Here is a 57,671-nt window from a genome sequence, read left to right on the forward strand (position 1 = left end):
TACTTTGTCAGTATCAGCTAATTTATCAAAATCTGCTGATTCCACATTTTTAGTAGTGTTACATGAAATAGCAGCAACGCTTAAAGCACTTATGGCTGGTAAAATAGCTCCTGCTAATCATAATTTTTTGTGAAATTTCATTATTAATTTACTCACTTTCGGGTATGAAATAGTCCATACAATTTAAAGTATATTACTATTAAAAAAAATTGATATTTTTTAAATTTATAAAAAAAATAAGTGGAATATTTTTCCACTTATCTGCTATTTATCTAGTTCATCAATTCTTGATTGGTGTCTTCCACCTTCATATTGTGTTGCTATGTAATCATCAATCATTTCAAAAGCTTTTTCTTTTTCAATTTGTCTTCCACCAAAACATAAAACGTTAGCATCGTTATGTAATTTTGCTAAGTGTGCATCCTCAACACTTGTTACTCTTGCTGCACGAATGTGTTTATGTCTATTTAGTGCATATGAAATACCTAAACCTGTACCACAAACTCCCACACCAAAATCAACTTTATGCTCATCTACATAATTAGCAAGTTCTTTTCCTTGTGTTGCATATGAAACTGATACTTTATCAGTATCTGGTCCTAAATCAACTGTTTCATAGCCTTTTTTGGCTAAGTAATTTTTGATATTTTCTTTTAATTCAAATCCAGCATGATCGCTAGCTAAAGCTACTACTTTTTTCATAAAACTCCTTAATTTATTTAATTTTACAACATTGTAGAATAAATATTCAAAATAATACAAAAACTAAGTTTTTCCTTTTATTGTTCTTTATTAGTAAACTTATCATTTATTAAAAAAAATATAATGTGAAACAAATAGACTCAAAAGAATGCTCGTTACTGGTTATAAAATATTTTTATGATCGCTTTTATCAAAAAAGCATACCTATTGAAATTCTAAAAAGCAATGCTGATTATGATGAAATAGGTATAAAAATTGACCAAATAAGCTTATTAGCAGCAAAATACGGTTTAAATTTATCAGCTTATAAATGTGATTTTAAAAGCCTTTTAGATCTTGAAAAAAGTGAATATCCTATTTCTATAATAATCAATAGAAATGATTTTTTGCATTTGATTGTAATTAAAAAGAAAATAGCTAATCATTTTTTAATTTATGATCCAATTGATGGTCATATTTGACTTAACCATAGAGATTTAAGTAAAATTTATGTAAAATTAATAGTTACATTTAAAAAACAAAAATATTATGTTCCAAAAAAATATTCATTGGTTTCTAATTTAGGTTTTTCATTACCTTATTTTTTAGTCACATTAATCTTTTTAATTTCAAAATTATTGAGTCCATTATTAGCGAGAGTTTTACTTTCAAACATTTATTATTCATTTGAATTTGAACCATTAATAACGCTTATTTTATTATTTATTTGATTTGCCATTAGTACTCAAATTTTTTACACAGTTTCATATAAATTAATTAATAACTTAATTATTAAAAAGATAGAATTTAACGCTTCTAAATATATAGAAAAAATTCAACAAAATCCTTTAAAAACTATATTTAAATATAATGATAATGAACTCTTAAATCGTTTTAATGCCATAAAATCTGTTGAAGAATTTCGAGTCACTTTTTTAAGTAATGTAATAATTGATTTAATCTCTTTACTGGCTTCTTTTTTCTATTTGTATTATGCTAATTTGGTTGTCTTAATTATTGTTTTTTCATATGCATTTATTTCTTTATTAATTGGTGTATATATCAATATAAACATAAATTTTTATTCCAAACAAATAGAAGAAAAAAATACACTAGTTAATTTAGATTTAATCAATATTTTTAATGAATATCGATATAACTCTAGAGATTTTTTGATTAGCAATATAAAAAATAAATACTCAAAAAATTATCAAGAATTAAATAACAAAAATTCTATTTTAAGTTCAAAACTAGATTTTTGAAATTCTATTCACTCAGTAATTAATACTTTAATACCTTTTATTATTTATTCAAGTGCTATATATTATTATTGAACACAAAAACTGCCTTTATATGAATTTATTATCTATCTAAGTGGAATAAATTTATTAAGTGAGCCTTTAAAAGGTATTAATAGCAAAATAACAATATTTAATAAAAATAGAATTAATCTAAGCATTATTGAAACATTCAATATAAAAGAAAAGATAAATAAAGAAAACATAAAACTAAAAAATAATTTATCAGAACTAAATGTAAAAAATTTAAAATTATTTTTAAAAGGTAAATTAATCTTAAATATAAATAATTTAGTTATAAAAAATAACGTTCACCTGATTGGAAAAAATGGAATAGGAAAGTCTACTTTTTTGAAACTATTATCTGGTTTTTATGAAGAATATGAAGGAAAAATTATTTTAAAAAATAATCAAAATAGTTATGATTTAGAAAAAACATATTTAAATAATTTTTATTTAAGCAATGAACAATATTTTTCAGACATTAAAATTATTGATTACATAAGTGACTTTAAAAAAATAAATGAAGATGTAATTGATCAAATTTTTAATAAATATCAAATTTATGATTTACTTGAAATTAGCAAAATAGACCTACAGAAGACAATGCTAAATAATGCAAATAATTTATCAACTGGCCAAAAAAGAATTGTTTCTTTTTTAAAAATTATTTTAACAAAACCTGATTATATTTTTTTGGATGAAGCTTTTGAAAATATACAAAATGACATATCTAATAAAATTAAAAACGTTTTAATTTTTGAATTAAACAACAGTACTTTTGTAGAGATATCACATAATAATAATTTTGTTCACTCTAATGTAGAAAGGATAAATTTTGAAAAAATCAACAATGTTTAAATTTGTTTTTTTACTTGTTTTGTTACTTATAATAATTACCGTTTTTATTTATTTAATTTTTAAAATTTCAATTCCAATTTATAAAAAAACTTTTGTTTATCAAGATAATGGCAAATTTTATTTAAACAATATTTTTAAAAGTGAAGAAAAAAATATTCCAATTATATTAAGTTCGAAAAACACTTTTTACCAATATACCTTTGATATAGTTAAAATAGTAAATAATAAAACACAAATAATTTTAAATCAAGAACCAAAAATATTTTTTGATTTTCAAAAAGGTGTTGAATCTTCTGTCTTTGTTTACTACACTAATCTATTCGATATCTTTACTAAGTAAAACCTTGGATATGTTAAAATGTTATTATGAATAATAACACAAAAAAAATCGAAATTTCTTACATGAACCATAGAAAATATAAATTCCAATTTAAAAATGAATTTGAAAAAATATTAACTAATTTAAAAACCTTTTTCTCTATAGACAAGCCGGTTATGGTCGATGTTTGTTTTGTAAATAACGATCAAATGAGAAAATTAAATTGAAAACACCGTGGAAAAGATTATCCAACCGATATTCTTTCTTTTGGTTTTGAAGATTCATTAATCAATGAGCAATTACCTTTTCTACATTTAGGTGAATTAGTCATCTCAGTAGATAAGGTTAAAGAACAAGCTTTAGAATTTAATCATTCTGAAAAAAGAGAATATTGCTACTTGTTCACTCACGGGCTTGTTCACTTAATGGGCTATGATCATGAACTAGAAAACGAACGAATTCATATGAACAACATGGTAGAAGAAATTTTTTCACCATTAAACATTACAAGAGAGGATAAATAAATGAATAATAAAAAATTAAAAGAATTGTTATCAAAATCATATTCTCCTTATTCTAAATTTAAAGTTGCTGCTATAGCAATCGATAAAGATAATAAAGAATATTACGGAGTAAACGTTGAAAACGCTGCATATCCATCTGGTTTATGCGCTGAAAGAAGTGCATTATTTGGTTCTGTAGCATATGGAGGTAAAGTAGGTGAGTTTAAAGAAATTCATATTATTTCACAATTAGATGATTACATTAGTCCATGTGCCGGTTGTAGACAAGTCATGACTGAATTTATGCCTGACGATGCTTTAGTTTACATGTATAAAAATAACGCAGTTGACTTTAGAAAAGTTACTATAAAAGAATTGATTCCTTATCCAATTAGAAACGAAGATATATTTTAATGAAAGTATGTTTTTGTACTATCATTGGTAGACCCAATGTTGGAAAAAGTAGTTTACTAAATGCTATTTTATCCTACAATTTATCTATTGTTACTGCAACTCCTCAAACAACTCGTGATCAAATAATGGGCGTCTATAATGAAGAAGGTTATCAAGTTATTTTTACCGATACACCTGGAATCCACAAACCAATCAATAAACTTGGTGATGCATTAAATAAAAATGCTTATGACACTTTAAAAGAAAACGATTTAGTTATTTTTCTAAGCCCAGGCGATGAAATGCTAGGTAAGGGTGATTTAATGATTTTAGAAAATATTAAAAACATAGAAAACAAAATTGCTATAGTTTCAAAAATTGATAAAATCAAAAGCCAACCAGAACTTTTAGTTGAAAAAATAGAACGTTTAAACAATTATAATTTCAAACAAATAATTTCAACTTCAACATTTAACGACAAATCAATTTCATCGTTAATTGAAATAATAAAAACTTTTGCTTATGAAGATAATGCCTATTATGATGAAGATTTTTTAACTGATAAAACAATGCGTTTTTTAGCAAAAGAAATTATTAGAGAATCAGCAATTAATGCTTTATATGAAGAATTGCCTCACTCTATTGCAATTGATATTGAAGACTTTATTGAAAGTGAAGATTCAATAGAAATAAATGCATATATTTATGTTAAAAAAGATTCCCAAAAAGGCATGGTTATAGGTGAAGGCGGAAAAAAAATAAAACAAATAGGAATGTTAGCTCGTAAAAAAATATCTGCTCAATTTGACACAAAAGTTAACTTAAACTTAAGTGTTAAAGTTGCTAAAAAATGAGTAGATGATGAAAAAGCAATCAAAAAATTTGGTTATTAAAGAAATATTACTTTTAACTAATTAATTAAAATATTTTATCTATAATTTAATACGAAAGGAAATAAAATGATTTCAAAATTAACAAATACTCGTAATAGTGATCAATTATTAAAAGCCGTTTTTAAAGGAGAAGAATTTCCAAAAACAGTGCTAGAAACAAAATTAGCAGTAACTGATTACTTTTCATCTCTTGAATCTCTAGTTTTCATGGGAGAAAAAAAAGATTTTAAACTAGAAGATGTAACAACATTAGCAAAAACTTTAGCTAAAAGCGCTCAAAGAAACTACCAAGTTGACCTAGACACATTTGTAACCGAATCAGTTACATTAGCTCAAGTTGTTAAAGCTTTTGTTGAAGCAAATAATTACACAAAATTCAAATTATGAAACTTAAAAACTAAAAAGAAAGAAGTAGAATACACACTTTCTTTATTAACCAAAAAATCAGAAAAAGAATATTCTGAAGCTTTAAATGAAGCTCTAGTTTTATCAAATGCACGTAACTTTGCTAGAGAATTACAAATCATGCCTCCAAACGTATGCAACTCAGAATATTTAGCACAAGTTGTAGAAAAAGAAGCTTCAAAATACTCAAACTTAAAAGTAACTGTACACAACAAAAAATCAATTGAAGAATTAAAAATGGGTCTTTTACTATCGGTTAATAGAGGAAGTATGTTTGAACCTAGAGTTGTAGTTATTGAATATACAGCAAATCCTGAAAGCAAAGAAAAAACAGTTCTAGTTGGAAAAGGAATTACATTTGACTCTGGTGGATACAATATTAAAACCGGTAGAAACATGTTAGGAATGAAATTTGACATGTCAGGTTCAGTTATTGTTGCATCAACATTGATGGCTATTGCTCAATTACAACCTAAAGCAAACTTTTCAGCAGTTTTATGTATTACAGATAACAGAGTAAACGGAGATGCTTCATTACCAGATTCAGTATGAGTTTCAATGAATGGAAAATCAGTAGAAATTAATAACACAGATGCTGAAGGTAGATTAGTAATGGCCGATGGTCTTACTTATGCAATTAGAAAATTACATGCAACAAGATTGGTTGATGTTGCAACATTAACTGGTGCAATTTTAGTAGCATTAGGGTCTACATATACCGGTGCTTGATCAACTACAGAAAAAGGTTGAGACGACTTATCAAAAGCTGCTAAACAACAAAATGAACTTGTTTGAAGAATGCCATTAGATGAAGCATTTGGAAAAGAAATTAAAAACAGTCACGTTGCTGATCTAAAAAATACTGACTTAAGCGGAAATGGTGGAGGATCTTCATCAGCTGCTATGTTCTTAAAAGAATTTACAGAAGGTGTTGAATACATTCACTTAGATGTAGCTGGAACAGCTGATTTAGGTGGACAACCTACAGGTGTAATGGTAAAAACATTAGTTCAAATGGCTTTAAATAATAAATAAATCACAATTTATAAAATAATGATGATCAGGTTCTGATCGTCTTTTATTTTTTTCCGTTTTTCACTATATATAAGGCAAAAAAATAATTTAGTCTTATTCAATAATGCTCTATAATATATTTATAAAACATAGAGAGTATGGTAGTTTAACAACAATGACCATTGCCAACCTGCGTACTACGTAAGGTGGATAGTTAGGAAGATTTATCTTTAACATGTAATCAACTTAATCTCTCTAAATAAAAGAAATATAAGAGGGAAAATATGAAAAAATTATTTACAAGTGAATCAGTAGGAAAAGGTCACCCAGATAAAGTTTGTGACCAAATCTCTGATGCAATTTTGGACGCTTATTTACTAGCTGATCCATATTCAAAAGTAGCAATAGAAACATTAGCAAGTGGACATAAAATTATGATTGCTGGAGAAGTATCTTCGCAATTAAAAGACTTAGACCATGTTGCTATTGCAAAATATATATTAAATGACTTAGGTTATTTACAACCTCACACAGAATTTTATTTAGACATAAAAGCTCAAAGTCCAGATATTGCAATGGGTGTTGACTTAGAACAAGGAAATATTGGTGCTGGAGATCAAGGTTTAATGTTTGGTTATGCAACTAACGAAACAAAAGAATTAATGCCTTTAGCAATTATGATTGCTCATAAACTTGTTAAAAAAGCTGAAGAACTAAGAAAAACAAAAGCTTTTAAATGAGCTGGAGCTGACATGAAAAGTCAAGTTACATTAGATTATAGCGATCCAAAAAAAACAAAAATTGACACTATATTAATGTCAATTCAACATACTGATGATTATGCCAAAGACAAATTTAACGAGTTTGTTAAAAATAAAATTATTCTTCCTGTAATTTCAGAATATGGATTTAAAAAAGTCGAAAACAGAATTTTAATTAATCCTACCGGAAATTTTGTTATAGGTGGACCTATTGGTGATACTGGACTAACTGGTAGAAAAATAATTGTTGATACTTATGGTGGTTATGCAAGACATGGTGGCGGTGCATTTAGTGGTAAAGACGCAACTAAAGTTGACAGAAGTGCAGCTTATGCAGCTAGATGAATTGCAAAAAATATTGTTGCTGCAAATTTAGCAGACCAAGTAGAAATCCAATTAGCCTATGCCATAGGTGAATCCAAACCTGTATCTATCTTAGTAAACACATTCAATACTAATAAAATTTCAGAAGAAAAAATAGCTCAAGCAGTAAATCATATCTTTGATTTAACTCCAAAAGGAATTATTGAGAGTTTAAAACTAAGAAAACCTATTTTCTTACCAACAGCAGCCTTTGGGCACTTTGGTAGAGAAGAAAAAACATTTACATGAGAAAAAACAAATAAAGTCGAACAACTATTAGAATTTGTCAAAAACAACTAATTCTTAAAGCAAGATTTAATCTTGTTTTTTATTATTTTTTTAAAAAATATTTTTTAATAAATATTAACTTTTATTTTTTTCTATTTACTTTTTTGCCTATATTATAGAAATTAAAAAAATTAATTTAATAGTATAATAATAAATAATTATGCAAAAGAAAAAGATAGTATTAGCATGCGATGAATGCAAAAGAAAAAATTATTCAACTAACAAAAGTGCTGGAAATGTTGAAAGAGTAGCAATTAAAAAATATTGTACACTTTGCAAAAAACACACCTTGCACAAGGAAGAAAAATAATGGTTAAAAAAGAAAAGACAACAAAAACAAAAAAAGATAAACCTAAAAAGTATTATTTAAGAAAATTCTTTTTAGACATTAAAAGAGTCAGATGACCTTCATCTAAAAACAACTGAAGTTCAATGACTAAAATTATCATATTTACCTTAATACTAGTACTTTTTGTATTTAGTGTTACAACTTTATTTGCATATATTTGAGCAAAACTACACATTGGAATATAGGAGAGTTATGGAAAGATTTTATTGATATATGGTTTCAACAGTTTCTGGAAAAGAAGATAAAGTTGTTGAAGCTTTAAGAAATCGTATTATTGCTGAACAGGTTAACCATTCTTTTGATTCAACAGCTACTGACGCTGGAGCATTTAAAGTTTTTAGAAAACCTGTTTTATCACCAAAAGAAGCAGAAAAAAAACAAAAAGGTGAAGACTATAAAGTAAAATGAGTTAACATGTACCCAGGTTATATTTTTATAAAAATGGATATGACCGATGAAGCTTGATTTGTTATCCGTAACACTCAATATGTTACTGGATTAATAGGTTCAAGCGGTAAAGGAGCTAAGCCTACACCGGTTCAAAACAAAGAAATTAAAAAATCTCTTATTCAAGAACAAAAAGCTCTTGATGATTTTGAATCAGGAAAATATTTAGTAACTTTCAAAGACGGTGAAATCGTAGAAGTTATTGATGGTCCATACCAAGGTGAAAAAGGTCCAATCTCTCAAATTGACCATGATAAACAAACAGCTGTTGTTATGATTGAATCATTTGGAAAACAAGTTTCCGTTGAAATTGAATATAAATATTTAAAATCAGACAATTAATAGACTTGCGTAAATGCAAGTTTTTTTAATATGCTTGTTCAAACAATAGCATATTCTTATGAAAAATTAGAAGATATGATACATAATTTTTATTTCAAAAATAATTATGTTTAGCATTTAATACTTATATATTATTATATATTTATAAATATTTAGAAAAGAGTAGTTATGAAATTAAAAACATTAATCCAAAACTTCGAAGTTGACTTTAAACAAAAATTAACTTTAATAAACATTTTAAAAGCAGTACTTTTAGTAGCTTTATTTGCTTTTAACATGGCTTTGTTAATCACTTTTGAAAAGTCCTTCTTTAGGTTTAACGCCCCAAATAACTCGTTATACTATGTTTTATATACAAATTCTAACTTGTGATATCAAACAAATATAGTCTCTATAACGTCCTCATTGATTTTTTATTTAATTATTGTTTCAACATTATTAAAAAATTCAATGAACTTAACAGAAAGTAGAAGCGGAATAAAAAAATATTTACCATTTTATTTTATTTATCTATTTTTCTCAATTTCAGTAATGAGTTCATTCTTTTTACTCGATAAAATCCATGTTCACTTAAATAGTTTATATGTTGTTATTATTGTTTCAGTAGTTTATATCATGTTAAATGTCTTTAACATTATTGTTAAAAAACTAATTCAAGCTGACAAAATTTATCCTATGGAACATGAAAAATCTTGATTATATATAGCAATGTATATTTTCAGAGTTATCCTATACACCTTGATTGCATTACTAATTCATTTTTGAACTGACTTGCATATTGGAAATAAAGCAATCGATGAAAGTGCAGTAGTAATACAAATTAAAAACTTTTTCCAAAGTGGTACAGCAACAAGTATTTTTATATTTGCAATGCTAATAACAGTGATGATTGTTTTACTAATTGGAGCAAACATCAACACTATTTACAAACTTTTAAAAAGATATTATGTAACACAAAAATTCAGTACATATTCATCATTTCTAGTTGTAATAATTTTCTCTTTATTAATTTGAGCATTTATTCATTATGGACAAATAAAATCAAGTTATCAAATTATGGCAAGTACACCCGTTACTTGACCATTGCTAGTATTTCCAATTATTTTATTTGCTCTACTAGTGTATGTAATTGTTACAACATTTAAACCGTTAGTAAAAAATCAAGTACTAAGAAAAATATTAAATTCATGTATTTTATTATTTGCTTGATTATCAGTTGGAGTTCTTGAAGCCTTTAGCAATAGCGACTTTTGAATTTCAAACACTCACTTAATTCTAGCTATATTAGTTACAATCTTTGTAATATTTAGAGAATTAAGAATAAACAAAACCAGCATTATAAACATTAACTTATTGCTATTAACACTTGTATTTATTGTTATTTATACCTTTATTGCAATTTTCAAAATTGATCTACTAAACCAAGGTAATTATTCAATATATATTAAATATTTAGGTCTTAAATTAAACGATATTTTTATGGTCTTAATTTGCCTAACTACCCTTGCACTTGTAATATACAACTCAGTGCCAATCTTGACACTTGCGATTAGCAAAACTGATGTCGAACTAGAAAACGAACAAAAACCTACTACAAAAAAGGTAACTAAGGAGTAAACATGAAAAGAAAATCTAAAGTACAACAAGCAGAAATTGAAAGATTCAACGACACACAATATAAAGACTATTCACAAGAAAAAGAATTTGTTTCATTTCAACAAATCGTAAATACAGCTTTATTAGTAAATAATATTTCAAGAGATTCAGATATTTATAAATCATTTCTTAAGAAAATTGAATTAGCAACAGAAAAAAACTTAGAAGTTGTTTACAGCGGTTTTACAATTTCATGAATTACAAGTAGAAAATTTGCAAAAGTTAAATTAATACCTACAATCGTTGAAAAAGAAACTCAACACAGAAACAATGTTAACTTCAGCAGTGGATTTGACTTAGAACTTGGAGAATTTTTCCAAGAATTCAACGCAATTATTAAAGACTTACTTTATTCAAGAAAAAGAAAAGTTGAAGTATTTCCAAAAATGATTGTTTATTTAGCTCTAGAAACAAATTCTTTAAAAATTGCTTTTGATGAATCGGTAGCTAAATAATGGATCAAAAAAAATTAAAACAAAAATTAAATGTTTTAAATAGTTCCCAAATGGTTTTAGAGGTTGAAAAAAGTTTATCACTACTAACAATTTTTAAACTATCTAAAGCCTTAAACATTAACATGCATCGTGCATATAGAAACAAAAGAAATATTGATTATGTTTCAGGACTAATTAATTCAACTCATGATTATCTATATGATCGTACATTAACAACAAAAGCTAGCTTATGAATTTATGTTACTGAGGTTGAAAAATACGAAGTTGATGCTTATACAAGATATGAAAAAGTAATTTTAAAAAGAAAAACTAATGATGATATTTTTATCACAATAGGTACACGGGCAAATAATTTTGCAAAAACAAATAATTTAAAAACACTACAAACTTTTGAATCAACTGAAGATCAAAATTTAGTTCTTAAATTAATATCAATTATCAAAACAACCTATAACACAGGTCAATATAGTTCTGTTAGAATGGTAGTAAACTCAAATAAAATTCATGATAGATACATGAGCATTGTTCCAGTTAACCAAGTTCAAGCTTCATTTTGATCTTATGATGGCGACCAAAACCAATTAAAAATTGATAAAAAATTTATTTACCCAAATGCAGATAGTTTTATTGAAAACGAAATTAACAACTATTTAATGTATATAGTTCAATCATTATTAATTGAATCATCATTCTATACAGCTAAAAATAAATTAGTTTCAGAAAATAAACTATTAAACAAAATTGAAGACGACATTTTTACAATCAAGAGAAAATTAGCAAGAATCAAATCTGAAAAGCAAATCGAAGAAATTGTTATGTTAGCAAAAAACAAAAGCTTTATGCAAGCTATAGAGGATAAAAATGAATAAAACTAACGAAACTTATTTTAAAGAAATTTTATTTTCTTCAGTAACACATGAAAGAATAAAATTCAATGATGCTTCCTTGCTTCTTAACAAATCTCTTATTGACCAATGAAGTCAATTCAACAAAAACTCAATGGGTTCATTCAACTTTATACTTGTTAAAATCAAACAAGGTAAAGTTAAAGAAGATCTTTACTTTATTTTAGAAAACGCAACTTTATATTCTACAGAAAATAGACTTGACATTTATGTTAGAGAACTTCCTGAAATTTATAAAGGAAAAGCAAAAATTTCTAAAACACAATACAAACAAAATTCAAAACTTAAAGCACTTTTAAGAAAATTAAAAATTTTAAATGACTTAGAAATAAGAATTAATCAAAGTGTTTCAGTTGATGAACTTGAAAAACAAAAATATAAATTGGAAGCTATTGAAAACTTTCAATTGGTAAAGGAGTAAAAAATGAAAAAGAAAAATAAAATTTTGTTACTTGGCACATTTTCTGCTCTAAGTATTACAAGTGCCTCAGTTGTTGCTGCAAGCTTAAATTCTAAAGAAACTAAAACCGTAACTAACTCATTTATTGAAAGTGCTACATTTTTACATAGTGAAGCCAATGGAGCAAACGACAATGGGGCAACACCAGCACCAGCAAGTCCTGCTACACCTGCTCCTGCAAATGGCGCAACAACTGTACCAGATCCAAATGCACCTAAGCCTAAGCCAGAACCAGTTTTAGCAGTAGATTTTAAGGATTTCGAAGGTGAAATGAATAGGGTTCTTAAAGAAGAAATGAAAAAGATTCTTGATGCTGCTAAAGTAATGATTGAAACCAGAATTAGCGAGTTAAGCAAGGATGGTGTATACCCAACTGAAGAAAAATTTGCCTTAACTCTTTACGCTAAAGCTGTAAAAGATTATTATGATACTGTTTTTTCTAAATTAACTTCATACGATGAATTATATAAAGCCGGTTTTAGAATGGTATTCCCTAAAATGTACGCAAAAAGTGAAAAATACATTTTAGGAACCGTTAAGTATAATGGTCAAGAATTTGACCCAATTGGAATGGGGCAAGCTGATCCATATGATTATAAATTTTTAGAAAAAGATACTCCTGAATTTAAAGATAAAGATGGTAAGCCAATTAAAAATGAAGTAAAAACTGACGAAAAAGCAAAATTTGAAGTAAATTCAACATCAAAAGCTGAATATGTAAAACTTGTTACTAATTACTTCCAAAGTTTTGGTAAACAACTTGAAGGAATTTTCTTTGAAAAAACTGATTCTCCAGTGTATGGAAAAGACTTTAAAATTTCTTTTGATAAAATTGATAAATCAATCGGTCTTTACAACATTAAACCTGAAAATTACAATGATTGAAATGCTTATATTTCTGAAAAAGTTAAAGTTAGATTTACTGAATTTGACTTAAGAGAAAATGAAGCATATCACCAAGAGCAACAACAACAAAATCAACCAGTTATTCCTCCTCAACCTGTTGATTTTCTACCTGATACAACTGAAAAAGCAAAACCAGTTAACCCTAATATTGAAAACATACCACCGCTAGAACCATTGTTAAACCCAGAATTAACTAGTTCAGACTTTAACGGTGGATATGAAGGTGTTATTGGTTCTTGAAATTCAGACCCAAACTTAGTTGCAACAAAATCTAAAAAATGATTCTGATTCCAAAACCCTATTAACATTAGATATGAATATACTGTGACAAATTTAGCTATTTCAGAAGGAAAACATATTGCTACAGTTGAAATATCAGATAAAGCAAATTTAAATAGTAAAAGATTTTACAACATTATAGTTAACTTTAAAAAGTACACTCAATCACAAGCAAAAGCTAGATACACAATGTATGAAACATTTAGAGGAATTTTCAAATCTATCTATGATGCATTTAAATTGGACGAAAAGATCGACTACAATACAGTACCAGATCAACATTTAAGATTAGATTTATTTAACGCTGTTTTCTTAGCTATTAAATCATTTGAACTTAAAGAATTTACTGATGCTTATAATAAATTAGCGGCTACTGTTGGAAATGCTGATAGATATAGAGCGGCAGTTGCTGATCCTACAAGACAAAAAGATGAATTAGATAAATATAATAATTATTTAAAAGAAAACACAACAGCTCTAATTAGTCGTTTCTTAGAAGCAAGAGGGATTAGAACAGGAAAAGAAATAGCAACTGATAATCCTCGTACATTTTGAGAATTTCTTTCTAAATCGCTAGAATTTGCTATCAATGGTGAACCATTTAAATTAGATAGCGGAGAATATAGAACATTAAAACTTAGACAACACTTAGAAGACCCTATTTGAAAACCTAAATTTAAAAAATTCTTTGAAGAAGTTAATGCAACTGATATTGACTTATCAAAAACATTTTTAGCACTTCAAAAAGATGCACTTAATTTAAGAAAAATGTCAACAGAATTCTTTGTTTCACTAGAAGATAGAATAGCAAAAATTAAAACAGTTTATGATGGATTTTATAACCACGCTGCTATCTTTAAACTAATTGGTGAAAAAGAAAAAAATGACTCAAACAATAAACCAGCAGAAGGAGATAAACCTGAAGCTCCAGCTGCAAATAATAAACCAGCTGAAAATACAAATCCTGCTCCTACAACAACAAACAACGAAGCAAACAACGTTGTTTCAAATGATAAAGAAGCAGATAAAGAAAAAGAAAACGCGGCTAATCCAAATAATAAGCCAAGCGATGACAAGAAAAAAGAATCTGAATTCGATACCAAATTAAAATCAGTTCTAACCGAGCTAAGAACTAGACAAGCTAACTTGAGTAAAAATGATAATTCAAGTAATGCATTTTATGCCGTATTTGCCTTAATTACAGCAATATTCGGTTCAATTCTTGCTTTTGCTGTGTTATTTACATCAAAAGTTAGAAAAATTAAAATTAGCAAATCTATAATTGCTGTTGCAAGTGTTGTTTCAATAATAACCTTGGTTGCATTTATAAGCATTTTGTTATTAATGATAGGAGTTATATAATATGATACAAAAAGTAAAAATCGTTGAAGTTCATGACTATATAGTAAAAGTACGTGGAAATGTTAAATTTCAACAAAATCAAAAATTTATTCTAAACAATAAAACAAAATCGAATGCAATCTTAATTACAGCTCATGAAAAAGAAGCTTATTTACTTCTTTCAGCAGAACTAGGTTCATTTGGTATTGGCGATGAATTAATCGCTACTGAATTTAATGATGATGTTCTAACATCTGATTCATTTTTTGGAAAAATCATTGATATTCACAATAACATTTTATGACCAATGGATTTAGATAGTTGAGGAAACTTATCTGATTTATATGGAACACATAAAGCATTTGGTCAATCACATAATTTAATGAGTGTTGAAACTTTAAAAGAACAATTATTCACTGGTTTAATTATGGTAGACTTACTTGTTCCAATCGGAAAAGGGCAAAGAGAAGCTATTATTGGTAATCGACAAACAGGAAAAACTCACATTGCTTTAAATACAATTATCAATCAAAAGAATGACAACGTAAAATGTATTTATGTAGCTATTGGTGCTAAAAAACAAGAACTAGCTTTAATTTATAAAACACTTGAAGAAAACGGCGCACTTGATTACACAATTATTTTAAATGCTCCAGCTTCAAATCCTTATGACCAATATCTAGCACCTTATGTTGGTATGGCTCATGCTGAAAATATTTCAGAAACTGATGATGTACTTATTGTTTTTGATGATCTAACAAAACATGCTAACATTTTTAGAGAAATTGCTCTATTAGTTGACAAACCAGTTGGTAAGGAAGCGTTCCCTGGTGATATGTTCTTTACTCACTCAAGATTACTAGAAAGATCAGGAAGTTTTGTAAACAGAAAAACCATAACTGCCTTGCCTATAGTTAAAATCATTGATAATGATATAACATCATTAATCGCTTCAAACGTTATTTCTATAACAGATGGTCAAATTGTAACTAACTCAGATTTCTATGCAAGTGGAAAAAGACCAGCTATTGATATTAACTTATCAGTTTCTCGTACAGGTTCATCAGTACAATCTAAAGTACTTACAAAAATCTCTGGAGAAATGGCAAAAATTTATAAAGCATATAGAAGACAAATTAAATTGGCTTCATTAAAATATGATTTAAATAAAGAAATGTCAAACTTACTTAATCAAGGTAAAATGATTGAAACAATGTTTAACCAAAAAGGTTTTTCATACTTTACACCAAACATTTTACTTTTAACAACAAAATTAATTCACTGAAACGTGTTTAAAGATATGAAAGAACTTGAAGCTGCTTTAGGATTCTTAGATAAAATGGTTGAACACGATCCTCAAACAAGAAAAATATTTGAAAACATTTTAAGTGGTCAATTAACTGATGAAGATCTAGCTAAAAACTACTTTAAATCAATTCTTTTAAACTTTTCAGAATATGCAAAACTTGATTGAAAAATCAAACCACAAGCAGAATTTATAAAAGTTAAAAAAGCTATGCTTGAAAAAGTGTCAAGAGAAATAGGAGTTAAATAATGAACGGTATTATTAAAAGTATTTCTACTGACGTTGTAAAAGTAGAATTTCAAGAAGAATTTATGCCTATGGCAAACCATGTTTTAACCCTTCATAAAGGTAATACATATTTATTAGTTAAAAACGCTTTAAGCAAAACATTAGTTTCTGCTATTGTTGTTTACAACATAGCACCAATTAATGTTGGCGATGAAGTTGTTAATACTAAAAAATCATTCATGGTACCAGTTGGTGATGCTGCTAAAGGTCACGTATATGACTTTACAGGGCATGCAATTGATACAAACCCAATCGATAAAGGTTTAAAACATGTTGAAATGAACTCAATTGCTCCAAAGGACAACATTATTAAAGTTAATGAAGAAATTTTAGAAACTGGAATTAAAGTTGTTGACTTCTTCATTCCTATATTTAAAGGATATAAATTAGGAATTTTTGGAGGAGCAGGAGTTGGAAAAACAGTTTTAATGAAAGAAATTATTTTCAACACTTTAAAACAAAACAACACAAACTCATCTATATTTATCGGTTCAGGTGAACGTAGTAGAGAAGGTATTGAACTTTATCAAGAATTAACTGACTCAAACCTTATGGCTAACTCAATGTTATTTATTTCTAAAATGAACGAAAGTCCTGGAGCAAGAATGAACATTGTTCCTATTGGAATAACTTCAGCAGAATATCTAAGAGATGTACAAAATGAAAATGTTCTATTATTTATAGATAACATTTACCGTTACATTCAAGCTGGTAACGAGGCTAGTGCTTCACTTGGTAAAAAACCAAGTATTGGTGGATATCAATCAACACTTGATAGTGACGTTGCTACAATCGAAGACCGTTTATTTGCAAATCAAAACGGTTCAATTACATCATTCCAAACCGTATTCTTACCAATGGATGATATTTCTGATCCTTCAGCTGTTGCTATCTTCAACCACTTAGATTCAACACTTGTTTTAAGTCGTGAATTAACATCAAAAAATATATTCCCAGCTATTGATCCTTTAGCTAGTTCAACAAACATTGTTGATGAAAAAGTTTTAGGACATGAACACTACGAAGCTATTATTGAAACAAAAAGAATCTTGAAAAAATATGAAGAACTTGAAGATGTTATTTCTATTTTTGGAGTTGACGATCTTGATGAAGAAAACAAAGAAATTGTTCATAAAGCATTGCAATTACAAAACTTCTTCACTCAAAACTTCTTTATGACTGAACACTTTACAAAAGAACCAGGAGTTTATGTTCCAATGCAAGAAACTATTAAATCAGTAGTTAAAATTCTTCAAGGTAAATACATGAAACAAAGTCCTGAAATCTTTTCATATGTTGGTGGAAACTCAGATATTCCTACTGATGTTGAATTAGGTTTAGAATAAAATAATAACTAACACCCCTAATTATAGGTGTGTTTTTTATATACTTATTTACCTATAAACAAGCCAAATACATAAAAAGTGTTTTGCTTTTTAATAAATAAAAAACAATTTTATTTTAATTACTATAAAATAGTAATGTAAATTTTACTAAGGAGAAAATATGTCACTAAAAGCTGGAATTGTAGGTCTACCAAATGTAGGAAAAAGCACTCTTTTTAGTGCTTTAACAAAAAAACAAGTTGAATCATCAAACTATCCTTTTACAACTATTGAACCAAATGTTTCAACAGTTGCTCTAAAAGATAAAAGGCTAGATTTAATATCAGAAATTGTTAAACCAAATAAAATTATTCACGCAACTTTTGATTTTGTTGGTATTGCCGGTCTTGTTCAAGGCGCTTCAAAAGGTGAAGGACTTGGTAATAAATTTCTTTCTAACATTCGTGAAGTTGATGCAATAATACATGTAATTCGTTGCTTTGAAGATAAAGATATTCTTCATGTAAACAACACTGTTGATCCTATTAGAGATGCTGATATTATAAATATTGAATTAATTTTAGCTGATCTAGAAACCATAAATAACGTACTAAATAGAATAGCTAAAAAAGCTAAAAGTGGTGATAAAGAATCAATGTTTGAGCAAGCTGTAGCACAAAAAATTAAATCTCACTTAGAAAGCGAAAAATCTGTAAGAGACTTAGAACTAGACGAAAAAGAACTAAAAGCAATTAGATCTTATCAACTATTAAGTGCTAAACCAATGATATATGTAGCAAATGCTTCTGCTGAACAATTGCAAAACTTAGATGATCCTAACAATATAATTAACAAAGTAAAATCACATTTTAAAAACAAAACAAAAGTCGTATCAATCTGTGTACAAGTAGAATCAGAACTTTTAACAATAGAAAACGAACAAGAAGCATTAGACTTTTTAGCACTTTATAACATTGAAACTTCAGGTTTAGATATGTTAACAAGAGAAGCGTTTGATTTATTATCTTTAGAAACTTATTTTACAGCTGGAGTAGTAGAAGTAAGAGCTTGAGTTTACAAAAAAGGAATTGCTGCACCAGCGGCTGCTGGAATAATTCACAGCAATTTTGAAAAAAAATTCATTAAGGCTGATGTTATTTCTTACCAAGACTTTATTGACTTTAAAGGTGAGGTAGGAGCAAGAAATGCTGGTAAATTAAGACAAGAAGGAAAAACATATATAATGCACGATGGAGATATTTGTCACTTTAAATTTGGTAAATAATCTTTACTGGGGGTTTAGCATATTGGTTGTGCAGCAGTCTCCAAAACTGTCAAGATGGGTTCGATTCCTGTAACCCCCGCCAAAATGACTTGGGTCATTTTTTTTATATGTTATAATACATTTGCCATTGGAACAATAACATCGTAACTCGGTCAGGGCGTAATTGCAGCAGCCGCATCGAAACGTGTTGTGTCTGGTGGTTTTTTTATTTTTTTATATTAAGTAAAGTATGCAAAAAAATTAAAAAATATAAATGAAAATTATGCTTTATTTGTGATAAAATAAATTTTGCGTGGTCGCGTAGCTCAGCTGGATAGAGCACGAGCCTTCTAAGCTTGTGGTCGGAGGTTCGAATCCTCTCGTGATCGCCATTTTTTTATTTTATTTTTTAAAAAAAATTGTGAAAAAAATTTCACAAATGTGGAAATTTTCCATATTTTTTGTTATCATAATTATATGAAAACTATTTCTTATAAAGACATCTCAAAGATAGCTAATGTATCAATTTCTACTGTTAGTAGATACTACAATAATGGCTATGTTTCAAAAAAAACAAAACAAAAAATTGAAGACGTTATTGAACGTTATGAATACTTCCCAAATCATGGAGCAAGATTAATTAGAGGAAGAGACCATTCTATATTTATAGTAATGCCAGATTGACCGCAAAATTCATATGCAACTGTTGCAAATGGAATTGTCCAAGCAGCAAAATCACACGGAAAAAAAGTTAATATTACTTATTCAGAAACAACAACAAAAGAATATATTGATTCTATTAGATATTTACTTTCTTGAAGACCTACATCATTGGTTTTATTTGTGCCTAAATATGATGCTGAATTATTTGAATATTTAAAAACTATTGAAGATACTTCTATTGTAATTTTTGGACACGAAGTAAGAGGATTAAACTGAATTAAAATTGATGATACAAATGCGTTTTACGCTTTAACAAAGGCGTTTTACTCTTCTATCAAGGATAATCAAAAAATGCTTTTTGTTATCGATAAAAAACTAAATGAAACGATGACTGAAGATAGAAAAATTGGATTTATTAATGCATGTAACGAACTTGGAATTGAATATGATTTTTACTATTTAGAATCAAAAACTAAAAAAATTATTAATGAATTTATTAGACATACTAAAAAAGAAAATATTTCAAATATAGTTTGTTCAACTCATGAAGTCTTTATTTCTTTAAGTGTATTGGGCGACAAAGGTTTAAGATTAACTGATATAGGTTATCAATCTGTTTATGATTATATTCAAACTTATAAATCAAAAATATTTATCGATTATGCTTACATTGGATTAGAAATTGAAAAAATGATTTTAATTCATGGCTCTGAAGGTAAATTACAGTCAAAATTAATAAAGGCAAAAATTATTAAATAATATGATTAAACTAGGAAGCCACATTTCTTTTACTTCACCTCGTTATTTAATAGGAGCTGTAGAAGAAAGTTTAGAAAACAAAGCAAATGTAATGATGATTTATTTAGGTGCGCCACAAAACACTAAAAGAGTTGATGTTGAACAATATAATATAAATCAGTACAATACATTTTATAAAGATAAAATTAAACCTGAAGATATTATTATTCATGCACCATATATAGTTAATCCTGCTAATCCAACAAAATGAGTATTTTCTGCTAATTTTTTGATTGATGAAATTAAAAGAATGAACTCTTTTGGTGCAAAATATTTAGTTTTGCACCCTGGAGCATTCACTATATTTGACACCCAAAATGCCTTGAAAACACTTGCAAAAAGTTTAAAATACATTTTTTCTAAGACAAAAGATGTAGTTATTTGTTTAGAAACAATGTCAGGAAAAGGAACTGAAATTGGAATTACTTATGAACAAATAATGTACTTAATAAATGAACTAAAAACTGATCGTCTTGCTGCTTGTTTAGACACATGTCATGTTTGAGATGCTGGATATAATATTCAAAAATATGATCAATTTAAAAAAGAATTAAAAGAAAGTGGATTACTAGAACATATTAAAGTAATTCATCTAAATGATTCAAAAAATCCTTTATCTTCACATCGTGATAGACACGAAAATATAGGGAAAGGTCATATAGGTTTTGAAAGTCTACAAAAAGTTGTTTTTGATAGTGATTTTGATAACATCCCTATTATTCTTGAAACACCATGAGTAGATAATAAACCTATATACAAGGAAGAAATAGCATTATTATTAAACAAAAAATAGAATTATTTTAAATATTTTTTATAGTATAATAAACAAGAATTTATTTAATTAAGGAGTTAAAATGGCTAGAGAAGGTTTTACTTTACAATGTACAACATGTAAAAACGAAAATTACATTAGTAAAAAAAATAAAAAACTACACCCAGAAAAAGTGGAGTTAAACAAGTTTTGTGCAAAATGCAATGCACACTCATCACACAAAGAAAAGAAATAATGATAAGGGAACGCAAGTTCTCTTTTATTTTTGGAGCAAAATGAAAGAAAATAAATTACTATATCAAACTAATTGGATAAACATGTACGAATCAAAACACGGTTTTATTTATTGCCAAAGAAAAGGAATAAATTCTATAGCCGCTTTAGTTTACAAAAAAATAAAAAACCAAACTTATTTTTTAGTACGTTATCAACCACTTCCTGAAATAGCTGATAAAAAATCAGACTTTGAGCCATATCCTTGTGCTATTACTGGAACAATCGAACCAAACCAAACACCTCTTGAGTGTGCTTTAAAAGAAGTTTTTGAAGAAGCCTCAATTGTTGTAACAAAAAATAATTTAGTTACTCAAAACAAATATATTGCAACAACTCAGAGTAATGAAACTGTTTTTAACTTCTTACTTGAAGTTGATTCAGATACTGAACAAAGCAATCAAAATTGTGACAATTCAATTTTTGAATTAAATAGTTTTAATAAGTGAATTACTTTAGAAGATCTACAAAAAATTGTTAAAAATGAATTACATCATTCATCTTTAGCAGAATTATTATTGATGTATCTTTTAAATTGCAAATAATTAGAAAATATTACTTGAAAATAATTTATATAAAAGTCAATCTATTTTTAATGATTTTAATTTATAATTTTCTATGTTAATAATTTACAGGAGATAAAAATGGATAGATCAAGATTAAATAAAGTCTTTGACGAATTAAAAGTTGAAGCACTTGTTTCAGAAGCGCCACAAACAAGATTGTGATATGCTAATGTACAAACTACAGATGGATATATTATTATAGAAAGAGATAAGGCAACTTTATTTGTTGATGGAAGATATATAGAGTATGCGCATGCGCATGCAAAAAATGTTGAAGTTAAACTTTTAAGTGGAAGATCAATGCATGATTGATTTGACCAAAAAGCCTTTAGAACAGTGGCTTTTGAAAGCAATTATTTGACCAAAGATGTTGAAAATAGACTTATGCAAATTGTTAAACCAGAAAGTGTAAAATGAGTAAACGGACAAGAATTAAGAATTATTAAAGACTCTGATGAATTAACATTAATGCAAAAAACTATTGATATTTCATTAGCTGCATATGATGATTTATTAAAATGAGTTAAGCCAGGAATGACTGAAAAAGAAGTTGCTGCATATTTAAATTACTTACTTAAAAAACATGGAGCTGATAAAGAAAGTTTTGACGAAATAATTGCTGCTGGCCCAGCTTCTGCAGAACCACATCATCATCCTACAGACAATAAACTTGAAGAAGGTCAAATGTTAAAAGTTGACTTTGGAGCTCTTTATAAAGGTTACTCAGCTGACATTACAAGAACAAGTATTTTAGGTGGTGATAAAAAAACTAAAAATCCTAAACTTTTAGAAATTTTAAACATTGTTAAAGAGTCTGCTAAAAGAGGACGTGACGCAGTTAGACCAGGAATTAAAGCAAGTGAAATTGATAAAGTTTGTCGTGACTACATCAAAAGTATGGGTTATGGTGAATACTTTGTTCACTCAACAGGACACGGACTTGGAATCGATGTGCATGAACTGCCAAATGTTTCAACAATTAATGATACAATTCTTGAAGAGGGAATGATAATTACAGTTGAACCTGGAATCTATATTGAAGGTCTTGGAGGAGCAAGAATAGAAGATGATGTACTTGTTACAAAAACAGGACGTTATATTTTCTCAAGACCAAATGAATAATATTTAAATAGCCAAGGCTATTTTTATTTTTTTTAATTTTTTATAAAAAACCTTTAAAAAATAGCATTATTTCAACAATTTGCAAAAAAAATAAATTTTTTAAATTTTAAGGTATATTTATAGTGAAAAAATAGCACTTGCTATTATAAGGAGAATTATGACAAAGAAATTTTTATTATTTTTATCAAGCAGTCTTGTTTTAGCGCCTGTTATTGTGGCATCATGTAGTCCTAAAAAAGTGGAAGAAAAAAAAGATACAACAAACAAAACAGAAGACAAAGAAACAACTAACAAAGAAGAAGCTAATAAAGTTAGTGAAGCAGAAGCAAAAGCTAAATCAGAAGCTTTAGTAGCAGCACTAGAATTATTAGATGGTGAAATTGCCTTATGAAATGCTTTTGATGATGGAAAATTAAGTGAAGATGCTTATAAAGACATTGTTAAAAAATCAGTAGAAGAATTAAACAAATTAACAGCTCTAAAAACAAAAACTAATGTAACAGCTGAAGAAGTTAGTGCAGCATTACAAGCTTCAAATTTAAGATTTACACAATTATTAAAAGAAGCTTCTGCAAAAACTAAATTAAACACAGAATCTAATGGTGTTACAAGAGTAAGATCTAAAATTGATGAAGAAGTTTTATTCTGAGACGCATTTATTTCTACATTATCAAAAAATGAAGTATACAAAGATATTAAAACAAAAGCTGAAGCAGAAAAAACTAAATTAACAACTTTACAAAATAAAACTGGTTTAACAGAAGCTGAAGTATCAACTGGTGTTGCAGCATCTAAAGCGGCATTTATTAAACTAAAAGAAGAAGCTTCAAAAGCAACAAAATTAAACTCAAATTCAGAAGGAATTACAAGAGTTAACGGAAACTAAAAAAAATGAGCCTTTTAAAAAGCTCATTTTTTTATTTTTTTAAGAGATTAATTGCTTTAGAAATTCTAAACATAATATATTTTTTGATAAATAAATTAAACAAATTAATCATATTTTTATCAATTTTATGCTCAAGTTCAATAACTAAAAGAGATTTTTTGTAATCATAATATAACATAAAACTAGAACCACTACTTAATGTTATATTTTGTAAATATTTAATATATTCTCTGTCAAAATTATTGTTTTTAATTTCAATTATTTTCTCTTTTTTTGTTAGATTTTGACCCACTGTAAACAGATTGTTAAATTGACTAATTGCACTTGCATCAAGATGAATAGTTTTAATTTGTTTAGAATAAGATGAATAAATTTCTAAACTTTGATTGTATTTATAATTGAGCAAATCATTTTTGTTTTTGTAATTATTAAGCATGACTATTACAAGCAAAATAAACTCAGTGTTATTTAAATTATAGTTGTTAAATACACCACTTGAAAAACGATGATTTGAATAATAATAAAGAGTTTCATCTTCATTTAAAACTTCGTTTTCATACTTGAATTTTAAGTTATAGTTTTTTATGATATTTACAACTCTTTTGCTTGCATTTAATGGAAGAATTATAGTTTTATCTAGCATATTATTTTTCTTTCAAAAAGTAAACATAAAGTCAATAAATAGAAATGATATTGAATCCTGACCAAACTTTTTAAGACCACCATTTATTTTTAAATACAGTTCAACTTTGTTTTCGTTATTACAAATAAAAAATATATCAGGAACTTTTTGTGTAAATTTTAAGTTATTAATAAAGTTATAAGAACCTTTAATTAATTCAGAACCAATTATTTTTTTTGATAAATTCACAAAATTAAATCCTAATTTTTTAACAGTTTTGCTAAAAATATTGTTTTGAAGTTGGTTAAAAAACACACCATGTATTCTTAAATTTTGTTTATATGATGGAAAATAATTATTTAATTTTTCACTTAAAGCATTAGCATAAAAATCAACTAATTTAGTTAAGCTTGTATTTTCGTAAGAAGGATTTAAAGTTTTAAGTATTTCTAAATCAAAATCCTTCATCTTATTCTGAAGCTCATAAAATATTTGTTTATTTATAATGTCACCATTAGATTTAAACATTTTTAAAGCTCCATTTGGTTTAGATGGTTTTTTTTCAAAATAAATGGTTGCAATAAAATTACCACTTGTTGAAATACTTCTAACTATATCTTCATTAATTTCATCAACTTTAAAATTTGTTACTATGTTATGTTTTTTAAAGTTAAAAATTTTAATTATTTCTTCTCTTAATTTTACGTTTATCTCTTTATCAAAAGCTAAAAAGACATTTTTTTGTTCACCTAGTTCATTAGCTAAAATTGATGAAATAATTTCTAATGTGTAATTATTAAATGATCCTAAACCTAGATCTTTTCAAAATTCTAGTGAGTTATTATAAAAACTTGGAAGCTTGAAAAAAGCATCTTTTTTGATTTCTCAATTATTAAAAATAACCGAAAGTTCTTCTTTTGTTTTTAAATCATCGTTATAGTAATTTAATCAATTTTTTGAAATAATATCTTTAGTTTGACTCATAAAAATATTTTAGTTTATTAAATAAATTTTTATAGAAAATAATTTTTATTAAAATGTAAATAAAAAATCAAAGCACATATTTAGCTTTGATATAGTTATTTTGGTAATTATAAGTCACTAGGATTAATTTGTATTTCCTGTGTCATCCTGTGTTTCCAAGTTATTAAAGAAATTACAATTGGTGTATATCTATAGATATACATTTTTTTATTTTTTTAAAAAATATACATTGTTTACTATTGATATGGTATAATAAAGGCATGCATGATAAATGAATAATAATAAAAGCTAAAAGAAAAGATAAAGTATACGTAAGCGCTTGTATATCAAAAGGATTTGGTAAAGGTGTTTTTCGAACTATAGGATTAGGCAGTTTAGAAGAATTAACTAAATTGAACAAAGAAGCTATTGCAACATTGAAAAATAAATGTCTAGAACTAAGCACAGAAACTCCTAACGAAGTTGTAAAACAAGATCTACTAAATTCACTCTCTTCATCTGTATTTGAGCATGAAATAGTTAATTATGGAATTTCTAGTTTATACAAAATGATTAATAAATTAAATTTATTTAGAGATTTGCCAAAAACAAAACACAAAAATATAGAAGAAATAATTGAATATATTATTGCAAAGAGAATAATCGATCCATCGTCTATTATTCAATCATTCAAGGATAAAGATAAATTTCAAAATGACATTAAAAATAAAAAAACAACATTTTATAATTGTTTAGATTTTGTAGAAAATCATAAAGATATAATTTTTAAATCTGTTAATAATGTAATAGCAAGTGAAACAAATCGAAAAGTTAATATTGTTTTTTATGATGTTACAACAGTTTATTTTGAAACATTTGTAAGAAACAGATTTAGAAATCCTGGTTATTCAAAAGACGGAAAATTTAAAGAAGATCAGTTAGTAGTTGGTATGGTTACAGATTTAAATGGAATTCCTATTCACTATAAATTATTCGAAGGCAATAAACCTGAGATGAAAACATTTGTTCCGTTTGTTGTGGAAATGAAACAAAAATATAACTTAAATAATGTAACAATAGTTGCCGATAGAGGAATGAATATTAACGCAAATTTAAGATTTTTAGAAAGTAATAATATTGATTATATTATTTCATATCGTTTAATGTCTGCAAGTAAAGAAATAAAGGAAAGTGCTTTATCTATAGGTGAATATGAAAAAAATAATTCTTTTTTATCTAAAGAAGTTTTGTATGAATCTAATTGAAAAAAAGGACGTTTGAATGGAAAAATTAGAAAAAAAATTTATACATATTCCAGCAAAAGAGCACTCAAAGATAAAAATGATAGAGAAAATTTAATAAATAATTTTGTTAAAAAGCAAGATAAACATGGAATAGTAAACATAGATAAAATGTTAGGTTCTAAAAAATGTAAGTATTTTCAAAGTGTTGGTGATTCGAAATTTATGTTAAATCAAAATAAAATATTGAATGATGAAAAATTCGATGGTTATTACGTTTATGAAACATCTAGAATAGATATGACTCCAATTCAGATTGTTGAAACATATGCCAAACAATGACAAATAGAAGAAAATTTTAGAACTTTAAAATCAGCTATACAAATTAGACCGGTTCATGTTTGAACTAATGAACATATAAAAGGTTATTTTACATTATGCATATTATCATTAATAGTTTTTAAATACTCTCTTTATGTAGTTAATGATTTTTTAAATAAAAATGGAGTTATCGACAGGATAACTAACGATAGATTCAAAAATGCTTTAGCAAATGCTAATTATACTGTTGATAAAGTTAACGGAAAAATAGTTGATACTAAAAAGATTACAAACTCAAACAATCCTTTATTAAATGATGATTATTCAATAATTAATATGTCATTTAACAAATATTTCAATAGTAAATAAATATCAAAAAATACACATTCGCCTATTTTATAGGGGAATATGTATTTTTTTATTCTCTAACTTGGAAACTCAGGAAATAAAAAATCAAAGCACATATTTAGCTTTGATATAGTTATTTTGGTAATTATAAGTCACTAGGATTAATTTGTATTTCCTGTGTCATTGCTTTAATAAAATCTTCCATTTCTTCTTCAGTTTTAACTATTTCAACTGCGATTATTTCATCGTTTTCACGTAAATTGATAATCTTTACACCTTTTGTTGCTCTTGAAGTTACAGATAATTGAGAAATTGAAATTCTTATTGTTGTTCCTGATGAAGTAATAATTAAAGCTTCATCATTTTTGTTTACAAATTTTGCAAAAATTAAATCTCCCGCTTTATCTGCATTAATTGCAGTAACACCTTTTCCACCACGTTTAATTAATCTAAATTCATCAGAGTGTGTTAGTTTTCCAAAACCTTTTGTACCTATAGATAAGATGAATTCACCATCTAGGTCAGAAGAAGCAGCTATAACTTTTTTGTTTTCGTCTAGCCTAATACCTCTAACTCCTTGTGAATTTCTACTTAATGGTCTTAAATCAAGCGAAGAGAATTTAACAACATTTTTTCCGTTTGAAGCTATTAAAATTTCGTTTTCATCAGTGACAATAAATGCATTAACTAAATGATCATCTTCTTTTAATCTAAAGGCATTTTTACCATTACTTCTAATTGATTCATATTCTGAAAGAGCTGTTTTCTTAATTACACCTTTTTCTGTTATTGTAACTAAGAAATGATCATCATTATATTCATCTACTGACAATAATGAAACTACTTTTTCACCTTCTTTTTCATTTAAAGAAGGAATTATATTAATAAATGGTGTACCTTTTGATTGTTTAGAACCTTCAGGAACTTGATGAGCTCTAATTCTATAAACTCTACCTAAATTGGTAAATAGCATTAAGTCTGTATGGGTTGTAGTTTGTAATATTTTTGAGATATCGTCATCATCATAAGTTTTCATTGTGCTAACACCAATACCACCACGATTTTGCATATTGTAGTCTTCAAGCTTCATGCGTTTTACGTATCCTTTAACGCTTGTTGTTATAACAATATTATTAACCGGGATTAAGTCTTCATCACTTATTGAACTTACAGTAAATTCATCAATTTGGGTACGTCTTTCATCACCAAATCTATCTCTAATTTCGCTTAATTCATCTATGATTAAGTTAATTAAGGCTTCACGTGATTCTAAAATTCCTTTAAGATATGAAATTTCTTTATTTAATTCATCAATTTCAAGATTCATTTTTTCAATGTTTAATCCTGTTAAACGACGAAGGTTCATATCAAGAATAGCTTTTGTTTGTCTATCAGATAAATTAAATCTTTTTGCTAATCTTTCTTGAGCAATTGCGTCATTTGCTGATGTTTTAATTATTTGAACTACTTCATCAATGTTTGAAACAGCTATTTTTAGTCCATCTAAAATATGTAATTTATCTTGAGCTTTTTCTAAATCAAATTTTAACCTTCTAGTTACTACTTCAATTTGATGATCTAAATAAATACTTAAAATTTGTTTTAAATTAAGTAATTTAGGCTCTCCATGAACTAAAGCTACTAGGTTAGCATTAACGTTTGTTTGTAAGTAAGATTTTTGATAAAGTTTGTTTAAAAGAATGTGTGCATTGTAACCTTTTTTAACATCAATTACAATTCTAATTCCTTCACGGTTTGACTCGTCTCTTAATTCACCGATTCCTTCAACAGTTTTATCTTTATGGAGTTCAACAATTTTTTCTATAATTGTCGTTTTTTTAACAGCATAAGGTATTTCAGTAATTATAATTCTTGATTTTCCATTAGCAAATTCTTCAATTTTAGCTTGTGATCTTAAAGGAATTTTTCCTTTTCCAGTTTCATAAGCATCATAAATACCTTTAACACCTAAAATTGTGGCTCCTGTTGGAAAATCAGGACCTTTAATGTGTTCCATTAATTCTTTGGTAGTAATTTCAGGGTTTCTAGCAAAAGCAATAGTAGCATTAATAGTTTCAGTTAAATTATGTGGAGGAATTTCTGTGGCCATACCAACTGCTATCCCTGTAGCACCAGAAACTAAAATATTTGGAAAACGAGAAGGTAAAACAACTGGTTCTAATTCGCTAGCGTCATAGTTATCAACAAAATTAACGGTATCTTTTTTAATACCATCCAGCATTTCAGCGGCTAATTTACTCATTCTAGCTTCAGTATAACGCATAGCAGCTGCTTGATCACCATCTATAGAACCAAAGTTACCATGTCCATCAACTAATGGATAACGCATAGAAAAATCTTGAGCTAATCTAACCATAGCTTCATAAACTGAACTGTCTCCATGTGGGTGATACTTACCTAAAACGTCCCCAACAATACGAGCACTTTTACGGTGTTGTGAAGAGTGTGTAATACCTAGTTCCAACATATCATACAAAATACGACGATGAACTGGTTTTAATCCATCTCTAGCATCAGGTAGAGCTCTAGAAACAATAACGCTCATTGCATATTCTAAAAATGAGTTTTTCATTTCACTATCAACTTTAATAGGACTTAATCCATTAATAGGATCAGTAATTAATTGTGATTGAACTTGATATTCTTCTTTTTCTTGTGGAATTTCTTCTTCTTCAACTTCTACTTTTGGAGCAGCTTTTTTCTTGAAAACCATTCTATTATTTTCTTCATATTCATACTCTAAATTAGTTTCTAAATGAACCTTTTGTTCTTCATTATCAATTTTGTTTTTTTCTTTATTATCGCTCATATGTACCTCAAAAATTAATTGCTTATATTTTACCAAAAATTACATTTTTTGTGATCTATTTATATTTATTTTAAATATTTTAAATATTTATTAATTATTTGGAATTTTTGCCTCTAAATAGTTAATATTTTTTCCTAAACTTGATCATTTTTGTTCATAACCAGTCATATAATTATTTTTACTAAATTCACTTTTATGTAAATCTCTAGTGACATTAATTATTTGTCATTTATTCAATTCTAGTGATTCAATTGAATAATCAAAAAGTTTGTCGTTGTCGGTTTTTAATTTTAAAATTCCATTTTTATCTAATATACAGGCATATTCGTCTAAAAAGGTTTTATAAGTTAATCTTCTTTTTTCGTGTCTTTTTTTTGGTCAAGGATCACTAAAAGTTAATCACATTTCTAGAATTTTTCCAGTAAAAATTTGGCTTAAATTTATCGCATCTTGACAAATAACATAAAGGTTTTTAAGTTCTAATTCATCAATTTTTTTAATTATTTTTGCTGCAACAGTTTCATATTTTTCAAAAGCATAGTATTTAATATGTGAATTATTTAGTGCTAATTGACTAATCATCTCTCCTTTTCCAGCTCCAATTTCAATAATTGAATCTTTGTCTATGCCTATAGGAAAGGCGTCTATGTAAAATTTTGAGCTTTGTAGTTTTACTAAAGCATCTTTATCGTTTCTTAATCTCATAATGATAAATTTTAGCATATAAAAACGCAAGAGCCTTGCGTTTGTTATTTAAAGGTTTAAACTACTTTTAGAACTTCTTCTTTTGAAGCTCTTTTACCTTCTAAATTATTTCTTTCAATGTGGATAATTTCAATCTTATCATTAGCTCTGGTGTGAACACCATGTTTTTGACCTCTTCTAAATCCTTTAATTAAACCTTCAAGTTCTTCTAATGTATTTGCTTGTGCAACAATTTCTTGATTGGTTAAAAGTTTTGCTTTGTATTTGTACATTTGTACCTCCATTTTTAACTTCCATTTTAATTATATCATTTACAAACAAGCAATTTTTCCTTATTTAGTTTTTCATATTTTTGTTTCATAAATTATTATTTATTACCTTTATTATATGTATTTGAATTATTAAAAATATAATATTATTTAAGAGATGAAAATAATAGCTGATAACAAAAAAGAAAAAAGAAATTATGAAATACTTGAAACAATAGAAGCAGGAATAGTTTTAGAAGGCTGAGAAGTTAAAAGCGCAAGAGCTTCTAATGTTTCATTAAACACCTCTTATTGCTCAATAAAAAAAGACGAAATATGACTAGTTGATAGTCATTTTAGTCAATATATGTTAGTTAAGGCAGATGAAAAAAGAGATCGTAAGCTACTCATTCATAAAAAAGAATTACTTAAATTAAAATTTAAAAGTGATTCAAAACAACTAACTATTATTCCTACAAAAATCTACTTTAAAGGCGATAAAATTAAACTAGAAATTGCTCTAGCAAGAGGACTAAAAAAATACGATAAAAGGGATAAAATTGCTAAAGAAGAAGTTCAAAAGCAAATAAAAGCCAAAAATTTATATATATAATTTATATATTACTTATTTCAAGGAGGGACTATGAAAAAAGGAACAGCATGATTTATTGTTGGTATGTTAACTTTAGGAATAGCTATAGCTGGTGTTGCTGCTGGTGCAACATATTATATTTATCCAAAATTAAACCAACCTTCAGATTCAAATTCAAACCCAATCATTAAAACGCAAACAGATGTTGATGATGTAGTTGTGCATGAAACAAACATAGATGGAGAAAAAATTAACATTTCTTCTCTTGAAAAGATTTCATACCCTAAACCACTTAATAATTCTATGACTAATGAAGAATACGCCAAACACATTAAAGATTTTAATGTTTATTTTGACCAATCTAAGTGAGTTATAAAAGAATATGAGGACAAAGAAGGTAATTCAAGTAATGTATTTTTTAGAGAATTTATAGACCCTATTAATGGTGTCAAATTTAGAGATTATGCATACCACTATGATCCAGAAACTAAAGAAAAAAGATTTTTCTTAGGCAATAATGGACTAATTGCATTAGCAATTGAATTTAGAAAAAAAGTTACATTTGGACCTGAAGTTTATCTTATAAAAACAATTAATGTAAATGACTTTAGAATAATAACTTCTGATTCAAAAGGAATTTATATTCCAATTAATCGTTCAATTTACATTAATACAACTTGAGGTATAGAAAAAGGTTTAGACATTTTTTCAAAAATTCAATTAATAATTCCAACACTTTTCCACGAATATATGCACCACTGAGCTTCAACCTATGCTGAAGTGGCTGATAATAAAAGCGAAAAAGTCTTTAATATTTTTACAAAAAAAGTTCAAACACCTACAATTACATTAGGTCCAAACGATGAAGCAAAATTAAACAAAGATACAGTTCTTGCAAAATCACCATATACCACTCCTATAGTGTATTATGGAAATAACTCACAGCATTCAGTTGGATATTGAAACTCGTATTTCGTTGATAATATGTACAATTTATTAAACTATGATTCAAGAGTTGTTTTCAACACAATTCCTAATGCAATAAAATATGTTGATTATCGTAAATACCCTGATTATGCTTTTAATTATTTAAGTTTAAATGATATTTATGTGTATGCTAACTCTGATAAAAAAAATAGTTTAGATGGTCACTATGACAGAATAAGCGAAAAATTTAACAGCCTAAAAAATGTAGTGTTTACTTCTTATAATGCATTTGGTGATAAAAACAAAGGTTACACGCCTAACCAAATAAAATACTATTACTCAATGACTGAATTAGTACCTCGTGAGTGATCAAAATTTACACTCCAATCTGGTTTCAATAATCAACAACCTGTTAGTTTCAAAAAAGCTGAAAATTCAAATAATCGTTGAGCATTGAGCTGATCAGGGTTATATATAAACACCGGAAACCAATTATTGTTTTATCCTTCAAGTGTTGCGGATGATTGAACAAAAGTTTATTTAATGGATATTTCTGTTGTTTCAAAAGATCATGTTGGTCCTTATACTGCTTATCATAACTCTGTTGTTTTCCCCAATGCTACATCATCTCTCGAGCTTAGTGCTTGACAAAACATTTGAAGAAGCAATGAAAATATTTATAAAGTTAAAAATAGAGATATTGCCTTTTACGATAACTTCTTAACTACAATGGGATACGGAAAAACTATTTCTCAAATAATGTATGAAAACAACACTAAATGAATAGACTTTAAAAAAGGTTTAATAGACACTAGTGAATCAACATTCCAAAAAATAAGATTAATGGGATACCTACCATCAAATACAAAATATGAAGGTTTTGTTTTTGAAAACAAAGACCAAACAAAACAATTGGCTAAATTCAAAATAAGTCCATTCAATGACTTTTTCAAGGGAGATAAAGCTTCATTGGAAAAAGTATTAACTAATGGAATGGCCTTTCGTAGCTATATTACAGAGCAATACGTTGATTTTGAATTAGTTGATAAAACTAAAGGCATTAAGTACTGAGATGATAAAAACAATAATGGTACTTATGATAACGGTGAAGATGTTGAAGGAGAAATTACATTGCCTGAAAGTAGGTATGTAACTACTTTAGCGAGTTATAACAACAAAAACAGAGATGCAACTGCATTTAAATGATATTCAATAGGTAAAAATCAAAATGGTGAAGTAAGAATTTTCTCAAAGGAAATGCCTAAATAATATGATTCAAAAAGAATTATCAACCCTTAAAATAGGAACAATGGTCAATGTTCAAGCTTATAAATATGATGGATCATTATATCGGCAATGAAATGGAGCTAAAGTTTTAAACAATAACTCTAAACATATTGTTTTAGTTTTAGTTAAATGTCGAGTGGCAGAACCTAATAATAAATTTTGAGCCTATAAAGACCCTGTTTTATGATTTTTTCCAAAAAATAACTTGTTTAATGCTACAGTTTTACTGAGAAAAAATGGACCATATGTTTATATAAATATGGCTTCTCATCCAATAATAGAAGATGAAGTTCTTAAATATGTAGATTTTGATTTAGATATAAAACATTATCCAAATAAAGAATTAAAACTAGTTGATCGTGAAGAGTATTATCGAAATAAAAAAAAGCTGAAGTACTCAAAGGTTCTTCAAGAAATGATTTATTCAGAATTAAATGAACTTATCAACATGTACAATAATTACAATTATATTTTTGATGACAAAATTATTAATTACTATAGAAATCTTGCAATTACTGATAAAAGTATTAGATCAAATTTACTTAACACTTCTCAACCTAGTCAAAACACTGATTATAAACAAAATTCACGATCTGCTTTTAGCGTAAAAGGGCAACGTCAAAATTTAGAAGTAACTAAATCAAATTTTACTATTGAAAACAACGATTAATTTCGTTGTTTTTTTTAAAAAAATAAAAAAACACCCTTGGTGTCAATGGAGGCGCCAACGGGATTCGAACCCGTAATCAAAGTTTTGCAGACTCATGCCTTGGCCGTTTGGCTATGGCGCCATAGTTTCATTATTATAACATAAAACTTTTTTAAATAATTTATAATATTAAAAGCATAAATGGGGTTGTAATGGCTTCGACATGCACAGGATAATATCTATAGCAGTAGTGTTGCAGACTATAATTGCTTCTAGGTTTAACAAACGGAAAATCTGAAAAACAAGAAAGTGAATTTTCATTTTCACACCCAGCTTTTGCTGGACAATCAAACCTTGTATTTGCTTAATTAAATACTAGTCGCACTCTTAAACGCCTTTATAAGATGTGTGGGTTAAAGGCACTTATTTAGGGATTCTAATTAACTAAAATAAGTCATATTTAGAGCATGTATTTATTTTTTGATTGTTTATATAAATCCATGAAATTAAAAATAATCTAAACTGTAGAATTAGGTAGGACTTTTGTGTGTGGACCCGGGTTCGACTCCCGGCAGCTCCACCAAATGTTTTAAAAAAACGCCAAATATGCTTATAAAATAGATTAAAAAGTCGGATTAGGTCGATTTTTTAATTTTTTTATATTTTTTTTGTGAATAAATTATAAAAAAATTCCTAAAAAACCATATTCAACTATTTCATAGGTAAAAATAATTTAGCAAAAAGGGGTTGTGAGTGATAAAACACTAAAAATTAAGATAAAATTATTAATATAATAATAAATATATGAGGTAATTATGAAAAAGATAAGAAACAAAGTTCTTATAGGTGCAGCAATTGCAACCCCTATTGTAACATTGGGAACAATAAGTGGAGTATACGGCAATGAACTAGGCGCAACAAATTTAACTTTAAAAAATCACGCTGCTTCTAGCACTGGAGCAAAAGCTTATGCTGCATATGGTGGAGAATTAAAATCAAAACTTAATGATGAAAAATATCAATTTGAAAGAGATTCATGAACTGTTGATTGAAGATTTACATCAGCAAACTATGAAGCTGGAAACATGTATGTTGATATTTCCTTCCCTTTCGATACTAACTTAAGAGCTTATGAGATTTATCATAAATATAAAACAACAACCGACTTTAAAGTTCAATTTTTAAATGTTAATGACCAGGTTTTGTTTGAAAAAAGACATAGAAATCCAAATGGTGTAGGAAACAAAACAACTTATATACACAACAATATGGTTCAAGGTGTTAGAAAATTAAAAATTATTTTTCTAGACTGAAAAAACACAAATCTTGGTGTTGTTGAAATAAGAGCATTTGATGCAACACTTGATACACTTCTTTATGACAAAGTTAAAAATATGGATCTTAACAACAGAGATTGATATGATAACGATAAATACATTAAATACGGAAATAGATTAAGAGAAATTAAAAAAGAACTTGAGTCAAGCATCCAATCTGAAATGAATGTTTATGAATGAACATATGAAAATCGTAGAGCTTTAAGAACATCAATGCCAAGAAGCGAATACGAAAAACGTAAAGATGAAATTGAAAAATTAATTTCTGGATTAAGTTCAAATAAACAAACTGCTCTTGATTATGCAAATCAAAAAATGGCACAAGCTGATAAAAATACAAATCTAAAATATCCAGAAGCTTTAGAAGACTACAAAAATAAAATACAAGCAATAATAGATGAAATTAACAAAAAACCAGTTTATGTTTTTTCTGAAGGTAAAAACTTTAGAGATAGATTAGACAAAATTACTTTCCTAGATGAAAATCCTAAAAAGAGAGAAATAGTTGAAACATTATCAAGAATGTTTAATGAAAGATTCAACAAAAGAATTGAAGAAGAAGAAAAAAAATATAAAGACGAAGTTAAAAAAGTTCTTGATAAAGCTAAATCAATTGATGGAAAAAGTTTTAATCCTCAATATGGAAATTTTAAAAATGAAATTAAAAGACTACAAGGTATAAGAGATAGTAGAAACTTATTATCTTACAAAGAGTTTTTACAAGAAACAATTGAAGAAAAAATTAAATCTCCTTTAAGTGATTATTCACCTTCATCTGTTGAATTGTACAAATCAAAATTAAAAGAATTGGCATTTAAAGTTGATACAACATTTGTTCTTGACACACCAGAATATATAAAATATTCTGCAACATTAACTGAATTAAACTCTGTTTTAATTCCTAACTATAACAATTTAATTGGTGTTTTAAACAAAGAAAAAGATTCTAAAAAGCCTGGTTATTCGTCAGCTTCAGTTAAAAAATTTAAGGATGAATTAGAAAAATTAATTGGTGAACTAAAGGACAAAAAAACCTTGTCTATAGAAGAAATGGACAAATATTTTGTTAGATTAAATGAATTAAAATCAAAAACTTTAGTTAAAAATGCAGATGTATTAAAAGCTGAATTAACACTAGTTAGTTCTCCTAAATTAGCTAAAGACGTTTATACTGAACCTTCTTGAGAAAGATTTAGTAAAACACTTGATGAATATCAAAGTTTAACAAGTGGCGATGTTTTAGAATCAACACTAGGTAAAAAATTAGAAGAAATTAGAAAAATACCATCAATTTTAGAGACCAATAAAAATGATTTATTAAAAACAGTTGAAAATATCGAAAAAGAGTTAAACACAAAAAATCCTAGTGATAAATCCAAATTTACTGAATCATTGAATGTATTCAAATCAAAAATAAATACTCTCGACGAATCAAAAGTTAAAAAAGCTGAATATGACACTTACCTAGGTGAATTAGACAATTTACAATTAAGTTTCTTTGTGTTTAAAGATGTTTTGAACAAACTATATGATTCTAAATTTGGAGAAAATCAAAAACAATTTTTAAATGCAGAAGGATTAGAAAAATACAAAAAAGAAATCTCTGATTTAAAAACTGAAATTTCAAATACAACTACAAATAAATTTGTTGATTACAAAAAACTAGAAGGTAAAATTGATAACTTATTATTCTCAGTTGGTACAAACAAAGAAGTTTTAGAAGAATCATTAACTGATGCAATAACAAAATTAAATTTAGACTTGTATACAGAGGAATCTATTGTTGCATTTAACACAGAATTAGAAAATATTAGAACTGAATTTAAAGATGCACAAGTAAATGTTGCAAAATTAAAAGAAGGTCAAGCAAAAATAGCTGAAGCTACTAAAAAATTAATAACTTATAAAACTAATTTAAAAACTGCATTAGAAGAAGCTAAAAACAAACAACTATCAGACAAAATTTCTCCAGAAAAAGCTGAACAATACAAAGCTGGAATTAATCAATTATTTGAAAAAGTTAATGCTGTCCCGGACGACTTATTAAGATTTACAGAATATGCAACATTCTTAAGTGAATTAAATAGTCTTTCTTCACTAGTAGATCAAATAACATTTAAAAAATTATTAACTTTTGCTAGAGAAAAAAATACAAAACTTTTCACTGAAGAATCATGAGTTTTATACAGTAAAAAACTTGATGAAATTGAAAAAGAATATAATGCAAAAACTGCTGTAACTCCTGTGGAAGAACAAAGATTTATTTCTAGATTAGGAGAAATTGAAAAAGTACTCCAAACATATGGATCAAAATTAGTTTTAGATATTACAAAATTAAGATTAATTAACGCTTCATTATACTCTCCAGATTCAATCGATAATTTCTTTGATTCACTAGGTCTTTTAGAATTACAATATTCAACAAGAGATTTAACTCTAGCTGACTATGAAAAAGGAATGAAAGAAGCAAATTCAAAAGTTTCATTACTAAGAACATTCCCTCAAGCGCTAGCGGACAGAATAAAAGAATCTAAAGATAGACACCCATCTGAAAGTTTCAATAAAGACTTGTATGATAAGTATGAAAGTGCCTTATCTGAAGTGCAAAAAGGACAAGAAAAAGTAAACGAAACAAATTATCATGAATACTTAGATTCAATTGCAAAAGCAGAAAAACTTCTAGAAAAAACAGGTTGAGTAATCCCAACACTAATCGTTTTAGATACATTATTAATATTTGGAATTATTGGATTATTAATTAAAAAATTCGTTTCAAAGAAAAAATAAATTCAAAAATAGCTAATTAATTTTGGCTATTTTTTTCATAATTTTTCCTTATTATTTTTATATGTTTGTTTATTACAAATGAAGTATAATTAATAAGCGTGGCCACGTAGCTCAATTGGATAGAGCACAAGCCTCCTAAGCTTGGTGTTAGCGGTTCAATCCCGCTCTTGGTCGCCAATTTTTTTTGCACTTTTTTTCCATAATTTACTATTTAAAGGCAATGTAATATAATAAAAGTGATAATACATATTATCACAATTTGAATGGAGAGTAACAATGAGTAAAATCAATGTATACAGTGAAGTGGGCAGGCTTAAAGAAGTCCTAGTTCACACACCAGGCGACGAGATAAGGCGGATTTCACCTACTCGTTTAGAAGAATTACTTTTTTCAGCAATTCTAGAACCGGACACGGCTATAGAAGAGCACAAAAGATTTCTTAACGTTCTTGAAAAAAATGGAATTAAAGCTATTCAACTTGATGAATTAGTTGCACAAACATACGATCAAGTTGATCAAAAAATCAAAGATGAATTTATTGATCAATGATTACAAGAAGCTAAACCAGTTTTAAATGACCAACTTAAAAAATTGGTTAAAAACTACTTATTGAAAAGCCAAAAAGAATTCTCAACCAAAAAAATGGTAAGAATTATGATGGCAGGAATAGACAAAAAGGAAATAAATATTGACCTAGATCGCGACTTAGTTGTAGATCCTATGCCAAACTTGTATTTCACAAGGGATCCTTTTGCTTCTGTAGGAAATGGAATTTCACTACACAATATGAAATATCAAACTCGTAAAAGAGAAACAATATTTGCACAATTTATTTTTAAATACAATAAAGATTACAAAACAACACCTCACTGATTTGATCGCTTTGATCATGGAAGTATTGAAGGTGGAGATGTATTTGTATATACCAAAGACACTTTAGTAATTGGTATAAGTGAAAGAACAACTAAAGAAGCGGTCTTAAACATTGCAAAAAAAATTAAGGCTAACACCGATTCAAAATTTAAAAAAATCGTTGCTATTAATGTGCCCCCAATGCCAAACTTAATGCATTTAGACACATGAATAACTATGGTTGATCACGATAAGTTCTTATATTCACCAAACATGATGAAATCACTTAAATTTTGGTTAATAGATTTAAGTAAAGAAATCAAAATGGTTGAACTTGAAGAAAGTTTATCTAATATGTTAGAAGCTATCATTGGAAAAAAACCAATATTAATACCTATTGCTGGAAAAAATGCATCACAATTAGATATAGATATTGAAACACACTTTGATGGAACAAATTACTTAACTATTGCACCTGGAGTTGTGGTTGGTTATTCACGTAATAAACTAACTCAAAAAGCTCTAGAAGATGCCGGAGTTAAAGTACTTTCTTTTGATGGAAATCAATTATCACTAGGAATGGGATCTGCAAGATGCATGTCAATGCCACTAGTAAGAGAAGATATAAAATAATAAAATTTGATTAATTACTGTGAAATTCAGTATTTTTAATCATGCTTAGGAGAAATATGCCAACAAATTTAAAAGGTCGTTCATTAGACTCTGCTCTAAACTTTACAACTGACCAAATTAACTACTTAATAGATTTATCTATCGATCTTAAAAAATCAAAACAACAAGGATTACATACTGCACATCGTCCTTTAATTGGAAAAAACATAGCAATTATGTTTCAAAAAGACTCAACAAGAACTAGATGTGCTTTTGAAGTAGCAGCTTTTGACATGGGTGCAGGTTGCACATACATAGGCCCAGCAGGATCAAACTTTGGTAAAAAAGAGTCTATAGAGGATACTGCAATGGTATTAGGTCAATTCTATGATGGAATTGAATTTAGAGGATTTAAACAAAGCGATGTTGATGCTTTAGTTAAATATTCAGGAGTTCCAGTATGAAACGGATTAACTGATGATGAGCATCCAACACAAATGTTAGCTGACTATATGACTATTAAAGAGCTAAAAGGTGATTTAAAAGGTAAAAAAATAGTATTTGCAGGAGATATTAAAAATAATGTTGCTCGTAGCATTATGATCGGTGCATCATTTGTAGGAATGCATGTAGTTTTATGTGGTCCTAAAGAACAACATGAAATAGTTAAAAAAGGACCAAACCATAAAAAAGTTTATGACCAAGTTCAAGAGTTATTTAAGCGTAATGGTGGATCAGTTTCATTTAGTGACGACAAAATCAAAGCCGCTAAAGATGCTGATGTAATTTATACAGATGTTTGAGTATCACTTGGTGAAGACTTTTCGTTATTTGAACCTAGAATTAAAGAATTAGGTGCTTACCAAGTTGATATGGCAATGTTAAAAGCTGCTAAAGAAGATGTTTCATTTTTACACTGTTTACCAGCATTCCACGATGATCACACTGCTTTTTCAGCCCAAATCAAAGAAACATTCGGAAAAGATTATCCAGTTGTTGCTACAGGAGCTATGGAAGTGACAGACAAAGTATTCCAGTCAAAACACAATAAATCAATTCAACAAGCTGGAAATAGAATGCATACAATAAAAGCAGTTATTTTAGCTACATTAGGATACTAATATGGCAAAAATAGTAATCGCTTTAGGCGGAAATGCACTTGGAAATAATCCTGATGAACAGAAAGAATTAGTTAAAATTCCTGCTCAAAAAATTGCTCAATTAGTAAAAAAAGGTCACAAAGTTCTTGTTGGGCATGGAAATGGCCCACAAGTAGGAATGATCTTTAATGCCTTTGCTGATGCTAAAAAAGTAAATTCAAAAACACCAAATGTTCCTTTTGCTGAAGCAGGAGGAATGTCACAAGGTTACATTGGTTATCATATGCTAACAGCAATTAGTAACGAATTATTAAAAGAAAAACTAAATAATGATGTTTTATATTATTTAACACAAACTATAGTAGATAAAAATGATAAAGCGTTCAGTAATCCTACTAAACCAGTTGGTCCATTTTATCAAACCAGACAAGAAGCAGAAATTAATAATCCTAATTCAACAATTATTGAAGATGCAGGTAGAGGATTTAGAAAAGTTGTGCCTAGCCCGCTTCCTATTGATTTTTTAGGAATCAATTCAATTAAAAAAAGTTTCTTAGATGATAATATCGTTATTGTCGGTGGAGGAGGTGGAATACCTACTATTTACCAAAATGACCTATACACTGGCGTAGATGGCGTTATTGATAAAGATTTTGCTTTATCTAAAATAGCTACTAAAGTGCAAGCAGACATATTCATTGTTTTAACCGCAGTAGAGTATGTTTATGTAAATTACAATAAAGAAAATCAAGAAAAATTAGAAAAAGTAAACACAAAAAAATTAGAAGAATATATCGCTCAAAATCAATTTGCACCAGGTAGCATGTTACCTAAGGTGCAAGCCGCAATTGCCTTTGTTAAAGCTAAAAAAGGAAATGTTGCAATTATTGCCTCTCTTGATAAACTTCAAGAAGCAATTGCTGGTAAAAGTGGTACAAGAATAGGAGACGATTAATATGGAAAAAGAAAAAATTCAAACTCCAAGTACTAAGAAAAAGATTTCATTTTTTTCTGCAATGCTTATAGTTATGGGAGGATCAATTGGTGCAGGAATATTTTTTAAATCAGGAACTGTTTTAGGAAATTCACAAAGTAGCTTAATTCTAGCAATTTTCTGCTGACTTATAGCTTCTTGTGCTGTTATTGCAATGGCACTTGCATTAATTGAAGTTTCATCTGTAAAAAATGATAACTTATCACTTATAGGTTGATGTAAAGTATTTAATGGTAGAACAATATATAAAGCTTCCAAAAACTTTATGGTCTATGTTTATTTACCATTAACATACTTATTTATGCCTCTTTATGTTCTTTTATCCTTGCAGGATGGACTTGCAGGAATTCTTAATAAATCAGCAACTTTTGGAACTGGTGCTGATTGAATAATTTGAACAATTATTTCATTAGTTATAACAATTTACTTTTTAACAGTTCCAACATTATGATCAAAACTTGGTGATATTCATAATAAAGTTGTTTTAGCAGTTAAATTCATACCTTTAGTGTTTGTTACTGTTATTGGTTTTGTCTTAATTTTTGCAGGTAAAAGTGGAGTTGGTGATGTACATATTCACTTTCAAGCAGCTGGAAAATTCTCAGAAGGCTCAGGAGTTCTAGGTATTAATGGAATTGGTGCTGGTCTTGGAATGTTTCTATCTATGTCAGCAATATTCTTTGCATATGATGGATTTTATGTAGCAAGCGGAATTCAATCAGAAATGAAAGAACCTAAAAAAACACCTATGGCATTATTTTTTGGTCTAGGAATTACAACAATAGTTTATTTATTAATTTCAATTTCACTTTCATTAAATGGTGGAAACGTATTTAGTATGGGTGACTTTTTTGGAAAAATGATTGGTGAAACCCCTTCAAGAATTATTTTTGGTGTAATGAACTTAATGATAGCAATAGGAGTTCTAGGAATTATTAATGGATTTTCAATGTGAGCTCCTCGTTATGTTGAAGATTTATTAGCACAAGGTGAATTACCATTTTGAGAAAAAGTTAAAGGAAAATTAAATCCTAATTTCCCTAAAATTGGTGTTATTTATGCACTAAGCATTACAATTCCAGTAGTAATTGTTTTTACAATAATTGGTGCTTTAGCATATGTTCCAAATGGAGTTTATACAGGATATGATTCGGAAGGATCAAATTCAATGCAAAGACTTTATGGATTTGCAGATCTAATGTCAAACTGAACAGCATTATTTACATTTGCATTTATTGGTGCGGCAATTTATGGAGGAATAAAAAATCGTAAATCAAATAAAATACATATAAATGATAAAAAACAATATTTCTTAATAGCAGCTTGAGTTGCTGTAATCTTAGTATTTGCAGCTTTAACATTTACAGTAGTTGTTCCTATTATTGACTTATTTGCAATAGGTGCTATGGATAAGACAAAAATGGCAGCAGCTTTAATGGAAAGCGAAAAGATAACTCTTCAAGAAGCTACAGCATTAGCAGATAAAAATTACAATATACAAGTAATTAGTAGAGTAACTTTAGTAATTGTTTTAGGTTTAAATCTTTTCTTAACATTTATTCCTACTTTGATTGAAGATTACTTGGCAAAGAAAAAATATGGTTCATTAGAAAAATTCGAACAATATAAACAAAAAACCCTATAAACAAGGGAAATTGAACAAAAAATCTTAATTGGTTTTTTGTTTTTTTTATATAAAAAACAAGCGTATGCTTGTTTATTTTATAAGTGAAAATTGCCTTCAAAAATATTAAATTCAAGATCTTTTGTTGATTCACCTACTTTAATTCTAAAAGTGAATTTAACAAATTGTCTTCCTTCAAATCTATTATTTTGATTCGATTCTCTAGAAACTTTAAAATTACTTAAAATTTTTGCTTCTTCACCTAACTTAATTAATTCAACTATTTTAGCAGCTAAATCTTTTTGAATTGCACTTGAAAATAGTTTTTGTAATTCTACATAAACTAGCCCATTATTATTTAATGAATTAATTGTATTGTAATTATTAATAAATAAGTTATCTACTTTTACTCCTGAAATTTGTTTTTTAACTTTTGTGTCAAAGAAATCAAGAATCAAGAATTCTGTTTCAGAATTATTGTAATATTTTGCGAATTCACCTTTTAGTGTAATGTCTCTTTCATATCTTCTTAATTTACCTTGAGAATCTCTTAAACTGTGTGTTCTAAAAAACAATCTAAATGGTTCATTAGGAAAATTATTATCAACTTCTACTCCTGTTAATGTATATGCTAAAGTAGATGTTCCTGGATAAATTTTCTTTAAAAAGCTAATTGTGTGAGGGCTTAAAACTTTAGCAAGTAAATTAACTAATTCTAAACCTTTTTTGCTTTTTAACTCATCAACTGTAATAGCATTACTTCCAAATTCACGTTTTGAATTAACGATAGGATTTTTTAATTCTCAATCTAATTTATCTAAATCTCTATTCATTGAATCACTAATTTCAGCGTTCTTCTTATCTTTTTCAGTAGGACTTAAAGTAGGTTTAGGATTTGTATTATTTGGTTTTGGTGAAGTAGTTGTATTATTTGGTTTTTCGCTTTCAGAACCAGGTTTTATGTATGTACCATTTAAAACAAAGTTGAAGTTTTTTAATACACCATCATATTTAAATGAGAAACGTAACTTAATACTTGCAGTATTTTTTTGTGCATTAATAACTAACATTTCATCAAATTTTTCGTTATCTAATAAATTATTTTTAGTAAGGTTTTCAAATGAATCAAATAACTCTTTAAGTTCTGCATTATTATCTTTTGAAACTAAAAGTTTTTTAAGTGTTTTTATAAATTGTTGTTTATCTTTTACTAAATTACTTTCATTAGAAACTAACTTAAGTTCTTCAATTAAAGTATTTAAATTAACATTATTAAACTCAGTATTTTCTTTGTATAAGGTAATAAATTTAACTGCATTTTCATCTGTATTAAATAAAGAAACCTTATCACCTGTTAAAGGAAAATGAATAGTTCTATTTTCTTTTTTAAAGTGCACTTCTAAGACTAGTTGTTTATCAATTTCAGTTAATCTTTTTAATTCAACATTTGTATTGTTATCAATTTTTTGAAGTGTTATTGGGCTTATAACATCTTTTATTCATTGATTAATTGTTTCCTTAAGTAACATTGGATAGGCTAAATAAGTATCATTTGATGTTATTCCGTTTCTTATAATTGGTTTTTGTAAAGTTCAATCAGAATTACGTAATTCAAAGTACTCAGAATTGAATTTTGGTTGCAATAAATCAACACTTATATATCTAACTTTATCGATAGCATCCACTTGAATAATTGCCTTATATTTGTCTTTTATGTTTTCATTTTTAGAGATAGAAATTATTTTTAATACATTTCTATTTTTACTTAAATAATCAGCAACTTGTCCGACAAATAATTTATCTTGAATAGCTAAAATATCACCAAATCCAGCATTTTTTATTGTGTCAAACATTATTGCATCTTTAAAATTTATATCTTTTTCAGTAACAATGGGTTGAGCTAAAAGAAAATTAAATTGACTTAATTTAATTCTTAAATTTTCAAAACTTTGTGTTTGATTTGTTTTCTCATCAATAAAATTTAAATCTAAACTATAAGAGTTTTTCAAATTGTTAATATTCATATCAAAGGTTAAGTTATAAATATTATCTGTTTTGTGTTTTAAATTAAAATTTTCAAATTTATCAAACTGATTTAGCAATGTTGTTTGAATTAAATCATCTTGATTAATAGTTGCAAAGTTCATTAATAAAAAGTTTTTCTTTTCACTGTTTGAATAAGATAAAAATTTATTTACAAATTCCTTGTCATTTAATGCATCTTTTAGTAAATTAACAGATCTACCATTAAAAATAGTTTCTAGTCTTTTACCAAAAACCGAACCCGCTTCACTGGTTCTTAAAAAATTTGTATATTCTAATTCATAAGTAATACCATTAATATCAACTTCTAAAGTAACTCTTCCAGTTGCATCATCAATATTTTTAACAGACACTTTACTTCCTGGAACTAATGAAGCAATCTTTAAAATATTTTCTAACTGTTCATTAGTTGAAGATTTATAAAAATTTTCAGATGGTAACATACCTTTATAGTTTTGTATTTCCTTAGTAATTCCTTCTTCAAGAAGATTAAATAGTGATTGATTCTGTTCTTCAAAATTTATCTTTTTTTGAGTTTTGTTTTTTGAAAGGAGTGTTATAGCTGCTGTCATTGCCCCTGTAGCAACAATACCAACTCCTACAAGCGAACCGATAATTATAGATTTTTTTGCCATTTTATACCTCTACCTTAATTGTATTAGAAGTATATAAAATTTATTTTTTATAATGAAAAAAATGCTTAATTTTCATAATGATAAAAAAATAATTACACGTTTTAATGAAAAAATAAAAATTTCTTTATTTTATTAAAAAATAGGTCTAAAAATACAAATTAATATGTTATTTTGATCAAAAAATAAAAAACGGTGAAATGAAAATAAATATTATATTTCTTGTTTTTAATGTTTTACAAAAAATACAAAAAAATTAAATATGAGTTTTATATTTTTTTATCTAAAATTTTTTGAATTAAGACTTTAAAAAAATATATGTACATGCAAAAAGAAAAGAACCTTAGAAGATTCTTTTTTACATTTTATGGTTTATTGTTATTCCAATTAATTTCATTCCAGTTTCTAAAACTGTGTTTGTAGATTTTACTAGAGCTAATAAGCTTTCTTCATTTTCATGTCCAATTACTTTGTCTGAATTTGAATATCATGAATTAAAATCTTTTGCAAGTTTAATTAAATATTGCGTAAGGATATTTGTCATATACAAGTCTGCGGATTTATCTATTATTTCTGGAAATTCTAGTAAAGTAGAAATTAATTTTTGATCTACATCTGAATTAAATGTTTTCATTTCAAGCTTGTTTAAATCATAAGTAGTTTTTTGTAATAAACTATATGCTCTTGCATTTGCATATTGAACTAAAATAGCTGGGTTATCATTTGTTTTGTTTTTTGCAATATCTATATCAAAATCTAATTTTGAATTATATGTTCTATCTAATAAAATAAAACGTGCACTATCAACTCCGACTAAGTCAACAAATTCTCTTAAAAAGAAACTTGTGCCTCTTCTTTTTGACATTTTATATTCTTCACCATTTTTTACCAATCTAACTAGCTGCATGCATAATACAACCAAATTATCAGGATTGTTGCCTATATCTTCCATTGCACATTTCATTCTTTTTATATAACCAGAATGATCTGCTCCTCAAACGTTCATAACAACGGTATCTTTATCGTTATTTCTATGATATTTTATATTATGATAAGCAATATCAGGTGTAAAGTAAGTTAAAGATCCATCGCTTTTTACTAAAACTCTATCCTTATCATCACCATGTAAAGTAGTATTTAATCATGTAGCACCATCTTTTTGATAAGTATTTTTTATTTTAGCAAGTGCATCTTTTATTATTTTTTGATCATTTTCATATAGTGATTTTTCGCTAAATCATATATCGAATTTAATTCCTCCAAATTTTTCTAGATCTTTTTTAATTTCTCCTAAAAATAGCTCTACACCATCTTTTTTAAAAACTTCTAAAACTTGACCTTCAAGCTTAATACCTTTAAATTTGTCAGCATATCTTTTAAACATTTGATCAGCAGCTCATTGTATGTCTTCACCTCTGTAGCATTCCTCTGGCATTGGATAATCTTTATTAAACAATTGTTGGTATCTTGAAAATAGTGAATTTGCTAATAGATCAATTTGGTTTCCAGCATCATTTATGTAATATTCACGAGTAATTTTTAAACCTGCAAATTCACAAATATTTGCTACAGTGCTACCAATAGCAGCATTTCTTGCGTGTCCTACATGTAAATAACCTGTTGGATTAGCAGAAACTCATTCAATGTTAATGCTTCCTTTTTTGTTTCCTTTTCCGTAGTTTTTGCCTTTTTTAAGAATGTCATTAATTGCTTGAACAATATAGTTTTTGTTCAAAAATAAATTAATAAAACCAGGACCAGCAACTTCAACTTCTTCTAAATATAATTCATTACTTTTTGTTAATAATTTTTCTTTAATTAAATTAGCAAGTGCTATTGGATTTAATTCTGGAGTTTTATTAATAATTGCCATACTTGTTGAAAAATCTGCATTAGTTTTTGGCTCAATTAAAAATGGTTCTTTAGCTAAATTTAACTCTTTAGCAATAAGTTTTAATTCTTCTAGAATTTTACTTTTTAGTTCAATTTTGTTCATAGTGTTTTAATTATATTATTTTATTTTTCATATTTAAATTATTTATTATGCTAAAACTCAATTTTTTTAGTTGAAATTAACATAAAAAAATAGCCTATATTATAAGCTATTTAATTTTAAAAATTATTGGTTTAAATATTCTTTTACTGCTATAACGCAATCGTTTATAACTTTTTCTACATCATTAAATGAATCAATGATGCATCCTGATGCTCGATCGTGTCCTCCGCCGCCATGCTTACGTGCAACTACATTTACTAAAGGACCATTAGAACGCAATTCAACTCTTATTTTTTTATCTTCTTCTTCTGTAAATTGTACTCAGATTGGGAATCCTTCTAGATTTGCAATTATATTTGGTCTTACCGAAGTTTGAGAAGATTTACCAAATTTTTTAGTTGTTTCTAAATCGTTTAAAACTCAAACAACTCCCTCTTTGGTTTTTAAATTTGAAGCTAATCAAGTGTTGTATTTAAGGTCATTTAAACTTGTTTTAGATAAATTTTCATGTATAAAACTCGCTTGTAACCCATTTTCATATAACATTGCTACTAAATTCATTGTTCTTGCGCTTGTTTTATCATATAAAAATCTTCCTGAATCAGTATTAATACCTAAATAAAGTAAGTTTGCAGCCCTTTGAGTAATTTTTCAATTGTTTACTTTTGCCAATAATGCAATCATTTCGTCAGCTGCTATAAATGAACTATCAACTCATTTTGTATTTTTGTCTAAGTCATCATTGTTTGGATGGTGATCTATTCTTAAAGTTTCTAAAAATAAATTTTTATCTAAAAGTTCTCTGGCTTCTAACCTTTCTTTATCACCTGCATCAACAACAATTCCTAAGGACTTTCCTAAAATTTCATCACTTGGTCAAGCATCATGCACAAGATTTAAAAATTTAAAATAACCTTTAGTATCTCCTACAGCATAAACTTTTTTATGGGGGTAATTTGTTTCAATTAATTCTTTAAGACCAAATTGTGACCCTAAACAATCTCCATCAGGTCTTATATGATGAAAAATAACTATTGAATCGTATTTTTCTATTAATTGAGTAGCAATTTTTTCGTTTCCTATTAACATTATTCTCCTATGGTATAGGTAAATATGAAATTATTTCTCATATTCTGCTATACAATTATTTAATTTTTCTAATACTTCAGGTATTTGATCTCATGAATTTAAAGTAATTCCTGCGGCATTATCATGACCTCCACCGCCATACATATTTGCAACTTTATTTACTAAAGGACCGTTTGAACGTAATCTTCCTCTTACTTTTCCATCCTCTAATTGAATAAAGAAAGCTCAACAACGATTGTCATCAATATTTGCTAATTCATTAACAAATGCAGCAGCTGTTAAACTGTCTAATTGAAATTTTTTCATAACTTCATCGGTAACTTTATAATATAAAACTCTTCCTGATTTTTCAAAATTACTTAAGATGTGTCCTGAATATTGAATATCGGCTAAGGTTCTTTTATTTAACTCGTATAAAATCTTTTTAGGATGAAATCCGTTTTCCATTAAAAACGCAACCAATTCATGAGTTCTAGCTGAAGTATCAGGGTATAAAAATCTACCAGAATCAGTGTTAATTCCTAAATAAATATGTTCACTAGCTTTTTGTGTAACTTTTCACTTTGAATCATAAGCTAGTTTTGCAATCATTTCTGCTGCAGCAACAAAATGCTCATCTACTCATAAATAATCGTATTTAATGTCGCTATCATTTGGATGATGATCAATTCTTAATTTTGCAGTTGTTTTATTTTCGTATAAAAGTGAAGCGCACTCAAGTCTATCTCCGCTTGAAGCATCAACAACAATTCCAAGTGAATTAGTAAAATCTATTTCACTAAAATCGTTAAATTTATAGTTCATAAAATCATATGTATGCATACTGTTTCCAACTGTATAAACTTTTTTGTTTGGATAATTAGTTCTTATTAATTCTGCTAGACCAGCTTGAGAACCTAAACAGTCTCCATCTGGTCTTATGTGATGAAAAATAACTATTGAATCATATTTTTCTATTGCATCTTTTGCAACTTTTGATGTACCTATTAACATAAAAAATTCCTTTCTTTTAAATGTTTAATTTAAGTGTTTTAATTATATAAAATTATTTGTTTTTTCATTATTTTTTGCCTTTATTTGTATGTTGGTAATATAAAAAAATAATAAAAACCACAAATTAATTGTGATTATTATTTTGTTTAAAATTTCTATTTTTGTTTTTTAAAATCAACATACATTATTCTTAATCCTACAAAAATAAGTATTACAAATGGAAGAAATTCCATTAAAACAAAAAATGTTAATTTTGTAAAAATAGGAGCAACTCTAATGCCTTCATCTATGGATATAGCTGAACTTATTACAGTTATTAATTTATATCCAGGTAAAAACATCTGAGGAATTACTTGATATAAATCATAATTTTATGATAGACCTAAAAAAGTCTAAAAAGTATAAAATAAATTGTTAGAGAAAGACAAATGATATTGTAAATGTTGGTATTTTTATGTAATAGTAAACCATATATGGAAAGAAAATAAAAACGTTATTGATGTTAAAGAATAGACAAATCATTCATAATATTTAAAAGATAATTTGTTTTTATTATTCAAAACATCTTACGAAGCACAAATTATTAATAATAATATCGCAAAAGTTATATAAAGTATAAATTCATAAAGTAAAAAACCTGTAATTTTTAATTTTTCTTTGTTAATAGAAATAGAGCAAGAAATAAGAACAGAAAATAGTATTGTAATTGCTAAATGTCCTAAATGTGTACTAGCATATTGAGAAAAAGATTTAGAAAAAATGGCTAAAAATAAATAAATTTATGATAATTTAATCCAAAATTAATTTAAATCTTTTTAAAACCTGTTATAAAAAATTCTGTGGCTGCAAGTATAGTTAAGTCTTCAAAATCCTTAATAAAGATTGCATCTCCAAATCCTATAATTCCTTTTTTATTATCTAATATAGGTTTATAAAACTCTTTAGTTATTAAATTTCCTTTTTCATCTATGTTTGAGTGATTTTTGTCAATATTATCACTTACGTTTTTTATAATTTTTGCATAATTAATTAAATCTTTTTTGTTTATTATTAGTTCAAAAATATTAAAATGTGGATATAAATCAAATAAATAGTTTACATTGAATAATGTTTTATTTCCTTTATGACTAATAGGATATAAAAAATTTATTTCAAAGTCATTGCTATTAATTTCAAAATTAGGAATTTTTGTTTTTAAAAATTCTTTAAAAGAAATGCTTTTATCTAAATAATTGGAATCTAATTCTAAAAAATCATAAACTGTTAGTTCGTTTAAGTATTTATTTTTTATATTAATAACAACTCTTAAATTATTTTGTGTATGTGCGTTAAATGTGTTTTGTATTGCAATTATGTAATCTCTATTTTTTTTAATATTAGATTTTAGTTTTTCTTTTTCTTCCTCTGTAATAGTAGAATTAGTTAATTCTAAATTATAAGAAACTATTCTTTTTTTTATGTCATTGACTGCATTTATAAATGATTTTTTAAAATTTAAAATGTCTTTTAAATCATATGAAATTAAATTTTTTTGTTCATCGTAAAGTCCTAAATCGTTTACTTTGTTAAAATTTATTTCAAATTCTTTATTTTTCATTAATTCAGTAAAATATTCTGATTTTCTATCAAGTCAAACAGCAAAACTTAAATTGTAACTATTATTTATTTCTTCTTTATTTTCAGCTATTTTTGAAAAATAATTTAGAACTGTATTTTCTTTATTAGCACATGATATAGTTAAAAAAGGAAAAATACTTATACTTCCGATCAATAATAATTTTCTTTTAAATTTTTTCATATTTTTATTATACATATAAAAAAAGCGGCAAGCCGCTTTTATATAGATTTATTTTTTGTATTTAATTCCTAAAGCATTTAACATAGGTACTAAGAAGAAGTTAAATGGTTTGTTAAAGTGAGGTAAGAAATAAACATCTGTTAAAGCTATTTCTGGTAATGTTAAGCCTTTTTGAATTGCTAAAGCGAACATGTAAATTACTTCAGTATGCAATGTTTTACCTCATGAACCAATTTGAACACCTAATAATTTAAATGTTGTTGGATCATATGTTATTTTACATGCGACTTTTTCATATGTTGACATAAATTCAGGTCTATCGTTATCAATTCAATATTGTTCCGCTACATTAGAAATGCCATATTTTAAAGCAACTTGTTTTGTTAAACCAGTTGATGCATAGTGACAATCAAAAACATTAATTGCATTTGTTCCTGCTACACCTGGAAATGGTACGTTAAGCCCTGCAATATGTAAAGCAGCTACTAATCCAGTTTTAACAGCATTTGTTGCTAAAGCAGCATGTTGTCATGAACCTGTTACTGAGTGTCTCATCGCTGCTGAATCACCAATAGCATAGATACTTTGGTCTGAAATACTTCTTTGGAATTCATCCACTTTAATTGCTCCATTAGATGTTTTTTCAACATCTGCTAAAGCTTCGGTTCTTGGTTTGAATCCAATTGATAAAATTACTAAATCTGCTTGGTATTCACCTTTATCTGTTACAACTGATGAAACATTTTTACCATCTTTAGATTTAAATTCTTGAACTTTTTCACCTAGTTGAAGTTTAATTCCATCTTTAACAATACGTCTTTCCATTTCTGATGTAAATTCTTCATCAAAATAATTTGGAACTACTCTTGTTTCTAAGTCAATTAATGTAACTTTTTTACCTTGCATATGGAACGCTTCAACAAGTTCTATACCGATGTATCCAGCTCCTACAACAACTACATTTTTTACTTTTTTGTCAATTGCTTTTTGAACAATTTCTTCAGCATGTTGGAATAATTTTGACAACATAATGTTATTATATTGACGGCCTGGGAAGTTTGGCTCAACTGGTCATGTTCCACCTGCAAAAACTAAAGTATCATAGTTATCTTTAAAAGTTCTTCCGGTATTTCCATCAACAACAGTAACTTCTTTTTTCTTTCTATCTATTGCAACTACTTCGTGATTTGTTTTTAAATCTACACCATATTCATTTATTAAAACATCTGGTGATGAATAGAATAAAGCTTCTGGATTATTAAATTCTCCTCCTACTCAAATAGCAATTCCACACCCTAAAAATGAAGTGTTTGTATTTCTATCATAAGCTACAACTTGTGCAGCTGGATTAACAGTTTTTAATGTTCTTAAAAAAGATGTTCCAGCATGGTTTGCACCTACTACTAATATTTTCATATTTCTCCTTAAATTTTTCTTTAAAAAATATATTACAATTTTATAATAAACATAATTTTTTTAAAGTATTTTGGCATTTTTCCATATTTTTCCATATTTTTTTATATTATTTTTTTCTATAAATTTACTCATTAAATATAATTCATTTTATGAAGACAAAAATTAATGGCGGATTCACCAACATTTCGTACAAAGATGGTGATAAATTTTATCAAGAAAAAATCTTAACAGGGTTTAATCACAAAATTGATTATTCGATTTTAGAAAAATTCGGTTTTGTTCCAAAACTTTTAAATAATAATTTAGAAAACATAACTTGAGACTTTGTTGATGGGCAACAACCAGAACCTAGTGAAGAAAATTTAAAAATAATAGCAAATCAACTTTATGAGTTGCATAATAGCAAGACAAAATTTCCTTCTTCTAATCACGCTGCTAGAGTAAAAAAATATCGTCAAATAATCAATGAAAAAAAACTTAACATTCCAGTTTTAAATGATTATTTTAAAAGAGTTAACAATATTTTAGCTAAGAGTAAAAAAGATGTTCCTCTTCACAATGATTTGTGAACCAGAAACATGATTAAAAAAGATGGAAAAATCTTCTTTATAGATTGAGAATATGCAACTATGGGCGACAGACACTTTGATTTAGCTTATTTTATTTGCTCATCAGAATTAAATCAAGAACAAGAAAAAATATTTTTAGAAGAATACCACAATTACTGAGAAGATTATTTAATACAGCAAAAAATATTGGTTAACTATTTAGTTGTTTTATGAGTTAATGCACAAGAAAAAAAACCTTTCGATGAAAAGTTTTACATTGAACAAATTTATAAATTAGATAAGTTGTATCAAGAAAAAAAGGCTAATAAAGAATTTCAATAATTAAATTTTAAAGTTTGTTTTACAAACTTTTTTTAATTCTTCTTCACCAAATTTTTCTTTAAATTCAACAACTTGATTTTTTACTTTCTGATTCGCTCCAAGTAAAAAATCAAAATTATATATTTCTTTTATTTTTTTAAACGAATCTAAAAGCTCCGCGCGAGCCAAAATTGATGCAGCAGCAACTGATAAATGAATACTTTCTGCTTTATGCGCAAGAAGAATCGGACTTTTAAATTCATTTATTTTTGATCAATTATTAAGAATAATTATTTCATCATAATATTTATTAAATGCATTTAAGGTAGTATATTGATCTATAAAAATATAATCTATTTTTACATTTCTAAGACTTAATAACTCTTCAAGCGAGTTTATTGCATGAGAATGAGCAAAAAATTTAAGTTTATGAATATTTTTATAATTATTATCAATTTTATTGTACCCAGAATTACTTAAAACATATGTTTTATAGTAACATTTGGATTTAATTTCGTTAGCTAGATAATGAATTTGTTTTTCGTTTTTTATTAATTTGGAATCCTTAACTCCTAAATTTTTAAAATATTCTAGCAAGTTATTTGGTATAAAAACAGCAGCAGTAACAAGTGGCCCAAAATAATCACCTACACCAGTTTCATCAACACCAATAATGTTTAATTGATTAAGCAAAAAACTAGAATTGTATTCTAGAATTTTTGCATTTTTTGTGACAAATAAATTTTGATTATTAAGCATTTTCCTCTGCTTCGTTTATACGTTTACGTCTTTCTTTTGATTTTGTTATTTGTTCTTCAGGATTATCTAAAAATTTCTTTATGTAGTACCCAACACCACCTTGTTTATTAGTTTTTGAAATTCTTATGGTTGCATGCTTTTTAACATCTTTAGTTGCATTTCCCATTGCTACAGCAACACTTGCAACTTTAAACATTGAAACATCATTAAATCCATCACCAATTGCAACAATATTTTCGTTAGGAATATCATAATAACGCATTAATAAACTTATCGCCTTCCCCTTATTTACAGTTACATTGGTAATATCAAACACTGGCGTTAAACCATCGCCTTTTGATCAATAAGAAAATTCCCCTAAATCACCGTATCTAGCTTTTAAGTATTGTCTTAATCACTCAGGATCTGTTGTTTCTTTAACATCAAAAATTATTCCAGTTGGTTTTAAAGGTATTTTATGAAAATCTAATCCAAGTACAAATTTTGATGAGTCTTTAAATCCAAAAACTTTTTCTAGATCATCATCTCTTTTTTGTAATTGAACTCATCCTGGACCTTCAATAGCAACGTTAGAAATTTCTTTTTGTAGAACTTCATCTCCTAGTACATAGAGCATTTCGTTTAAATTTAAGTATTTGATGTATGGAGCAAAATCTTCATCATATGGATGGTGAATGTGTGCTCCGTTATAGTTAGCAACTATAGTATCTAAATTAAGTGCATTGTAAATAGGTTTAGTGCTTCTTCAAGGTCTACCAGTTAAAATACATACAACGTGACCTTCGCTTTTAGCTCTTTTTATTGCTGCTAAAGTTTCATCATGAATTTGCCCTGTCGCTGATGAACTTAATGTTGTGCCATCTAAATCAATAGCAAATAAATATCTTTGTTTTCCCATATTTCTCCGTTCTAAAATTTTTTTGTAGGATCATAAAAATCTACATTTATTATTTGTTTAGTTAATAAATCAACAGTAATAACCGCATATGAAAATGTGCTTGAAAACCTTGGATAAGTTATACTTCCAGGATTTAGAAAAGCGACAGATTCATTGTCTTTTTGGTAAAAAAGTGGATAGTGAGTATGACCATAAACAAACAAATCAGTTTCTTTAATTTTCTTTGCAAAAATTTCTAACTGACTTGGTGTCATTAATTGCTTATACGATCCAAATAAATGACCATGTGTTACAAATATTCTAAAACCACTTATATTTACAAAATCATTATCAGGTAATTGACTATAAAAATCATTATTGCCAGCCACACATAAATTAAAATTTTTTTTAACTCACTCATCATTTAATTCTGAATCACCAGCAAATACACTAAAATCATGCTTTTCGTGTTTTAAAATTTTTTCTGCCAAACTTTTATTACCATGAATATCAGACATACACAATATTTTGATTATTTCTTGTTGTTTAGACATATATTAATTTTAATATATTAATAAAAAAAATCTAATATTTCCACATTTGCATAATATAATGAAACTACGCTTTTACAAACGGAAATTTAATTAATTACTTAACTTTTTAAAACTACACTAAAACAAATAAATTCAAATAATTGGTTATTAATTCTTTTTTAAAAATGAACATAAAAAATTAAAATGTTAATTTAAATTAAATGTAGTCTTTATTGCTAAAATTACTTTTTTGAAAAAATTGTATATAACTGTTAAAAATTTTATAAATCTTTTTAAAATTAAAAGAAAGAGAGAAATTTTATTTATTTTTTTGCAAGAACAGATGAATTGAATAATAATATTTCTAACATAAATTCCTTATTAAATTAATATTATTTAATTAAACTAAAGTAAATTAGTATTTAATAATTAGCAAAAAAATCTA

General features: G+C 27.0%; 48 protein-coding genes, 4 tRNA genes, 1 other RNA gene and 2 pseudogenes (1 of these 55 only partly in view). 39 read left to right on the forward strand and 16 right to left on the reverse strand.

All coding sequences use genetic code 4. The features are described 5' to 3' along the window. Positions 1-141: the 5' end (the start) of an HAD family acid phosphatase gene (locus tag MALL_RS01300; RefSeq protein WP_005683266.1), read on the reverse strand. Its footprint begins 1,224 nt before the window's first position; only the first 141 of its 1,365 coding nucleotides appear in the window; its start codon is at positions 139-141; the stop codon falls past the left edge of the window. Positions 142-264: 123 nt separating this feature from the next. After that, complete coding sequence (locus MALL_RS01305) at positions 265-702, reverse strand: RpiB/LacA/LacB family sugar-phosphate isomerase (protein WP_005683378.1); 438 nt, start codon at positions 700-702, stop codon at positions 265-267. 125 nt (positions 703-827) lie between these two features. Between MALL_RS01305 and MALL_RS04690 the strand changes: the two are divergent. From MALL_RS04690 to MALL_RS01435, 27 genes and pseudogenes are all read left to right on the forward strand, one after another. Continuing rightward, positions 828-1,145: pseudogene (locus tag MALL_RS04690) on the forward strand (cysteine peptidase family C39 domain-containing protein); the annotation flags it as partial. A gap of 1,104 nt (positions 1,146-2,249) precedes the next feature. Continuing rightward, positions 2,250-2,840: pseudogene (locus tag MALL_RS04695) on the forward strand (ATP-binding cassette domain-containing protein); the annotation flags it as partial. Further along, on the forward strand, positions 2,818-3,180 hold the full coding sequence (locus MALL_RS01315; protein WP_005683412.1) for a hypothetical protein: 363 nt from the start codon (positions 2,818-2,820) through the stop codon (positions 3,178-3,180). The pseudogene MALL_RS04695 and the gene MALL_RS01315, both read left to right, overlap by 23 nt. Positions 3,181-3,206: 26 nt before the next feature. Continuing rightward, positions 3,207-3,683: an rRNA maturation RNase YbeY gene (ybeY, locus tag MALL_RS01320; RefSeq protein WP_005683355.1), complete on the forward strand. Its 477-nt coding sequence runs from the start codon at positions 3,207-3,209 to the stop codon at positions 3,681-3,683. Continuing rightward, a complete protein-coding gene (gene cdd / locus MALL_RS01325) occupies positions 3,684-4,076 on the forward strand; it encodes a cytidine deaminase (protein ID WP_005683364.1) in 393 nt (130 codons plus the stop codon). Next, complete coding sequence (gene era, locus MALL_RS01330) at positions 4,076-4,948, forward strand: GTPase Era (RefSeq protein WP_005683315.1); 873 nt, start codon at positions 4,076-4,078, stop codon at positions 4,946-4,948. The genes cdd and era overlap by 1 nt, the downstream gene beginning before the upstream one ends. A 66-nt stretch (positions 4,949-5,014) precedes the next feature. After that, positions 5,015-6,388 carry a M17 family metallopeptidase gene (locus MALL_RS01335; protein ID WP_005683402.1) on the forward strand — a complete coding sequence of 458 codons (1,374 nt, stop codon included), beginning with the start codon at positions 5,015-5,017 and terminating at the stop codon, positions 6,386-6,388. Between the two features lie 263 nt (positions 6,389-6,651). Further along, positions 6,652-7,791, forward strand: coding sequence for a methionine adenosyltransferase (gene metK, locus MALL_RS01340; protein ID WP_005683394.1), 1,140 nt, complete (start codon positions 6,652-6,654; stop codon positions 7,789-7,791). A 148-nt stretch (positions 7,792-7,939) separates the two neighbouring features. After that, a complete protein-coding gene (gene rpmG / locus MALL_RS01345; protein ID WP_005683361.1) occupies positions 7,940-8,089 on the forward strand; it encodes a 50S ribosomal protein L33 in 150 nt (49 codons plus the stop codon). Continuing rightward, the gene (gene secE / locus MALL_RS01350) at positions 8,053-8,313 is read left to right on the forward strand and encodes a preprotein translocase subunit SecE (protein ID WP_318023652.1); all 261 of its coding nucleotides are present in this window, start codon (positions 8,053-8,055) and stop codon (positions 8,311-8,313) included. Before rpmG (MALL_RS01345) ends, secE begins: the two co-directional genes overlap by 37 nt. A gap of 7 nt (positions 8,314-8,320) precedes the next feature. Beyond that, entirely contained in the window at positions 8,321-8,917 is a 597-nt protein-coding gene (gene nusG / locus MALL_RS01355; RefSeq protein WP_005683380.1) for a transcription termination/antitermination protein NusG, read from the forward strand. Between the two features lie 168 nt (positions 8,918-9,085). Beyond that, the gene (locus tag MALL_RS01360; protein WP_005683293.1) at positions 9,086-10,534 is read left to right on the forward strand and encodes an MSC_0624 family F1-like ATPase-associated membrane protein; all 1,449 of its coding nucleotides are present in this window, start codon (positions 9,086-9,088) and stop codon (positions 10,532-10,534) included. A gap of 2 nt (positions 10,535-10,536) precedes the next feature. Beyond that, complete coding sequence (locus MALL_RS01365; RefSeq protein ID WP_005683395.1) at positions 10,537-11,028, forward strand: DUF2714 domain-containing protein; 492 nt, start codon at positions 10,537-10,539, stop codon at positions 11,026-11,028. After that, the gene (locus MALL_RS01370) at positions 11,028-11,897 is read left to right on the forward strand and encodes an MSC_0622 family F1-like ATPase gamma subunit (RefSeq protein WP_005683309.1); all 870 of its coding nucleotides are present in this window, start codon (positions 11,028-11,030) and stop codon (positions 11,895-11,897) included. Before MALL_RS01365 ends, MALL_RS01370 begins: the two co-directional genes overlap by 1 nt. Beyond that, complete coding sequence (locus MALL_RS01375; RefSeq protein ID WP_005683427.1) at positions 11,890-12,354, forward strand: MSC_0621 family F1-like ATPase epsilon subunit; 465 nt, start codon at positions 11,890-11,892, stop codon at positions 12,352-12,354. Before MALL_RS01370 ends, MALL_RS01375 begins: the two co-directional genes overlap by 8 nt. 3 nt (positions 12,355-12,357) lie before the next feature. Continuing rightward, positions 12,358-14,940 (forward strand): MSC_0620 family F1-like ATPase-associated subunit, encoded by a 2,583-nt coding sequence (locus MALL_RS01380; protein ID WP_005683376.1) that lies wholly within the window; start codon positions 12,358-12,360, stop codon positions 14,938-14,940. Position 14,941: 1 nt separating this feature from the next. Continuing rightward, entirely contained in the window at positions 14,942-16,474 is a 1,533-nt protein-coding gene (locus MALL_RS01385; RefSeq protein WP_005683288.1) for an MSC_0619 family F1-like ATPase alpha subunit, read from the forward strand. After that, positions 16,474-17,859: an MSC_0618 family F1-like ATPase beta subunit gene (locus MALL_RS01390; protein WP_005683330.1), complete on the forward strand. Its 1,386-nt coding sequence runs from the start codon at positions 16,474-16,476 to the stop codon at positions 17,857-17,859. The genes MALL_RS01385 and MALL_RS01390 overlap by 1 nt, the downstream gene beginning before the upstream one ends. A 160-nt stretch (positions 17,860-18,019) precedes the next feature. Continuing rightward, positions 18,020-19,123 carry a redox-regulated ATPase YchF gene (gene ychF / locus MALL_RS01395; RefSeq protein WP_005683347.1) on the forward strand — a complete coding sequence of 368 codons (1,104 nt, stop codon included), beginning with the start codon at positions 18,020-18,022 and terminating at the stop codon, positions 19,121-19,123. Positions 19,124-19,131: 8 nt separating this feature from the next. Then, positions 19,132-19,205: transfer RNA gene (locus tag MALL_RS01400), tRNA-Trp, on the forward strand. 212 nt (positions 19,206-19,417) lie between these two features. Further along, positions 19,418-19,494: transfer RNA gene (locus MALL_RS01405), tRNA-Arg, on the forward strand. Positions 19,495-19,579: 85 nt separating this feature from the next. Next, positions 19,580-20,524, forward strand: coding sequence for a LacI family DNA-binding transcriptional regulator (locus MALL_RS01410; RefSeq protein WP_005683304.1), 945 nt, complete (start codon positions 19,580-19,582; stop codon positions 20,522-20,524). A 1-nt stretch (position 20,525) separates the two neighbouring features. Beyond that, entirely contained in the window at positions 20,526-21,356 is an 831-nt protein-coding gene (locus MALL_RS01415) for a deoxyribonuclease IV (RefSeq protein ID WP_005683405.1), read from the forward strand. 61 nt (positions 21,357-21,417) lie between these two features. Further along, entirely contained in the window at positions 21,418-21,570 is a 153-nt protein-coding gene (rpmG, locus tag MALL_RS01420) for a 50S ribosomal protein L33 (protein ID WP_005683338.1), read from the forward strand. Between the two features lie 40 nt (positions 21,571-21,610). After that, a complete protein-coding gene (locus MALL_RS01425; RefSeq protein ID WP_040545494.1) occupies positions 21,611-22,153 on the forward strand; it encodes an NUDIX hydrolase in 543 nt (180 codons plus the stop codon). Positions 22,154-22,252: 99 nt separating this feature from the next. Beyond that, complete coding sequence (locus tag MALL_RS01430) at positions 22,253-23,296, forward strand: aminopeptidase P family protein (RefSeq protein ID WP_005683318.1); 1,044 nt, start codon at positions 22,253-22,255, stop codon at positions 23,294-23,296. Between the two features lie 157 nt (positions 23,297-23,453). Then, positions 23,454-24,182, forward strand: a complete 729-nt coding sequence (locus MALL_RS01435) for a hypothetical protein (RefSeq protein WP_005683420.1) — start codon at positions 23,454-23,456, stop codon at positions 24,180-24,182. 31 nt (positions 24,183-24,213) lie between these two features. Here the strand turns inward: MALL_RS01435 and MALL_RS01440 are convergent, their stop codons facing one another. Next, a complete protein-coding gene (locus MALL_RS01440) occupies positions 24,214-25,788 on the reverse strand; it encodes an MAG5620 family putative phospho-sugar mutase (RefSeq protein WP_005683298.1) in 1,575 nt (524 codons plus the stop codon). 260 nt (positions 25,789-26,048) lie between these two features. On the opposite strand from MALL_RS01440, the gene MALL_RS01445 reads away from it, so the two are divergent. Then, positions 26,049-27,698, forward strand: a complete 1,650-nt coding sequence (locus MALL_RS01445) for an IS1634 family transposase (RefSeq protein WP_005683341.1) — start codon at positions 26,049-26,051, stop codon at positions 27,696-27,698. 124 nt (positions 27,699-27,822) lie between these two features. On the opposite strand, the gene gyrA is transcribed toward MALL_RS01445, so the two are convergent. From gyrA to MALL_RS01460, 3 genes are all read right to left on the reverse strand, one after another. After that, positions 27,823-30,507, reverse strand: a complete 2,685-nt coding sequence (gene gyrA / locus MALL_RS01450; RefSeq protein WP_005683300.1) for a DNA gyrase subunit A — start codon at positions 30,505-30,507, stop codon at positions 27,823-27,825. A 90-nt stretch (positions 30,508-30,597) separates the two neighbouring features. Continuing rightward, positions 30,598-31,212: a tRNA (guanosine(46)-N7)-methyltransferase TrmB gene (trmB, locus tag MALL_RS01455; RefSeq protein ID WP_005683285.1), complete on the reverse strand. Its 615-nt coding sequence runs from the start codon at positions 31,210-31,212 to the stop codon at positions 30,598-30,600. Between the two features lie 56 nt (positions 31,213-31,268). Then, entirely contained in the window at positions 31,269-31,484 is a 216-nt protein-coding gene (locus tag MALL_RS01460) for an MAG6790 family protein (protein ID WP_005683317.1), read from the reverse strand. 154 nt (positions 31,485-31,638) lie between these two features. Here MALL_RS01460 and smpB point away from each other — a divergent pair, with 154 nt between their 5' ends. The 3 genes from smpB to MALL_RS01475 are packed head-to-tail and all read left to right on the forward strand — an operon-like array spanning position 31,639 to position 34,936. Then, positions 31,639-32,073 carry an SsrA-binding protein SmpB gene (gene smpB / locus MALL_RS01465; protein WP_005683308.1) on the forward strand — a complete coding sequence of 145 codons (435 nt, stop codon included), beginning with the start codon at positions 31,639-31,641 and terminating at the stop codon, positions 32,071-32,073. Positions 32,074-32,103: 30 nt separating this feature from the next. Further along, complete coding sequence (locus MALL_RS01470; RefSeq protein ID WP_005683403.1) at positions 32,104-34,248, forward strand: MYPU_1760 family metalloprotease; 2,145 nt, start codon at positions 32,104-32,106, stop codon at positions 34,246-34,248. A gap of 1 nt (position 34,249) precedes the next feature. Continuing rightward, the gene (locus MALL_RS01475) at positions 34,250-34,936 is read left to right on the forward strand and encodes a DUF402 domain-containing protein (RefSeq protein ID WP_005683284.1); all 687 of its coding nucleotides are present in this window, start codon (positions 34,250-34,252) and stop codon (positions 34,934-34,936) included. A gap of 46 nt (positions 34,937-34,982) precedes the next feature. Here MALL_RS01475 and MALL_RS01480 read toward each other — a convergent pair. Next, positions 34,983-35,057: transfer RNA gene (locus tag MALL_RS01480), tRNA-Cys, on the reverse strand. A 61-nt stretch (positions 35,058-35,118) separates the two neighbouring features. Between MALL_RS01480 and ssrA the strand changes: the two genes are divergently transcribed. From ssrA to MALL_RS01510, 7 genes are all read left to right on the forward strand, one after another. Next, positions 35,119-35,498, forward strand: a transfer-messenger RNA (tmRNA) gene (gene ssrA / locus MALL_RS04325). 232 nt (positions 35,499-35,730) lie between these two features. Next, positions 35,731-39,039, forward strand: coding sequence for a hypothetical protein (locus MALL_RS01485; RefSeq protein ID WP_005683435.1), 3,309 nt, complete (start codon positions 35,731-35,733; stop codon positions 39,037-39,039). 100 nt (positions 39,040-39,139) lie between these two features. Beyond that, positions 39,140-39,216 (forward strand) — tRNA-Arg (locus tag MALL_RS01490). 99 nt (positions 39,217-39,315) lie between these two features. Beyond that, positions 39,316-40,524: an arginine deiminase gene (locus MALL_RS01495; RefSeq protein WP_005683356.1), complete on the forward strand. Its 1,209-nt coding sequence runs from the start codon at positions 39,316-39,318 to the stop codon at positions 40,522-40,524. A 56-nt stretch (positions 40,525-40,580) separates the two neighbouring features. Continuing rightward, positions 40,581-41,624, forward strand: coding sequence for an ornithine carbamoyltransferase (gene argF, locus MALL_RS01500; RefSeq protein WP_005683336.1), 1,044 nt, complete (start codon positions 40,581-40,583; stop codon positions 41,622-41,624). Between the two features lies 1 nt (position 41,625). Further along, positions 41,626-42,558 carry a carbamate kinase gene (gene arcC, locus MALL_RS01505; RefSeq protein WP_005683429.1) on the forward strand — a complete coding sequence of 311 codons (933 nt, stop codon included), beginning with the start codon at positions 41,626-41,628 and terminating at the stop codon, positions 42,556-42,558. Between the two features lies 1 nt (position 42,559). Next, positions 42,560-44,242 carry an APC family permease gene (locus MALL_RS01510; protein ID WP_005683276.1) on the forward strand — a complete coding sequence of 561 codons (1,683 nt, stop codon included), beginning with the start codon at positions 42,560-42,562 and terminating at the stop codon, positions 44,240-44,242. Positions 44,243-44,319: 77 nt separating this feature from the next. Here MALL_RS01510 and MALL_RS01515 read toward each other — a convergent pair whose 3' ends face one another. The 6 genes from MALL_RS01515 to MALL_RS01545 all read right to left on the reverse strand — a co-directional run bounded on the left by MALL_RS01515 (position 44,320) and on the right by MALL_RS01545 (position 54,188). After that, positions 44,320-46,899, reverse strand: a complete 2,580-nt coding sequence (locus tag MALL_RS01515) for a hypothetical protein (RefSeq protein WP_005683387.1) — start codon at positions 46,897-46,899, stop codon at positions 44,320-44,322. A gap of 355 nt (positions 46,900-47,254) precedes the next feature. Next, positions 47,255-48,892 carry an arginine--tRNA ligase gene (argS, locus tag MALL_RS01520; RefSeq protein ID WP_005683340.1) on the reverse strand — a complete coding sequence of 546 codons (1,638 nt, stop codon included), beginning with the start codon at positions 48,890-48,892 and terminating at the stop codon, positions 47,255-47,257. 123 nt (positions 48,893-49,015) lie between these two features. Further along, a complete protein-coding gene (locus MALL_RS01525; RefSeq protein WP_005683267.1) occupies positions 49,016-49,981 on the reverse strand; it encodes a DHH family phosphoesterase in 966 nt (321 codons plus the stop codon). A gap of 30 nt (positions 49,982-50,011) precedes the next feature. Beyond that, entirely contained in the window at positions 50,012-50,974 is a 963-nt protein-coding gene (locus MALL_RS01530) for a DHH family phosphoesterase (protein ID WP_005683325.1), read from the reverse strand. A gap of 805 nt (positions 50,975-51,779) precedes the next feature. Next, complete coding sequence (locus MALL_RS01540) at positions 51,780-52,772, reverse strand: hypothetical protein (RefSeq protein ID WP_156785615.1); 993 nt, start codon at positions 52,770-52,772, stop codon at positions 51,780-51,782. A 48-nt stretch (positions 52,773-52,820) separates the two neighbouring features. Continuing rightward, a complete protein-coding gene (locus MALL_RS01545) occupies positions 52,821-54,188 on the reverse strand; it encodes an FAD-dependent oxidoreductase (RefSeq protein WP_005683400.1) in 1,368 nt (455 codons plus the stop codon). Positions 54,189-54,337: 149 nt separating this feature from the next. Between MALL_RS01545 and MALL_RS01550 the strand changes: the two genes are divergently transcribed. Continuing rightward, the gene (locus MALL_RS01550) at positions 54,338-55,078 is read left to right on the forward strand and encodes a phosphotransferase (protein WP_005683305.1); all 741 of its coding nucleotides are present in this window, start codon (positions 54,338-54,340) and stop codon (positions 55,076-55,078) included. Here the strand turns inward: MALL_RS01550 and MALL_RS01555 are convergent, their stop codons facing one another. From MALL_RS01555 to MALL_RS01565, 3 genes are read right to left on the reverse strand one after another with little or no spacing between them, the layout of a single operon-like run. Continuing rightward, positions 55,079-55,816, reverse strand: coding sequence for a ribonuclease HIII (locus tag MALL_RS01555; RefSeq protein ID WP_005683418.1), 738 nt, complete (start codon positions 55,814-55,816; stop codon positions 55,079-55,081). Continuing rightward, positions 55,809-56,714, reverse strand: coding sequence for a Cof-type HAD-IIB family hydrolase (locus MALL_RS01560; RefSeq protein ID WP_005683314.1), 906 nt, complete (start codon positions 56,712-56,714; stop codon positions 55,809-55,811). Before MALL_RS01560 ends, MALL_RS01555 begins: the two co-directional genes overlap by 8 nt. Before the next feature lie 11 nt (positions 56,715-56,725). After that, positions 56,726-57,247, reverse strand: coding sequence for a metallophosphoesterase family protein (locus MALL_RS01565; RefSeq protein ID WP_005683385.1), 522 nt, complete (start codon positions 57,245-57,247; stop codon positions 56,726-56,728). Between the last annotated feature and the right edge of the window lie 424 nt (positions 57,248-57,671).

The sequence above is a fragment of the Mycoplasmopsis alligatoris A21JP2 genome, assembly GCF_000178375.1.
Classification (GTDB): domain Bacteria; phylum Bacillota_I; class Bacilli_A; order Mycoplasmatales; family Metamycoplasmataceae; genus Mycoplasmopsis; species Mycoplasmopsis alligatoris.